We start from the raw sequence: 57,671 nt of genomic DNA on the forward strand, positions 1-57,671 counted from the left end.
GCCGTGCTCGACGGATTCGCCGCCACGGTGCTCTTGGCACTGACCGGAACCGCGGTGCCGCCCACGGCGGCCCGCTGCTCGAAGTACTCGTCGAGACCGGCCTGGCCGGTCTCGGCCACCGCGGTGGTCTGGACGGGCCCGGCCGGCACCGGTTCCACCACCGGCGCGGGCTCGGGGGTCGGCTCCGGCAGGATGGTGGCCAGTCCGCGCAGGGCGCGACCGAAATCGGGATCGATCAGATCCGAGGCCGGATCGTCGAGTGGCACCACCGAGCCGCCGTGCGCGTCCGGCTGGTAACGCCAGTGCGCGGCGATCACCGAACGGCCCGCCTGCCACTGCAATTGGGCGACCCAGTAGTTCTTCTCGTCCTTCCAGGCGTCCCATTCGGCGATATCGATGTTGTGCCCACGCTCGGCGAAGGCGGCCGAGACGATCTCGATCAGTGTCTCCACCGCCGGACCGTCCTTGCGCACCGGATGCGCCTTCTGCGCCAGCTCGGCCGCGCGCGCACGCTCGAGCAGCACGGGGTAGGCGAAACGCTCCACCCGGCTGGCCGGCATGCCGGACTCCTCGGTGACCTGCTCCACCGACGCACCGGCACGGATCCGAGCCTGGATATCGCGAGGACGCATGGTCGCCTCCGTTTCGATCTCGATCTGGCCGAATCGGGCAAGGTCTCCACGCGCGGCGGCACGCAGCTTCTCGTCGGCGGCGAGCCGGTACTTCTGCCCGGTCTCGGCATCGACGCACACGATGTGCGCGGAATCGGGCGTCAATCCGATCACTCGAAGTTCACGCACCGTTACCTCCTTATCGCTGCGTCGATCACAGCTGCGCCGAGCACCAACTAGCTCGCGACACCGCCCACGTTCTGGAACAGTAGTGCACTTCTGAGATTCGTGTGGCAAGACACGCGGCCTGAAATCTACCGCCGCGGTACCGGGGACGACTAATCTGCTCTGTTTCCACGCTCACCGGCCCACGCCCCGGCAAACTTCCGGCACGATTTCGGTTGGCGCGCACCACAACAGCGTAAACGCGAAAGCCGCGGATTTCGGTGACGAAATTCCGCGACTTTCGCGAGCTTTTATCCGAGCGCTGGCGTGATCAGGCGCTGATCTGCTGCACCACCCAGTCGATGCAGCGGGTCAGCTGCGACACGTCCTCGGGGTCGATCGCCGGGAACATGCCGACGCGCAGCTGGTTGCGGCCCAGCTTGCGGTAGGGCTCGGTATCGACGATGCCGTTGGCGCGCAACACCTTTGCGACCTGCGCCGCATCCACCGACGGGTCGAAGTCGATGGTGCCGACCACCTGCGAGCGGTGCGCCGGCTCCGCGACGAACGGCGTGGCGAATTCGCTGGACTCGGCCCAGGAATACAGCCGCGACGAGGAATCGAGGGTCCGCTTGACGGTCCAGTCCAGACCGCCGTTGTTGTTCATCCACTCGATCTGATCGGCGAACAACAGCAGCGTGGCCAGCGCCGGGGTGTTGTAGGTCTGATCCTTGGTGCTGTTGTCGATCGCGATCGGCAGCGAGAGGAATTCGGGAGTGTAACGACCCGAATCCTTGATTTCGGAGACTCGCTCCAGAGCCTTCGGGCTCATCAGCGCGACCCACAGGCCACCGTCGGAGGCGAAGCATTTCTGCGGCGCGAAGTAGTACACATCGGCGTCGGCGATATTCACCGGCAGACCGCCCGCGCCGGAGGTGGCGTCGATGGCGATGAGCGCGTTGTCCGAGCCGGCGGGCCGCTGCACCGGAACCGCCACACCTGTGGAGGTCTCGTTGTGCGCCCACGCGATCACATCGGCGACCGGGTCGGAGACCGGCTCGGGCGCGGTGCCCGGGTCCGAGGACACCACGATCGGATCGCCGATGAACGGGTTGCGCTTGGCCACCGCGGCGAACTTCGAGGAGAACTCACCGTAGGTCAGGTGCAGCGAACGGTCCCGGATCAGGCCGAAGGCCGCGGCGTCCCAGAACGCGGTGGTGCCGCCGTTGCCGAGCACGACCTCGTAGCCCTCGGGCAGCGAGAACAGCTCGCGCAGGCCCGTGCGGACGCGCGCGACGACGTCCTTGACCGGCTTCTGACGGTGGCTGGTGCCCATCACGGCGGCGCCGACCTCGACGAGGGAGCGCAGCTGTTCGGGACGGACCTTGGACGGGCCGCAGCCGAACCGTCCGTCGGCGGGCTTCAGATCGTCGGGGATGCTCGGAAAGGCAGCGGTCATGGGCTCAAGCCTAGAGCGTGATGTGGGTCTCGCGCGTGGGTGGGTCGGGGTTGCGCGGACGGATGCGACAGGCTCGCCGAAACCGCGCATATGTCCGTATCACCATGTCGGCGCCCGGCGGACCGTTACCGTTGGGCAATGAGTATGGCAGGGCGGGAGATACCGGACTCGACGGGCATCTCCGCCGCATCCGCGGCACCCGGATCGACCGCGGTCCCCTCGGGCGTGGCTGCCGGATCGGCCCGGTCCGGCAGCGGCCGGTACGGTCTGCGCGCACGCCTGGCCACACGGCTCGAGCGGGCCGGGAACATGCTGCGTACAGGCATGCTCTCCGATGGAGCACGGCACGAGTTGCTGCTGCGCGGCCTGCCGGGAACGGCGACGATTCTCGGGGTCCGGCCCTGCCGCACTTCCGCCTCCGCGGCCTCCCGCCTCGACGGCCTGCGAAAGCGGGCGGATGCCGCGGGCCGGGTCGAACCGGGCTGTCGCTTCTGGGTTCGCATCCAGCTCGACGGCGTACCGCCGTACGAGACCCGGATGCGGCAACGACTGAGCGACGCCGAGCGGGAGTCGATGCAACCGGGCGACGTGGTCGGCTGCCGCGTCGATCCGGGTGATCGCGAGCGACTGGTGCTGTACGTGCCCGGCGTCGCCGAGGCGACACGGGTGAGTATCGCGAAGATTCTGTCCGCGGGCCGACGCGCCGACGCGACCGTGCTGGCGGCCACGCCGATCGCCGCCGACTATTCGGGTCGCGACGATCCGGTGCTACGGCTGGATCTGGAACTGCGCGCCTGGGACGAACCGCGGCCGTGGCGCGTACGGATCGTGCAGCCGGTGCCGTTGCCGGCGATCGAACTGGTCGATCTGGGCCGGCATCTCGAGGTCGCGTTCTTCGCCGTGGATCGCGGCGAGTCGGTGGCGGTGGACTGGGAGGCCTCCGCCGAACTCTGAATTCGGTTCGAAAGGCCCGCTCAGGGCAGTTTGACGAATTCGAAACCGCGCGAACGCAATACCGGCAGCACCACCGACATCCCCTCGGCGGTACCCGATTTCGGGCGGTGCATATGGGCGATCGAGATCGCCCCGGGCTGCGCCGCCGACATCGCGGTGCGAACCTGCGCGGCCGTGAAGGTCGCACCGGCATCGGCGTTGATGCTGAAACCGACCGGCGTCTCCCCCAGATCCCGCACGATCGCGACCGACACGTCGTCGTAGTGTGCGGTGCCCGCGCGGAAGAACCGCGGCGGATGTCCGAGCAGCCGGGTGAGCCGCTCGTGATTGCCCCACACCTCGTCGATCGCCTGCTGCGGGGACGAGGTGCCGGCGATGCCGTAGGCGGCGTGGCCGGTGACCGAGAGCGGACAGTGCCGGGTGCCGTGGTTGGCGAGTTCGAACAGCGGATTGGCGGCCAGTTGCTCGGCCCTGCCCGGGTCGGCATCGATCCAGCGCTTGTTGAGAAACAGCGTCGCCGGAATGTTGTGAGCGACGAGGTAATTCATCAACTCGGTGTTGATCTCGTCGTTGTCCGGCCCGCCGCAGGCGTCGAAGGTCAGCGCCATCTGCTTACCCTGCGCGGGGATCGAGGTGATGATGCCGGGCAGGTCCATTCCCCATCCGGCGGGCTGCCGACCGGCGTAGCGCGCGGCCACGGCCGCCGGATCCGGCTGTGCCGGTAGCGACGCCGATGCCGGACTCGCCACCGGCGGAACCGATGTGCGGGCCGGTGCGGGCGGCGCCGTGGAGATGATCGTCTTGACCGACGAATTCCCTTCGGCCGTAGCACATCCCGAGGCAGCGAAACCCGCGGCTACCGCCGCACCCGCTGCCAGAAGCCGACGTCGCGACAGTTCTGCTCCACCCACGCGAGCAGATGCTACGGCAGAGAAGCGACGAGCGCCTCCGCAGCGAAAACTGCGGAGGCGCTCGAACGGCGACGGCCCGGACTACCGGACGACGGTCTCCCATCCCGGCACGGACTCCGCGGTGCGCGGCGCCGGTCCGGTGTAGATCGCGGCCGGGCGCACCAGCTTGCCCAGTTGCTTCTGCTCGAGGATGTGCGCACACCAGCCCGCGGTGCGGCCACAGGTGAACATCGCCGGCATCATGTGCGCCGGCACCTCGGCGAAGTCCAGGATCACGGCGGCCCAGAACTCGACGTTGGTCTCGATGGCGCGGTCGGGGCGACGCTCGCGCAGCTCGGCCAGCGCGGCCTGCTCGAGCGCGGCGGCGACCTCGTAGCGCGGTGCGTCCAGCCGCTTCGCGGTGGCGCGCAGCACCCGGGCGCGCGGGTCCTCGGCCCGGTAGACCCGGTGGCCGAAGCCCATGAGCTTCTCCTTGCGATCGAGGATGCCCTTCACCAGAGCGCGTGCGTCGCCGGTCTTTTCGACCTCCTCGATCATCGGCAGCACCCGCGCGGGGGCGCCGCCGTGCAGCGGGCCGGACATGGCGCCGATCGCGCCGGACAGGCTGGCGGCCACGTCGGCGCCGGTCGAGGCGATGACGCGCGCGGTGAACGTGGACGCGTTCATACCGTGCTCGGCGGCCGATACCCAGTAGGCGTCGATGGCCTCGACGTGGCGCGGATCCGGGTCACCCTTCCACCGCTTCATGAAGCGTTCGGTGATCGTGCTCGCCTCGTCGATCTCCTTCTGCGGCACGGCAGGCTGGTAGATGCCGCGCGCGGACTGCGCGACGTAGGACAGGGCCATCACCGACGCGCGCGCGAGGTTCTCGCGGGCGGTGGCGTCGTCGATGTCCAGCAGCGGCTGGTAGCCCCAGATCGGGGCGAGCATCGCCAGACCGGCCTGCACGTCGACGCGCACATCGCCGGTGTGCACCGGCAGCGGGAACGGCTCGGCGGGCGGCAGTCCCTGTCCGAAGCGGCCGTCGACCAGCAGCGCCCAGACGTCACCGAAGGTGACGTGGTTACCGACCAGGTCCTCGATGTCGACACCCCGGTAGCGCAGCGCGCCGCCGTCCTTGTCGGGCTCGGCGATATCGGTGGTGAACGCCACCACGCCTTCCAGGCCACTGACGAAATCGGGGGGGACGGCCGGACCAGTAGGAGCCGCAGCGCTGGTAGTCATGTTGTGACTCTCCTTGCAAATCGGGCCGCACGATCTGTGGGCGGCCACGCGATGGTGCTTTCCCGGCTCGGCCGGGGCGGTGCTTTCCCGGCTCGGCCGGGGCGGTGCTTTCCCGGCTCGGCCGGGGCGGTGCTTTCCCGGCTCGGCCGGGGCGGTGCTGTGCGGCCGTATGCCACTCCGGCCGATCACCTGCAACCTTATCCCCCCAGTACTGGGGAGTAACGTTTGGACCATGCGCGAGGAGCAGAATTCACCGGGCTCAGCGGGGGGCGAAACGGGTCTTGCGACCGCGAATTCATCGACTTTGCCGGATCGCTTCGGCGCCGTCCCGCGCGTCGATGTCGACATCGCCGCGATGCGGGCCGAATACGGCGGCGATCCGGACCTGACCGAGAGCTGGCCGGCCGACGGCTGGGAACCGTTGCTGCGCAACTGGATCGAGCTCGCCACCAACGCCGGCATCACCGAACCCAATGCCATGGTGCTGGCGACGGTCGAGCTCACGGACGCCGGCCCGCGTCCCGCGTCGCGCACGGTCCTGTGCAAGGGAGTGTCCGCCGAGGGTGTGACTTTCTACACGAATTACGACTCTGCCAAGGGTGATCAACTCCACGCGGTGCCGTATGCGTCGGCCACCTTCGCCTGGCCGAAGGTGGGCCGGCAGGTGACGCTGCGCGGCCGGGTGGACCAGGTCCCCTCGGAGGTGACCACGGCGTATTGGCGCTCGCGTCCGCGCAATTCGCAACTGGGGGCCTGGGCCTCGCACCAATCCCGCCCGGTGGCCTCGCGGGAGGATCTGGATCGGGCATTGGCCGACGTCACGGCCCGTTTCGACGGCGTGGAACAGATTCCGGTCCCGGCCAATTGGGGCGGCTACATCCTGCGTCCGGAACAGATCGAATTCTGGCAGGGCCGGCGCAGCCGGTTGCACAACCGCATCCGGGTGACGCTGCCGGACGGACCGGCCGCGATGGGCTCGGCCCGCATCGAACGCCTGCAACCCTGACCCGGAATCCCCGCCGCGACGGGCGATATGCCCGAGTCGCGGATCGGCCGCTACCAGCTATATTCATGGGATGATTTCTCGAAGACGGCCGCCGGCCGGATCGTCCACGCGGACCGGCGCCGCGCCATGGTGAAAGCTCGGCCATGGTGAAAGTGCTCGCCGATGTCGCACCGCTGCGCGACATCGATTTCCGGCGGCTGTGGGTCACCAATATCGTCACCGTCATCGGAGCCCAGCTCTCGGTGGTCGCGGTTCCGCAGCAGATCTACCAAATCACCGGCAGCTCCGGATATGTCGGGCTGGCCGGCATCTTCGGCCTGGTGCCGCTGATCGTCTTCGGCCTGTGGGGCGGGGCGGTCGCCGACGTCATGGACCGGCGCACCCTCCTGCTGATCACCAGCGTCGGCACCGGGCTGACCTCCGTGGCGTTCTGGTTGCAGGCCGCCGCCGGGGTGAACAACGTCTGGCTGGTGCTCGGGCTCTTCTCGGTGCAGCAGGCCTTCTTCGCGATGAATCAGCCGACCCGCGCGGCCATCATTCCGCGACTGCTGCCGGGTGACCTGTTGCCGGCGGCCAACTCGCTGAACATGACCGTGATGCAGTTCGGCGCCATCGCCGGGCCGGTGCTCGCGGGTGCGCTGATTCCGGTGACCGGACTGTCGACGCTGTATCTGATCGACTCGATCGCCCTGCTGGCCACGCTGTGGGCGGTGTGGCGACTGCCCGCCGTCCCGCCGACCGGAGTCGCCCGGAAGGCCGGATTGGGCACGGTCGTCGAGGGTTTCAGCTACCTGTCCACCCAGCCGATCCTGCTGGCCTCCTTCGCCGTCGACATCATCGCGATGGTCTTCGGCATGCCGCGCGCTCTCTTCCCGCAGATGGCGCACGACACCTTCGGCGATCCGGTGACCGGCGGTGTGGCCCTGGGCCTGCTCTTCGCCGCGATGTCGGCCGGTGCGGTCGCCGGCGGCGTGTTCTCCGGGTGGCTCGGCCACGTACGGCGCCAGGGCATGGCCGTGGTGGTGTGCATCGCGCTGTGGGGTGCGGCGATGATCGGCTTCGGACTCGCCGTCGGCGCGACCGGCCATCGGTTGAGCATCGGGGTCGGTCTGTGGATCGCCTTGGCGTGCTTGGCCTTCGGCGGTGCGGTCGACATGTTCTCTGCGGCGCTGCGGACCAGCATGTTGCAGGAGGTGGCCACCGACGACATGCGCGGGCGGCTGCAGGGCGTGTTCACCGTGGTCGTCGCAGGTGGGCCCCGGATCGGTGATGTTGCCCACGGTTTCACGGCAGCGGCCATGGGTACTGCCGTGGCGGCGGCCGGTGGTGGGGTCCTGGTGGTGATCGGCGTGCTGATCGCCGCGGCCGTCTTCCCCGCCTTCGTCCGCTACCGCGTTCCCCGCGTCCACGCCGAGATTCCGGCCGAACAGCACTCGTGAGCACCCGCGCGGACCCATAGCACGATCGGGCCCGCGAGCTCACATCGCACACATGTGACCGTGAGGTAGCAGATGACGACCCTCACGGATCGGCGCTACCGGTGAGCGGCTAGCGTTGAGGTAAGTGCGCCGGACGCCGACCGCGCCCGTCGCCTACGGTTCTAGCCTGAGAGGGATCCTTCCGTGCCCGCTGAGAACATCAAAGTCGCGCAAACGCCTTCGGACGCCAACGGCGCAGGCGACGCCAAGCCGGTACTTTCCTACCCTGGCGGCGAATACGCCATGACTGTCGCCCAGGCCGTCGAGGGCAACGACGGAATCGATCTGGGCAAGCTGCTGGCCAGCACCGGGTACGTCACCTACGACCCGGGCTTCACCAACACCGCGCCCACCAAGTCGGCGATCACCTACATCGACGGTGAGGCCGGCATCCTGCGCTACCGCGGCTACCCGATCGAGCAGCTCGCCGCGAGCTCGAACTTCATCGAGGTGAGCTACCTGCTCATCTACGGCGAGCTGCCGACCCAGGCACAGCTGGAAGACTTCACCGACCGGATCCGCCGCCACACGCTGCTGCACGAGGACCTCAAGCGCTTCTTCGACGGCTTCCCGCGCAACGCGCACCCGATGCCGGTGCTGTCCTCGGCGGTCAACGCGCTCTCGGCCTACTACCAGGACTCGCTGGACCCGCGCGATCCCGAGCAGGTCGAGCTCTCGACCATCCGCCTGCTGGCCAAGCTGCCCACCATCGCGGCCTACTCCTACAAGAAGTCGGTCGGCCAGCCGTTCCTCTACCCGGACAACTCGCTGAGCCTGGTGGAGAACTTCCTGCGCATGACCTTCGGCTTCCCGGCCGAGCCCTACGAGGTCGACCCCGAGGTCGCCGCCGCGCTCGACATGCTGCTGATCCTGCACGCCGACCACGAGCAGAACTGCTCCACCTCGACCGTGCGCCTGGTCGGCTCCTCCGACGCCAACCTGTTCACCTCGGTATCCGGCGGCATCAACGCGCTGTGGGGTCCCCTGCACGGCGGCGCCAACCAGGCCGTGCTGGAGATGCTGGACGACATCAAGGCGGACATCAACGGCGGCACCGTCGATGCCGCGGTCAAGGACTTCATCCGCAAGGTCAAGAACAAGGAAGACGGGGTGAAGCTCATGGGCTTCGGACACCGCGTCTACCGCAACTACGACCCGCGCGCGACGATCGTCAAGAAGACCGCCGACCAGATCCTCGGCAAGCTGGGCGTGCAGGACCCGCTGCTCGATATCGCCAAGGCGCTGGAAGAGGCCGCGCTGACCGACAGCTACTTCGTCGATCGCCGCCTGTACCCGAACGTCGACTTCTACACCGGCGTCATCTACCGGGCGATGGGCTTCCCGACCCGCATGTTCACCGTGCTGTTCGCGATGGGCCGGCTGCCCGGCTGGATCGCGCACTGGCGCGAAATGCACAGCGAGCCGTTGAAGATCGGCCGCCCGCGCCAGATCTACACCGGCTACGGTGCGCGCGATTACGGCGATATCGCCGGTCGCTGAAGTACCTGATCCGAAGCCCGCTTCCTTCCGAGGGAGGCGGGCTTCGTGCATGTCCGGGGCCTGTGCGCCGCAAAGGGGTTCACGTGCTCCGCACTGGAGAGACTGTGCGGCAACCCAATTCGCAGCCCCTTACAAGCGCACGTTAAGCGACTCGCTGGCGCCGCCCGGCACCATCATCGTGGTGGCGCGGAGGCGACACCGGGCCGCCGGAATCCGGGCCTGCCTCGGAGGGGACGGCAGGCCCGGATTCGCAATTTCTGCCTTCGCTTCGCTTCGGCGGGGTTTCGGCCTGGGCCTAAACCCACCTGGTCGAACTCTCTCGGAGATGGTTTTCCTTTGTACCGAGTGCCCACTCGAACGGGTGGCGGCCGCAGGGGCCACGGGCACGGCACGGCACACAGTGCGTCAGGAAAATCCGGGTGCGCAGGGTCCTGCCGGCGTGCGATGGTCGAGGTATGGCGATCGCAGCAGAGGTCACACTCAGGCCCGCGACCGAGGACGACCTCCCCGGTATCGGGCTGCTGTTGTCGAACGCTTTCGGCGCGTCGCCCCGGGAGGATCCGGACGTCACCGCGCAGCGGCTGAAGCTGTTCCCGCTCGAGCGTGCGCTCGTCGCCGTGGAGGGCGACCGCGTCGTCGGGCACACCCGGGACACCACGATGACGCTCACGGTGCCCGGTCCGCATCCCGTCGAGGTCTGCGGCGTGGCGGGTGTCGCGGTGGCGCCGACCCATCGCCGGCGCGGCATTCTGCGCGCGATGTACACCGAACTGCACGAGCGCACCGAGGCCGCGGGGCTGCCGCTGACCATCTTCACCGCCAGCCGCGCCACCATCTACGGACGATTCGGGTACGGGCCGTGCGTGGTGGAGAACCGCGTCACCATCGACCGGCGCTTCGCCGAATTCCGGCCCACCGCGCCCGATCCCGGTGGCGTGACACTGAGCTCGCTCGACGATGCGATCACCGTGGTGCCCGCCATCTACGACCGCTGGCGGCGGCTGATGCCCGGCGCCCAGGCGCGCCCGCATCCGGCGTGGTTGATCCAGCTGGTCGGCAGCGGGGGCCAGGCCGCCCTGTTCGCGCTCACCCATCCCGACGGGTACGCGCTCTACCGCTACGACAACTCCGAGCCGCGCACACTCACCGCCGAGGTGGTGGAACTGCGCGCGGTCACCGCCGAGGCGCACGCGGCGCTGTGGCGTGCCCTGCTCGGTCTGGACCTGGTGGACACGGTCACCGCCACCATCGGCGACGACGACCCGCTGCCCCACCTGCTCACCGACTCCCGCCTGGTCCGCACCATCAGCCGTCACGACGGCCTGTGGGCACGGCCGATGGACGTCCCCGCCGCCCTGTCCGCCCGCGACTACGAAACGGATCTGGATGTCGTTGTCGCCGTGGACGACCCGTTCCGCCACGCCGGAGGCACCTTCGCCCTGCGCGTGCGCGACGGGCGGGCCGAATGCGAACCCACCACCCGCGCCCCCGACCTCGAACTCGGCATCGACGTCCTGGGCAGCCTCTACCTCGGCGCCTACTCCGCCCGCACCTTCGCCGTCGCGAACCGAGTGCGTGCGAAGAGCTCCCGGATCGTCGCGGATGTGGACCGCGCTTTCCGGGCCGAGCGTGAACCCGTGCTCGGCTGGTTCTTCTGAGCGGCTCGTCCACACGTACTCAGGTCACATCTGGTGGGTACGGCACCGCCCTGGCATGCTGGATACGTGACCCTCATCCGGTTCGTACTGAATGTGCTCTGGTTGATTTTCGCCGGGTTCTGGCTGGCGGTGGGTTATTTCCTGGCCGGAATCCTCTGCTGCATCCTGATCATCACCATCCCGTTCGGGATCGCGTCGTTCCGGATCGGGGCCTACGTGCTGTGGCCGTTCGGCCGGGAGGTGGTAGCCAAGCCGGGCGCGGGGGCTCCCTCGCTGATCGGCAACATCATCTGGGTGATCTTCGCGGGGTTCTGGCTGGCGATCGGGCACCTGGTCACCAGCATTCCGCTGTTCGTCTCCATCATCGGGATTCCGTTCGGCTGGGCGAACCTGAAGCTCATCCCGGTCTCGCTGATGCCGCTGGGGCGCGAAATCGTCTCCAGTGAGCACGCTTTCGTGGCCTGAGCGCCGGACGTTCTACTCCGAGTCGGCGACCAACTGCTTCATGATCGCGACCGCGTCGTCGAGCACCCGCAGCTGATCGGGGGTCAGGCCGGACAGCTGATCGAACATCCAGGCCTCGCGGGCGTTGTTCTCGTCCTGAATCAGCGCCTTGCCGGCGTCCGAGAGCGAGACGATGACCTGGCGGCCGTCGGTGGGATGCGGATCGCGCTTGACCAGCTGCAACTCCGAGAGCGAGGCGATCACTCGCGTCATCGACGGTGGCTGCACCCGCTCCTTGGCGGCGAGTACGCCGGGAGTCATCGCCCCGTCTCTGGCCAGGGTCGCCAGAGCCGACAGTTGGGTGAGCGAAATCTGCGCTTCGGCACGACGGCCGCGCAGATGGCGCGTCAGCCGCACGACCGCCAGGGACAGTTCACCGGCGAGCGCACGGATATCGGAAGGCGTTGTCACAGAGCAAAACGATACGTGACACCACATATGTGGTCCGCCGTTCCCGCCGCTATCGTTGACTTCGTGACCCCCGAGGTGCCCGAGATCCCGCCGCGGCTGACCGATCCGCGTCCCGTTCTGGCCGTCGGCTCGCTGGTGTGGCTGGTGGCGACCGTCGTGGTCTGGTGCAACGACAGCTGGGCCGACGCGCGGCCGATCTGTTTGATGGGACTGGGGGTCGGACTGCTCGGCTACAGCATTTTCGTCATTCAGCGCCGCGGCGCCCGCAGGGGTGACAAAGGCGCGCAGAAAGGGCTGTGACACCCGGCTGGCCCGCGCCACGCCGAGCGCGCCGACTTTACAGTGTGCGAATTGACTCATCGCGTCCTGGCGGCTTAACTCGCTTCCGTGTCCTCCCGATTGAGCGTCGAAGAACGACGAGCCCACCTCATCGAGGCTGCCATCGGCCTCGCGGAGAAAAAGGGCGTCGCCGGGGTAACTACACGCGATGTCGCGCAGGCGGCCGGGGTATCGCTCGGTGTGGTGCATTACTGTTTCGAGAACAAAGATGCGCTGATGACCGAACTGGTCAAAGCATTGTCGATGGAATTGCGCGATTCCGTCGAGACCAATGAAACGGTCTGGCAGGAAGTCGGAAGTGGAAAAGAATCCCTTCAAAATTTGGTTCGCGCCAGCCTGGAACTGCTCTGGCTGAACATCGAATCCACACCGCAACGGCAACTGCTCACCTACGAAACCACCACCTACGCTCTGCGTGAAAGTGAGCAGACCCCAGCGAAACTCGCAATCGCGCGCGAACAGTATCTGTTCAACGACGCCACCGTCGCCGATGTGCTCGAGCACGGGCGCGTGGCCACCGGAACCGAATGGCGAATTCCGGTTCAGACCTTGAGCAGATTCACCCTGAACGTCATCGACGGAATCGTTTTGCGCTGGCTCGTCGACGACGACAGCGCGGCGGTCCGCACCCAGCTCGACGTGCTCGCGGAAATGATCACCACCTACGCGAAATAGCCGCGCCGTGTATCACGAACTCGGCTGCCGCTGCACGTGGGTGGTGTCGCCCGCGCGCCACCACGGAACGCCCACGGTGGCCTCGTAGGCGCCGGTGAGCCGGACTTCCAGCCGATCGTGCAGGACCAGCTCACCCGCCAGCGGCGGCAGGCCGAACTGCAGCCGCAACAGCACACCCAGCGGTTCGTCCGACCAGGTCGTGCGCTTTCCGGTGCCGAGCACCTCGGCATGTACCGCCTCGGAGGCAGCGGCCACGTCGAGCAGCGTGGCCAGTTCGCCCGCATGCTCGATATCGCCGGCGACCAGGCGATCCGCCGGTAGCGCCAGACCGAGCCAGGGTCGGTCCAGAACCAGCGCCCGATCCGGATCGATCACCGCTCCGGAGAGCGCACGCACCCGCTCCGGCACGCCGATCTCGTCGAGATCCAGATGCGGCACGGCCGCGGCGAGCCGGCGGTGGGTTTGCGAAATCGCTTCCGGGGTGGGCTTTTTCGTAGGATCGGCCAGTGCCTCGAGCAGGGCCACTGCCACGTCGGCGGTGATGTTCGCGGGGTCGGCGAGCACGGCGTCGAGGGCTGCCGAATCGGCCGCCGTGAAGCCCGGGAGCTCGGGCAGCAGGTCGGCGAACACCGGATCCGATCCGGCCTGATACACCCCGAGTGGGCGATCGCCGACCCGCGCGTGGCGGCGCAACCACCAGGCGGTGTAGCCGTCACGGTCGGCGAGTAGACGGCGGGTGGCCGGTTCGGCCAGCAGCAGTCGCAGTGCCCGCGGCCAGGCGTCGTCGGCGACCAGATCCAGATCTCGGACCGCGGCGAACTCCGGCGGATCCTCCGGCAACCTCTGCCACCAGCGGTCCTCGTCGTCGAGGTCGTGGTCGGGACCGGTCGGGTCGGTTTCGGTGACGACGATGAAACTCCAGCCGACGCCGATCGCGCGAAGGGCCGCCGACGGATGCCGCTGCGCGACCGCGGTGTCGAGCGTGCCGAACGGGGAATCCGCGATCAGCACCTCGGCCAGCGGGGCATCCGGGAGCAGAAGTTCGTCGGCCGGGCGCAATTCGCCGGTGTCGTCGGGCAATTCGAGGGCGCCGAGCCAGGTCGGCAGGGTGGTGTCCGGCGGCAGGTGGGCGGCCAGGCCGAGCACCGCCTCGCGCAGTTCCTCGTCGTCGGAGCGATAGTCCAGTTCGGCGCGCAGCGCGGTATCGGTCAGCAGATCCTCGACCCCGGCCTGCTGCGCGCCGAGCCGGCCGAGCAGTTCGTGCGCGGCCTCCGGGTGGACCAGCCGCGCCCACGGCACCGCCACCGCTTCCTCGAGCTGATCGTCGAGCACCACCGTGCGCGGGCCGGTGACCAGGCGGCCGTCGGAAAGCGGCACGGCCAGCGCGCCCAGTTCCTCGGCCGCGAGCGGATCGGTCACGAACGGTTCCAGCGCGTCGTAGAGCGCATACCACCACTGCGGCGGGCGCTGCACACTTCCGGTCAGTTCGGCCACGCGAGCCAGGCCGATGCGATGTACGTCCAGCACGCCCAGCAGTTCGGCGCAGGCGCGACCGGACAGCTCCGGGATCACCAGCGGGCCGAGCAGACCTGCCAGCAGATCCGCCAGTTCGGTTGTGACGCCGAGGAATACGCTGGCCCGATTGGGCGCCGCGTCGGCGCGGCGCGGCCCTGCCGTGGTCGACAGCCCAGCGACGTCGGCAGGCAGCCGCACCACACCGGTACGCATCACGTCATCGGTATCCGGCGGCGTGATCGCCGCGTCGACATCGGCGGACGCACTGTCGTGATCGGTGAGCACCGGCAGCCAGGGATGCTCGCGCAACTCGTTCACCAGCGCCTCGCGCAGCAGACCGTCGGCCTCGCTGCGGGCGAAACCGGGCGCCGGAACCAGCACCAGGCGGTCCTCCGGTGGCAGGGCGCGGGCGAAATCCGCATAGCCCTCGGCCAGTTCGGACACCCGGGCGCCGGGCATCAGGCGGCGCCGATCCGGTTGCAGGGCGATATCGGCGATCACCAGGGCGGGCAGGGAGAGTTCCTCGTCGGTGCGGGTCGGTGCCCGCAGCACATCGGCGGGCGCCGCGACGGCCCGGCCGTCACGCAATGGGAGCAGCCAGCGCGCTCGCGCGGTGGGGTACTGCCACCACCGGAAGTCCTCGCCGGACGGGGCGGTGATGCTCACCTGCTGCAGGCCGTTGCCCGCATCCTCCACCGCACGCCAGGATTCGTCGTCCTCGATCCGGATGGAATGCAGGCCCGGCAGTTCCAGCAGCAGATCCACCGCCTCGGCCCGCATGGCCGCGAGCAGTTCCGCGGCGTCGACGTCCTCGCGCAACCAGACCACGATCTCGGTGTCGAAACCGGTTTCCGGGGCGACCGCCACCGACCAGGCCAAGCGCAATACCGGGACGGCGGGGCCGTCCGCACCGGCGGGGATGTCGATACCGTTGTCGCGCAGTTCGATCAGAGTCTGAGCACGAGAGAATCGCACAGACCCGGTGGTCGAGCGAAATTCCACCTCGTCGCCTGCGGAGAGCACCGCCGTGAACCCGACACCGAACCGGCCGACCGAAGTACCCGTCTTGCCCGACGCCCGCAAGGCCGTCAGCGCGTGCACACCGGAAAGATCCAGCGGGGCACCCGTATTGGCGATATGCAGGGCGCGGCCGCGCAGCCGTACCGACACCCGGCCGGAGACCCCGGCCTTGACCGCGGCGTCGGCGGCGTTCTGCGCCAGCTCGGTGAGCAGCCGATCGCGATATCCGGCCCGGACCAGATCCGCCTCGGTGGCCGCGTCCTCGCGCAGCCGAGTCGGCGAATTCCGCCATGCGGTAAGTACTCCCGCACGCAAGTCCGCGGTGCCGAACGGATCCTGTGTCACCCCTACGGCTCCCCCGCTCGCGCTGGTCAGTTCTCCTCCGCCGCCCCGGTCTCACCCGGCTGCACCCGCACCGCGGACACCGCCCAGGCATCGCTGTAACGCGTGACACCGGAAGTCGCGTCACCGGAATCACCGAGCGGCGCAGCCTCTCCCGCGTTGTCCGCGGTCCCGGCGTCGGCCTCCGCGCCTGCGTGCCCGGTGCCATCGTCCCCCGCCGCTGCGTTTCCGCCGGTCTCGGTGCCGGCACTCTCGACAGCTTCGGCGGCGGGGCGGTCTGCGGCAGCACCCACCTCGCCAGTGGTCGTGGCCGCGGCCTCCGGATCGCCGGTCGCGGAGGGACTCTCGGCCTCACCATCGACCGCGCCGGACTGCCCGGCAGCCAGCGCAGCGGAGCTTCCGGCGGACCCGGCATCCGGGTTTCCGGCAGGGTCCGTGCCGATAGTCTCGGCGGCAGTGCCCGCCTCAGCGGCCCCGCCCCAAGCATCCGATTCAGTGTCGGCCACAGCAGGATCCGCGTCGGCCTGCTCGCGTCCCGCAGTCGCGTTCGCAGCCGGCGCCGATTCGGCCGGCTCACGCACGGGCTCCGCGGTCACGTGTGCGGTTGCCGCGTCGGCGGGAGCGTTCGTGGTCGCGATCTCGGCTGGAGCATCCTCGGCCGTCTCGGCCGACGGTGCCGCGGCCATGTGAGCGGAAGCGTTCCCGGCGGGGTCCGCAGGCGCACCCTCAGCGGTATCAGCAGCGGGAACAGTGCCGGCCGCAGCACCGGGAACGGCACCGGATTCGGCGGGCTCGGCGACAGCTGCGTTCGAAGGTTCTTCGGCCGCAGAGGTTTCCGGAGCGGCATCGGCTGCGGGCGGCCGGTGGGCGGCCGCGTCGGCAGTCGACACCTCGGGGGCGGCCCCGCTGCCGCCGGTCGCGGAGAAGTCTTTCGCGGCGTCCGACTGCGATTCGACGGTGCTCGAAACATCCTCGGCGGCAACGGCTTCCGGTACGGCAGCGGAGACGTGTGCGGAGTCGCCCGCACTGTCCGCTACATCCGAAGGCTGGTTGTTTCCGGCTTCCGAAGCCTCGACGGCATCCGACGGGCTCTCGACGGCGGCGTCTTCAGCGGCGGCCGTATCGGGGTCCGTCGCGGCGAGGTCCGTCGACGCCTCCGCGCCGGTCGACGCCTCCGGAGCGATGGTCGACGGCGCCGCGGCCTCGGCGGACCCGTCCCGCGCGGTCAGTTCCTCCGCCGGGACGACCTCGATCGCCGCATCGTCGTAGGCCTCGTAGAGCGGGGAGCCGGCACCGGTGGGCAATTCGGTGTCGGAGTGGGCGCCGCAGCCGTATTCGACGTGGACCACCCGGCCGTCGGCGCCCATCGCGTTGGCGCAGACGCCGAAGGCGGCACGCAGCGCACCGGCGAGGGGGACGAAGAATCCGCACACTCCGCACGTTCCGGGGGCCGAACGCGCCATCTCGGTGTCGGGGCCGAATTCGGAGTACCAGCGCTCGGCGGCCTCCACGCGACCCTCACGGCTGAGGACCTGGCGGCGGCCGAGGCCGACCTCCTCACACACCTCGTCGACCACCGGGTCGCCGGTCTCCAGATATCCGGGCACCAGGCGCGGATCGTCGACGCGCGGAGCGAGCAGATCGCCGGGAGCGAGATCGCCGGGGCGGATGCGCTGGTCCCATGGCACGAATTCCGGCGCCACCAGTGCGTCCGGCCCGGGTAGCAGCGCGGATTCGCTGACCGTCGCGTACTCGGCATCGGGCGCGGCCGCGACCACGACCTCCCACCGCCAGCCGCGATACCCCGGCAGGGTCGCCGCGAAGTGATGGGTGGCCGCACACTCGTTCTCGCCGGTGACGCCCAGATGTTCGCCCACACCCGTGGGCTGCAACTCCAGGAGCGCACGGCGAGCCAGGTCGACCGCCCCCGCCAGGATCGGTCGCACGCCGGACTCCGAAACAGACACTGCGCTCACGTCCTACATTTTGCCGTATGAAATGCCAACGCCGTGCGGCGGCCGCAGCAGTGCTGATCGCGGCGTCCACAATGCTGTCCGCCGCGGCCTGTGAGCGCGACGACAACACACCGCGCCTGCGGGTCGAGGTGGTCGCCACCCGCCCGCACGACCGCACCGCGTTCACCGAGGGGCTCGAGGTCCACGGCCCGGTTCTCTACGAGAGCACCGGGATGGAAGGCGACTCCGGACTACGGGCGACCGACCTCGCCACCGGCGCGCCGATCGCCACCGCGAAACTCTCCGATGCCTACTTCGGCGAGGGCGTCACCCGTGCCGGGGACACCGTCTGGCAACTCACCTGGAAGAACGAGACCGCCTTCGCCCGCGATCCGCGAACGCTCACCGAACGCCGCCGCGTCCACTACGACGGCGAAGGCTGGGGCCTGTGCACCCGCGGCGACCGCCTGGTGATGAGCGACGGCAGCGACACCCTCACCTTCCGCGATCCGACCACCTTCGCGACCACCGGCACGATCCGGCTCACCAGCCATCACGACGCCCGGCTCAACGAACTCGATTGCGCCGCAGACGGTTCGATCTACGCCAACGTCTGGCCGACGGATCAGATCCTGCACATCGACCCGGTCGGCGGCGCGGTACTCGCCGAGATCGAGGCCGGCGGCCTGTTGCGCCCCACCGAGCGCACCGGAGCCGACGTCCTCAACGGCATCGCCCAGCTCCCCGGCACCGACCATTTCCTGATCACCGGAAAGTACTGGCCCACCATGTTCGAGGTCCGATTCGTCCCGATGTGAGCGCGGCGGTCACCACGCCGGCGGCCGACACGCATCGGATCACAGCCCGGCCGATGTCCACGCACCGATCGAGTGCGAGAGAATCGACATGTGACTGCCTCCCGCGAACCCTCCGGCACCGAACCCGGTCCGTGGGACGGCGAGGAGCATCCCGCTACCCGGCGGCATCCCGGCTACGACCGTTACCCGCCGCCGAACACCCCGTCGTCCGCGCCCCTGCCCCCGCTGCCGCGCCGCGGCGGTGAACCGGACGTGCCCGAATTCGTGACCAGGCGCATGGCGACGGGTGAGCCGCCGCGTGCCCTTCCGCCGCGCGGATCGCACAGCGACGACCGTTCCGGCGAGGCGACCGAGGCACCGAGCGCAGCCGAACGCCCCCGACCCAAGGACGCGAAAATCGCCGAACGCCAACGTGTCCCTCGCAAGATGACGGTGACGCGCGTGATGGCGATGCGCACCAGGGACCTCACCGAGAAGGGTTTTCACACCTTCCAGCGCGCGGCGCGAGCCGACGGCGCGGGCGAATCCGGGCTCACCGCGCTCGTTTACGCGACCATGGCCAACTTCGCCCTCGACGCCGCGATCGCCGTGGCGCTGGCCAATACGCTGTTCTTCGCCAGTGCCACCGCGGAATCCAAGACCAAAGTGGCGCTGTATCTGCTGATCACGATCGCGCCGTTCGCGGTGATCGCGCCGCTGATCGGCCCGCTGCTGGACCGGCTGCAACGCGGGCGCAGACTCGCGCTGTCGACCTCGTTCGCGATCCGGGTGGTCTTCGCGATCCTGCTGATCTTCAATTTCGACAGCTGGGCGCTGTATCCGCTGGCGCTGTGCATGATGATCTCGAGTAAATCGTTCGCGGTCCTCAAGAGCGCGGTGACGCCACGGGTGCTGCCGCCCGGTATCGATCTGGTCCGCACCAATTCCCGGCTTACCGTGTTCGGCCTGGTCGGCGGGACACTCGGTGCGGGCGCGGTGGCCGGAGCGGTCGCCGCGGTGGCCGGATCCGTCGGCGCGCTGGTGTTCGCGGCGCTGATCGCGGCGGCCGGGGCCTATCTGAGCCTGCGGATTCCCTCCTGGGTCGAGGTCACCGAGGGCGAGGTGCCGGCGACCCTCGGCTACCACAGCCGCAGCGGCACCGAAGTGCTGGACCGCGGTGACAAGTCCGCGGTGAAACCCGGTCGGCGCCGGCAGCCGCTGGGCCGGTCGGTGGTCACCGGACTGTGGGGCAACAGCGCGATCCGGGTGCTGACCGGCTTCCTCACCTTCTATGTGGCCTTCGTCGCGAAATCGACCGAACACCGCCCGGTGCAGCAGGCCGCGATGCTCGGACTGGTCGGCGCGGCCGCGGCGATCGGCAACTTCGTCGGCAATGCGACCGGCGCCCGGCTGAAACTGGGCCGGCCCTCGCTGATCGTGGTGGAGTGCACCGCGGCGTGTACCGCCGTCGCCGTCGTCGCGGTGCTGCTCGACAATCTGGTCGGCGCCGCGGTCGCAGCGCTGGTGGCGGCCTGTGCCAGCGCACTGGCCAAGGTCTCGCTGGACGCCTCGATCCAGGACGATCTGCCACCGGAATCGATCGCCTCCGGATTCGGGCGCTCGGAAACGGTGCTGCAGCTGTCCTGGGTGGTCGGCGGCGCCGGCGGCGTGCTGCTGCCGACCGTGTACTGGGAGGGCTTCGCGGTGGTCACCGCGGTCCTGGCGCTCGGTTTGGCGCAAACCTTCGTGAGCTACCGTGGGCATTCGCTGCTCCCCGGATTGGGCGGTAACCGTCCGCAGCACGTCAAACAGGAAGTCCCCCTAGCGACAGGAAAACAGCCACAGTGACCAAGCCCAGCACCCGCACGATCCTCGCGCTGGCCCTGGCGGCAGTTCTGGTCGTCGCCGCGGCCGTCGCCGGCATCGTGGCGGTGGCGGTGCACAATGCGCACGAGGCCGATCCCACGGTCACCGCCTATGCGCACGGCAAGACCGTCACGGTTCCGCCCTACCTGTACTGCACGATCGGCGAACCGGATCCACACGGCCGGGTCTCCCCGGACTGTAGGCGCACCGAGATCACCGCGGAACTGAATCCGCCGCTGGGCTATCCGGTGCAGCTGTCGCTCCCCCGGCACATCGCCGACGCGCCCTGGGTGATGGTGCTGGAGTACCAGCAGATCGACAATCCGGGCAAGACCGTGCAGCACCTGGCGTCCTACCGCGACTACCCGCAGGGCACCCTGGCCGTGACGGTGGACAGCCATCCCGAACCGAACCTGCGCCTGATCGGCGTCGAGGTGCAGCTGCTGCTGCTCGTGCGTGACGAGGCCGGCAACGAAGCGTTCTCGCCGTATCAGGCGTGGTCGATCAGGGCGGCGTGACCGCGGTTTCCTCGCGAATCAGGCGCTCGCGAACTCAGTGATCGAGTTCGCGGGCCACCCCGCGCACCACCTCGGCGATGCGCTGCGCGGTCTTGCGATCGGGGTACTTGCCCTTGCGCAGCTCCGGCTGCACCGTCGCCTCCAGCAGGGTGATCATGTCCTCGATCATCCCGTGCAGGTCGTCGGGCGCCTTGCGCGGATGGGCCGGAGCTTCCTTGCGGACCCGGTCGTTGCGACCCTGCGCGTTGCGCACCGAGGGCAGCGGATCGAGCAGCTTGAGGCTCAGCGCCTGCGGGCCCCGGCGACCGGCGGCCATTCCGAACTCCACGCGCTGGCCGGGCTTGAGCGCCTCGACACCCTTGGGCAAGGCGGACGACCGAACGTAGACGTCCTCACCCTCATCCTGGGAAAGGAAGCCGAAGCCCTTGTCGACGTCGTACCACTTCACCTTGCCGGTCGGCACTGCGCTCACCCGTTCGTCATCGTTGTCCGGTCCGTCCGAATCCAGCGGGGTCACGTACGACCCCGGACACGGACGTAGGTTCCGGCGAAACGCCGGAACCTATCTCTGTGCGAAAAGAACGCGCCCCACACAGCTATGCAGGACGCGATTGGCTCGAGTCTACCCCGGTGGGGATAGGGCGAGCACATCCGTTTTACGGTGCACCCATGCCGGACTCCTCCTCGCCCCGCGCGCCCCGGGGCTCCAGCGACGTGCTGTTGCGCGTGGCCGTGGGCCTGTTCGCGGTCGGCGTGCTCGCGATCGTCGCCATTTTCCTCACGCCGATCCTGACCGACGCCGACCCGCCGCTGTGGCTGTATCTGGTGGCGATGGCGGCGACCCCGCTCGGCCTGCTGCTCGCGATCGCGTTCGCGCTGTGGTCGGGGCGACGCGCCCGCTGACCGTTTCCCCAACACGCCGGGCAATTACACGTGTGACCTTCGTCACATAACGACGCGATAACGCCGCGGTCACGACCCGCACTCGGCGGAGACACGCCGCACTCACCTGCGCAGACGCCGATTCGGAAGGTCTTGCGGCACAGCGCGACCGGCCATACACGCCGGTTACCAAATAGTGATTTTTCAGCCGGATCGTCGTACCGTCTATCGCAGCCGGGACATCCCGGCACCACCGGCCCGCCGCACCGAGCCTCGCCCCGCGGGTACGGACCCCGACGGAACCAGGGGCGAGGGCGGGGAACCCACGTTCCCACAGAGGTTTTCGGAGCTCAACCGAGTTTCGAAGCCTCCGCAGGAAGCGGGAACGGCCGGCAACGACCGATCCCTTGGGGTGAAGTCCCGGCGAGCCGGGACCGGACGGCCTCTCAGTCCGAACCCGACAGCTCACCTCGCAGGCGCGTACGAGAGGAAGACGACCCGATATGAGTGGACGCCATCGCAAGCAGACCAACACCGGTCGCACCGTCGCCAAGGTCGCTGTCTCCACCGCGATCATGGGTGGCGCGGGTGTGGCTCTCGCTGGACACGCCGCCGCGGCTCCCGATTCGGAGTGGGACCGCCTCGCACAGTGTGAATCCGGTGGTAACTGGGGCATCAACACCGGCAACGGCTACCAGGGCGGTTTGCAGTTCTCGCAGTCGACGTGGGCCGCTCACGGCGGCACGCAGTACGCTCCCTCCGCCAACCAGGCCAGCCGCGACCAGCAGATCGCGGTCGCCGAGAAGGTGCTCGCGACCCAGGGTTGGGGCGCGTGGCCTTCCTGCTCCTCCAGCCTCGGCCTGCACGGCAGCGCCACTCAGCGCGAGGTGCCGACTTCTCCCGCTCAGTCCCCGCGCTGGCAGCCGGGTGCCGTCGAGAGCGAAGCCTCGACCCAGGCCCCGGCCGATGGCAACCAGCAGGTGTTCTCCGCCGTCGACAAGGCCGTCACCGCCGCACAGGCGCAGGGCGTGCAGCTGCCGCAGCCGGCGCTCGACGCGTACAACGCCTTCAAAGCCAGTGGCGCCAAACTCGATCCGTCGATCGTGAACTTCTACGAGGCGAACAAGGGCCTGCTGCCCAACTAGACCGCTCACATAGTTTCCCCCTGCAGGGAAGGCCCGCATCTCGCGATGCGGGCCTTCCCTGCGTTTCCGGGGACATGAGGTGTGCATGACTGCCGACGGCCTGCCTGCGACACGAGCTCGATGATTCCCGCCCGAATAGGAAGCCCGGATACGAAAAAGACCCGCCTTCCTATTACAGGAACGCGGGCCTTCTTCGTATTCGCGTCAGCGGTTGACCACCGTGTGCGGATGCACGTAGGGCAGGGTGTCAGCCGGCACCGGAAACTCGGTGTCCTCACCGTAGGGTGAGAGGCCACCGGAACGGGTCGACGACAATTCGGTAACCGCGTGGTCACCGTGGTCCACCTGGGGCCAGCCGTTGTCGACGTAGGGTTTCTTCGATTTGTTCACCACGGCCTCATTCTGGCATGTTCGCTCGCCGTAGTCTGGATTGGATGACCACGACCGATGCCCGAGCCTCCGACGACGGCGCCGGGACGCATTCCGGGGCCGACGCCGGACCCGCCGAGCTCGGCACACTCACCGACTGGCTGAGCTCCCGCGGCGACGACGATCTGGTCCGGCTGCTGGGTTTGCGCCCCGACCTCGCCGTGCCGTTGCCCGGTTCGATGACCGTACTGGCCGCCCGCGCGGAACAGCGGGCGTCGGTGCTGCGTGCCGCCGACGATCTGAACACACTCGAGTTCGCCGTAATCGAAACTCTCGCCGCGCACAACGCATTCGGCGGCGGCCGCCAGGAGCGCCCGCTGCCGCGCCGGCGCCTGCACGAATTGCTCGCCGATCGGGTATCCGCCGCCGTCGTCGACACCGCGCTCGCGCGCCTGATCGAGCGCGCGTTGGTGTGGGGCACCGACGAACTGTTCGTCGTGCCCGCCGCGCCGGAGGCCCTGCCGTGGCCGATGGGGGCCACCACGGAACTCCCCGACGCACTGACAGAGCCCGAGATCGAGACGGCGCTGCGCGAGATCGGCGGCGCCGAACACGCTCTGCTGGACAAGCTAGCGACCACCGGCCCCCGCGGCCGCACCCGCGACGCCGCGCCCGGCACCGATCCGGAGCGGCCCATCCAGAGGCTACTGGCCCGCCGGCTGCTGATCTGGATCGACGACGAGACCGTCGAACTCCCTCCGGCCGTCGGCCAGGTGCTGCGGCGCGAACCGGTCACCGATCCCCACGTGCTCACGCCCCCGCAGCCGCAGATCCGCGAGCACTCCGCCGCCGACGTGAACGCCGCGGCGGCCGGTGAGGTCGGCGAGTTGCTGCGCCACGCCGGCGACATCCTCGAGGTTGTCTCCCAGGTACCGGCGCCGGTGCTGCGGGCAGGCGGCCTGGGGGTGCGAGAGCTGCGGCGCATCGCCAAACAGACCGGACTCGACGAGGCGCGGGTAGGGCTGCTCGTGGAGGTGCTGGCCGCAGCCCGGCTGCTGGACAAGGGAATTCCCGAGCCGCCGCCGGACAACGACGCCGGTGAGGATTTCTGGGCCCCCACGATCGCCTCGGACGGCTGGCTGGAGGGCCCGGCGGCGCGCCGGTGGGCGGTGCTCGCGCACGCCTGGCTCGAGTTGGACCGCTTCCCGTGGATGATCGGCCTGCGCGATGTGAACGACAAGCCGCTGGCCGCCCTCTCGGCGGAGCTGCGCACCGCGCACGCGGTTCCCGATCGGCGTGCGATCCTGGCGGTGACCGCGGAGTTCCCGCCGGGTACGGCGATCACGGCCGCCGATGTGGCGCGGGTGCTGAGCTGGCGAATGCCGCGGCGGCGCAGGCATTTCCGCATCGAGGCGGTCGAGCGCACGCTATCGGAAGCGGCGGCGCTGGGCGTGGTCGGCCGCGGCGCGCTCACCTCCGCGGGCCGGGCGCTGCTGCACGGCACCGTCGCCGACGCCGAGGCCGAAATGGACGCGGCCCTGCCCGAACCGGTCGATCACGTGCTGGTGCAAGCCGATCTGACCGTGGTCGCCCCGGGGCCGCTCGTGCCGGAACTGCGGGAGCGCATCGCCCTGGTCGCCGATATCGAATCCGCGGGCGCGGCAACCGTCTACCGCATCGGCGAAGGGTCGGTGCGGCGCGCGCTCGACGCCGGCATGACCGCCGCCGAACTGCATCAGCTGTTCACCGCCCATTCGCGCACCCCCGTCCCGCAATCGCTGACGTACCTGATCGACGACGTGGCACGCAGGCACGGGCGCTTGCGCGCCGGGATGGCGCAATCGTTCGTGCGCAGTGAGGATCCGGCGTTGCTGGCCGAGGTGCTGGCGGCACCCGTGGCCGGGCAGCTGGCATTGCGAGCCGTCGCGCCGACGGTGGCGATCTCGCAGGCGCCGCTGGGCGAGGTGCTCGAGCAGCTGCGCGCGGCGGGGTTCAGTCCGGCCGGTGAGGATTCGTCGGGGGCGATCGTGGATCTGCGCCCCCGCGGGGCGCGGCTGTCCACCCGGCCGAACGAACGCCACGTCTGGCGGCCCACCCCGCCCAGTGCCGAACAACTGCGGCTGCTGGTGGGCGAACTGCGCGCCGGGGAGAGGGCCGCCCGCAGCCGGTCCGGGCAGCGGGTGCGCAGCGACGGCACCCGCACGAGTACCGCGGCCACACTGGCGCTGCTGCAACTGGCGGTGCGGGTGCGCCGCCCGGTGCATATCGGTTATGTCGACGCCCAGGGCGTGGCCACCCAGCGCATCGTGGAACCGGTGCGGGTGGCCGGTGGCCAGCTGGATGCCACCGATCCGGACACCGGCGCGATCCGGCACTTCACCTTGCACCGGATCGCGTCGGTGGCGCTGGTCGAGCCGTGAACCGCGGCTCGTAGCGGCCTCAGCTCTTGGGGTTGGCCAGACAGAACGTGGTCTTGGGCTCCGAGAGCGTCAGGAAGGTCGAATTCGCATCGCAGAGGAATTCGTCGTTCTGACCGTCGACCCGCTTGACGACCTTGACCGTCGCGTCCGCCGAGTCGCAGTCGGCGTAGGAGTATCCGGTCGTCTTGTCCTCGTGATAGCAGCTGCCCTGTTTGAGGTTGGGCGCCAGGCACAGGAACGCGGTGGTACCGCCGTTGAAGGTCTCCTCGTACGAGGAGTATTCGGCCCCGCAGTCCTGCTTCTTGTCGGAGGTCGATTTCACCGTGTAGACGGCCTTGGCCGAGGAGCAATCCACCGGCTCGGTCTTGGAATCTGCGGGCGATCCCTCCAGCACGTTGATGCAGTCACCGACCTTCGCGCGGGCGGTGTCGGATTTTGCCGCATCGGAAAACATCGAACAGCCGGTCACAGTCAGGGCGGCGACCGCCATGAGCGCCAGCACGAGACCCTTGAGCGGTCTCGGTCCTGCGAACTTCACCTACGAAAACCTTTCTCGCCGAGCCGTTCACCAATGGCGAACGTGGTGGGGAGGATACCCGCCCGCCCTGCCGGGCGGGTCCTGCCTCACATATGCAGCGAGTGCAGGCCGTACATACCCATCAGCGAATAGTTGACGATGCTGGGCAGCAGGTGGTTGAGAAGCAGGAGCCCGAAATAATTCACGATCCGATACACCTTTCGAATATCCGCGAGTGCAGCCGCACACGCGCGATCTGTAGTCGATATCCTCGCCCGAATCGTTACGCTCTGCAGCATGAAGCTCGAGCAGACAACCGCAGAGCTCTATGCCCTCGACCCCGCCGAATTCGTGGCCGCTCGCGACGAAGCGGCCCGCACCGCGCGCGCGAACGGCGATAAACAGCTGGCCACGGCGATATCGCGGCTGCGGCGTCCGACCGTCGCGGCGTGGGCTGTGAATCTGCTGGCGCACAAGGCAACCCAGGAATTGGGGGCACTGCTGGATCTCGGCGAGGCGTTGCGCGAGGCGCAGCGCACCCTGTCCGCCGACCGGATGCGCACCCTCGCCGACCAACGCCGCAAAGCGGTGAACGCGTTGACGGACAAGGCCGCTCGCCTCGTCTCGGACGCGGGGAAGAAGCTCACCGAGCCGGTGTTGCGCGAGGTCGCGCAGACCCTCAATGCGGCACTGGCGGATCCGGAGGTCACCGACCAGGTCCGTGCCGGCGTACTGACCGCCGCGGTCGACTACGCCGGTTTCGGCCCGGCCGCGCCCGCCTTGGCCGCCGTTCCCGACGAGCGGACCGAGGAACCGGCCGACACCGGCGCCGAGGAGCTGGCCGCCGCCCGGGAAGCGCTGGAAGCCGCTCGGGCGGAACGGGATTCGACGGCTGCCGACCTCGAACGGCAGCGCTCCGACGTGGCCGCGCTGGACGAGCGGATCACCGCGTTGCGCGACGAACTCGCGCAGGCCGAGGAATCCCGCCGATTCGCCGCCGCGGGGGTGACATCCGCCGAAGCGGCCTTGCGACGAGCCGATACCGAACTGGAGCGGGCGCAGCAGCGCGTGGACGAACTGGACTGAGAACCGCGAAAGAGGTTGCCGCCGAGCATCTTCGGCGGCATCAGCGGATCAGCCGCGCAGCGAACCCGGGTACAGGTACTCGTCCGGCGGCGGCGTGGTGGTGTCGAGCCAGGCGGCGAAGAATCCGCTGAGATCCGTCGTGGTCTTCGTTTGGATGAAGCTGCGGAATTCCGGCATGGAAGCGTTGCCGTACGCGTGAGACCGCACGAATTGCGCTACGGCGGGAAAGAACACGTCGTCACCGAGTTCGTGGCGCAGGGCGTGCAGGAACAACGGTCCGCGCGAATACACCGTGGTGAATTCGTTTCCGGCGCCGGGATTCTGCAGCGGAATCTCCCAGTAGGCGGGCTTGTCGAGGGTTTTGGCGATCGTGCGGCGGTAGAGGGCGTCGACATCCTTACCCTCTTTCCGTTCCGGCCACAGATAATCGGCGGTATAGCTGGCGAAGCATTCGTTGAGGCACACATCCGACCAGTTCCGCACCGACATCGAATCACCCCACCACTGGTGGGTGTTCTCGTGGACGACGGTGTTGAAATCGGTCCACGGCGCGTAGATGGGCCGGGTCTGGGTCTCCAGCGAGAAGTGCAGGTCGGTGTCGACGTAGATACCGCCGGCGCTTTCGAACGGATACGGGCCGTAGAGGGATTCGAGGAAATCGAGCACCTCCGGCAGCCGCTGCTCGAGTGCCCTGCCCTTGTCCGCACCCGGCGCGAAGGCGCTGATCAGCGGAGTGCCGTTCGCGCGGCGCTGTTCGAGGAAATCGAAGTGGTCGATCGCGACGGTGGTGAGATAGCCGATCGAGGGATGTTTCGAACTCCACGTCACGGTGCGCTTGTCGCCGGCGACGGTATCGCTGATTCGCAGTCCGTTCGAAACCGCTTGCCACTCTTGCGGAATCGTCACCTGCAAGTCGAAAGTCGCCTTGTCCAAGGGTGTGTCGTTGAGCGGGTACCAGGTGGTCGCCGAATGCGGCTCACCGGCGGCGAAGGCACCGCCGCTCGGTGAGATGGTCCAGCCGGAATCGGGGTCGTCGGATTCGTTACCCGCATAGTCGACCGTCACCGTGAACGGCAGCCCGGGCAGCACCGGCAGCGCGGGTGTGACGGTCAGTTCGTGTTCACCGCCGGTGGTGAAGCCCGCCGGCAGGTTGTTCACCGACACCTTGGACACCGCGGGCCCGGCGTAGTCGAGGTTGAACGCGCGCAGCGGCTGCGTCGACACCGCGTCGATCCGCGCCGTACCGACGAGATGCCTGCTCGGCGGGTCGTAATCGATGGCGACGTCGTAGTGCTGCACGTCGTAGCCGCCGTTGCCGTCGTCGGGATAGTAGGGGTCGCCGAGGCCGGGCGATCCGGTGAACGGATCGGCGGCGGGCTGGGCCAGCGCCGGAATTGGTTGCACCTGGCCGGGGAGCACCAGCGCCACCCCGCACAACGCTCCCGCCGTGAGACACCGTGCCCAGGCATGCGACTTCATCGACCCTCCACCCCTTTCGCGGCACGGTGTGCCGACCACCAGCCGATGCTAGTCGGCCCCGCCGCGCGCCGGAACCGCCACACGCGTCACCCGCGCAGTTCCTCGGGCAGCTGCTGCGGATCCAGCAGCAGCCGTTGGGAATCGACGCGGCCCACTTTCTCGGCGAGGCCGAGATTGTCGGCCAGCAATTTCCATTCCACATCGCTGATCGCGGCCCGGGCGCGCTCGATCACGCCCAGGTCGCGGGTGCCCCAGGCGATCGGCATGGCGCTCACCGCTTGGCGCAGATCGCCGACCGACCGCGGCGCGCGGTCGGCCCGCACGGTCACCGCCGGAACCTTCTCCCCCGCGTCGGTGTCGTGCCCCGGCAGGGCACGTACGACGCGGGTGATCAGCGCGTAGCGCGGCACGGCGCCGGGTTTGGCGAGGTTCACCAGCGCGAGCAGCGTGATCCCCTTCGGGTGCCGTCCCGACACCATGGCCGGGACCAGCTCGCCCTCGGCGTACAACTTCTCGATGCGCGAGCGGTACGGCGTCCACAGCGCCACGAACAGCGCGGTGATGGTCGCCAATGCGAAGGCCACCGCCAGGAGGAACGAATACGGATGGTTGAGCCAGATCAGCCCCGCGGTACCGAGGCCGAGCACGATGGCCGCGGTGAAGGCCAGGATCCGCAGCCGCCGGATATCGCGGACGACTTCGTTCACCGCCCGGGCATGTTCGCGGTCGACCGCGAATTCGAAGCGTCGCACGTGTCAAATCCTCACATCTGTCCGGCAGCGGTAACCCAGCGGCGCGCCCACCGCGGCCCGATCGGCTGCCCTACCCGATCGCCGGGCCCAGCAGATCGTCCGCATCGGTGATGCGATAGGCATACCCCTGTTCGGCAAGGAAACGCTGGCGGTGGGCCGCGTATTCGGCATCCAGCGTGTCACGTGCCACCACCGAGTAGAAATGCGCCTGACCACCGTTGGACTTCGGGCGCAGCAGCCGGCCCAGACGCTGGGCCTCCTCCTGACGGGAACCGAAGGTGCCCGAAACCTGCACGGCCACGGACGCTTCCGGCAGATCGATGGAGAAGTTCGCGACCTTGCTGACCACGAGGACCGGGATTTCACCGTTGCGGAACGCGTCGAACAGCGCCTCACGCTCCTTGGTGCGGGTCGAGCCCTGAATGACGGGAGCGTTGAGGTGTTCGCCGAGTTCGTCGAGCTGATCGAGATAGGCCCCGATCACCAGGCTGGGCGCGTCGCGGTGCCGGGCCAGGATGGATTCGACGACGGGGAGTTTGGTGCGCGCGGTGGAGCAGAGCTTGTAGCGTTCCTCCGGTTCCGCGGTGGCGTAGGCCATGCGTTCGGCCTCGGTGAGGGTGACCCGCACCTCGATGCAGTCGGCCGGCGCGATCCAGCCCTGGGCCTCGATGTCCTTCCACGGCGCGTCGTAGCGTTTCGGGCCGATCAGCGAGAACACGTCGCCCTCGCGGCCGTCCTCGCGCACCAGCGTCGCGGTGAGCCCGAGCCGGCGCCGCGACTGCAGGTCGGCGGTCATCCGGAACACCGGGGCGGGCAGCAGGTGGACCTCGTCGTAGATGACCAGGCCCCAGTCGCGGCTGTCGAACAGTTCCAGGTGCTTGTATTCGCCCTTGGTCTTGCGGGTGATCACCTGGTAGGTCGCGATGGTGACCGGGCGGATCTCCTTGCGCTCGCCGGAGTACTCCCCGATCTCGTCCTCGGTCAGCGAGGTGCGGGCGAGCAGTTCTCGCTTCCACTGCCTACCTGCCACGGTGTTGGTGACCAGGATCAACGTCGTCGCCTGGGCCTTGGCCATCGCGGCGGCGCCCACCATGGTCTTGCCGGCCCCGCAGGGCAGCACCACCACACCGGAACCGCCGGCCCAGAACGAGTCGGCGGCCAGCTCCTGATAGTCGCGCAGATGCCATTCGTGCGTGGCGAAGTCCAGATCGATGCGATGGGCCTCGCCGTCGACGTAGCCGGCGAGGTCCTCGGCGGGCCAGCCGATCTTCAACAGCATCTGTTTGATCCGCCCGCGCTCGGACGGGTGCACGACGACCGTGTCGTCGTCGATGCGGGCGCCGAGCATGGGTTGAATCTTCTTGTGCCGCAACACTTCTTCCAGCACCGCGCGATCCAGGCTCACCAGCACCAGGCCGTGGGCGGGATGTTTGACCAGCTGCAACCGCCCGTAGCGGGCCATGGTCTCGACCACGTCGACCAGCAGCGGCTGCGGCACCGCATAACGCGAATAGCTGACCAGCGCGTCGACGACCTGTTCGGCGTCGTGCCCCGCCGCCCGCGCGTTCCACAGCGCCAGCGGCGTGACCCGGTAGGTGTGCACGTGCTCGGGTGCGCGTTCGAGTTCGGCGAACGGCGCGATCGCCTGCCGGGCCGCATCGGCCTGCTCGTGGTCGACCTCGAGCAGCAGGGTCTTGTCGCTCTGCACGATGAGCGGTCCGTCCGTCACGGCACCTCCTCCAGATTCTCGGGCCGGCCCCCTGCGCCCCCTGCGCACGAGGAATACGTCCCACATTGTTGCCGGGACCCCCGACAAACCTTCATCAACCCTACGCGAGCTGGGCAGATGTGCCGTGAGCGCACCCGCACCCGGAAGCGTCAGAGCGCCGATCCGGACCCGCGCAGCGGCGGCCAGTCGGTGGCCGGCTCCGGCGGGTCGCCGACCAGCCGCCCGGCGACCCAGGAATCCCTGCGCACGCCGCGTTGCACAGCCGCCCCGCGCAGCAGCCCTTCGTACTGGAAGCCGGTCCGCCGCACCACCGCGGCGGAGGCGAGGTTGCCGACGAACGCCCGCCACTCGATGCGGGTCAGGCCGAGCCCCTCGGCGGCGAACGCGAAATCACAGACCAGCCGGACGCTGCGGGTCATCAACCCGCGCCCGCGCACCGCGTCGCTGAGCCAGAAGCCGATCTCGGCAGCCCCGGGCTGCGGCCCGGCCTCGAGGCCGACCATGCCGGCCACCGGCCCCTGCGCTGCCGTGCGCACGGCCCAGACCGGACTGCGGGCCGCCCACCCGGGCGCGACGATATCGGTCAGGAATCCCACCGCGTCGGCCCGCCGATACGGCACCGGCACCGTCGTCCACTCCGGGATCGACGGCTGCCGGCAGCACGCGACGATCGCGTCGACATCGGCCTCGGCCGGGCGCGACAACCACACCGTCCCGTCGGTCAGTTCACAGTCCTCCACCGCTTCATGCTGGCACGCAACCCAGCGGTGGCCCAGCGGATTTCCGGCGACCGTAGAATCGGACCAATGGTTGCCGCGTTGCTCGCCGATTTGTTCGAATCTCATCGGGCGCATCTGCTCTCGGTGGGCTATCGGCTGACCGGCAGCGTGGCCGACGCCGAGGACGCGGTGCAGGAGAGCTGGCTGCGGCTGGCCACCACCCATCAGTCCGAGATCGAGGACCTGCGCGCCTGGCTGACGACTGTGGTCAGCCGGATCTGCCTGGATCGGCTGCGCAGCGCCGCTGTCCGACGGGAAAGCTATGTGGGACAATGGCTTCCGGAGCCGATCGTGACCGGCGTGACACCCTCCAGTCTGCCGGATCCGCTGGAATCGGTGGTGCGCAAACAGGATTGCCGTTTCGCCGCGCTGGTGGTCCTCGACACCCTGACGCCGCCGCAGCGGGTGGCCTTCGTATTGCACGACGGCTTCTCGGTGCCGTTCGACGAGATCGCCGAACTGCTCGAGGTGACGCCCGAGGCGGCCCGGCAGCTCGCGGTCCGGGCCCGGAAATCACTGGCCGCAGCCCCCGAGCCGGTATCGGACACCGAACATCTGGCCGCCGTCCAGCGACTGCTCGAGGCGCTGTATTCCGGCGATGTGGCGGCGGTCGTCGCGGCCCTGCATCCGGATTCGGTGTTCATCGGCGATACCGGCGGCACCGCGAAGACGGCGGCGCGGGCGATCGTCGGCGCGGACAAGATCGCGCGGTTCGTCCTCGGGCTCATCCGGATGTATCAGGTGGAACAGGCCGAACTCTCGCCCACCGGTTCCGATCGATTCGAATTCGTCGGCGTCAACGGCCAACTCGGGGTGCTGCTGCACGAGCGCGCCCCGCGCAACGGTGCGCCGGGATCACCCCCGCGCGTGGTCGGCTTCACCGTCCGCGACGGATTGGTCTGGGGCACTTACGATGTCGCCAATCCCGCGAAGCTCGGCGGCATTCGCCTGCCCCGGGATCCGGCGTAGCCGCCGGAACGCATCGAGCGTCCCGGCGGCTCGTGACTACGGAGTGGACGAACCGGTCCACATGTCCGGGGTGCTCGAACCGAGTCCCCAGTTGCCCGTGGACGATCCGGTACCCCAGTTCGGCGTCGAGGATCCCCAGCCCCAATCGTTGCTGAAGATGTTGTGCAGGGTGTCGTTGATGTATCCGAGGACCGTTCCCGCGGCCGGATGCAGCAGAAGGTCGAGATAGGAGGCCATACACCGCCCCTTTCGAGCCACCACCGAAGTGGTTGTGAGATAGAACACGGGGAGGCTAGCTGTCACCAGGAAACCGCACAACCATGCAGGTCAGAAGCCCGAATGAAATGCGAAACATAGCCTTTCGCTATCGTGCCGCAACTGTAGCGAACGGGCGGCAAGCGTCGCCCCGATCCCCAGCCCGGGGTGTGCGCCGCGGGCACGACGGCGGTATCGCTACGTTGGGACCATGCCAGCCATCCCCACCGTCGCCCGCCTGCGCCCGTTCCGCGCCACGATCTTCGCGGAGATGACCGAGCTGGCCGTGCGCCACGACGCGATCAACCTCGGCCAGGGATTCCCCGATTCCGACGGCCCGGCCGCGATGCTGGAGGTGGCCCGCACCGCCATCGCCGACGGGCTGAACCAGTACCCACCCGGGCGCGGGATGCCCGTGCTGCGCCGGGCGATCGCGGCGGACCGGAAGCGCCGCTACGGGGTGGACTACGACGTCGAATCGCAGGTCGTGGTCACCGTCGGCGCCACCGAGGCGATCGCGGCGGCGGTGCTGGGCCTGGTGGAGGCCGACGAGGAGGTGGTGCTGATCGAGCCGTACTACGACTCCTACGCCGCGGTGGTCGCCCTGGCCGGCGCCACCCGCCGCACCGCGCGGTTGGTGCCGGACGGCAACGGATTCGTCCTCGACCTGGACAGCCTGCGCGCGGCGATCACGCCGAAAACCCGTATGCTGCTGCTGAATTCGCCACACAACCCGACCGGCGCGATCCTGTCCCGGGCCGACCTCGAGGCGATCGCGAAGCTGGCTCGCGAGCACGACCTGATCGTGGTCTCCGACGAGGTGTACGAACATCTCGTCTACGACGGCACCACGCACATCAGCATCTCTACGCTGCCCGGCATGGTCGAGCGCACCATCGTGATCTCCAGTGCGGCGAAGACTTTCAGCGTCACCGGCTGGAAGATCGGCTGGGCGTGCGGCCCGGCACCACTGATCGACGGGTTGCTGTCCGCCAAGCAGTTCATGAGCTTCGTCGGCGGCGGGCCGTTCCAGCCGGCGGTCGCCTACGCCCTCGAACACGAGCAGCAGTGGGTCGCCGATCTCCGTGACAGCCTGTCCGACAAGCGCATTCGGCTCTCGGCGGCACTGGCCGATGCCGGATTCCGGGTCAAGCGCAGCGATGCGACCTATTTCGTCTGCGCCGATATCAGCCCGTTGAGTTCGGCCGACGCACTGGTCTTCTGCCGGGAGCTGCCGCAGCGGCTCGGCGTCGTCGCGGTCCCGATCGAAGTGTTCGCCGACGACCGCGAATCGTGGAACCGCCTGGTGCGCTTCGCATTCTGCAAGCGGGACGACACACTCGACGAGGCGGTCCGCCGTCTGCACGCGGCCCACGTGTGATCGGCGCGGCGCACGATCGAGCGGTCACCTTCGCCCCGAGCCGCGAACGAAGGTGACCGCGAGCCTGTCTCAGCCGCGGCGCCGGGCCACCGCGTCGGCAAGGCGGTCCAGCTGCGCCGCCGTGGTCTCCCAGTCCAGGCAGGCGTCGGTGATCGACTGGCCGTAGGTCAGATCGTCGGCGTGGCCGAGGGTGAGGTCCTGACGGCCGGCGACCAGGAAGCTCTCCATCATCACACCCACCACCGCGCGGTCACCCGCTGCGATGCGCTCGGCGATATCGGTGACCACGTCGACCTGCTTGTTGTGGTCCTTGTTGCTGTTGCCGTGGCTGGCGTCGACGACCACTCGCTGCGGCAGCCCGGCCTTCTCCAGGCGCAGGCAGGCCTCGGCGACGGAGGCGGCGTCGTAGTTCGTGCCGGAGCTCCCGCCGCGCAGGATCACGTGGCAGTCCGGGTTGCCGCTGGTGCGGATCAGCGCCGAGCGGCCGTCGAGGTCGGTGCCGGGGAAGACGTGGCTGGCCCCGGCCGCGCGCACCCCGTCCACGGCCACCTGCACATCACCGTCGGTGCCGTTCTTGATCCCGACCGGCATCGACAGCGCGCTGGAGAGCTGCCGGTGTACCTGGCTGGCCGCGGTGCGCGCGCCGATCGCACCGTAGGAGACCAGATCCGCGATGTACTGCGGCGTGATCGGATCGAGGAATTCGCAGGCCACCGGCAGGCCGAGACCGGTGATGTCGACCAGCAGCCGCCGCCCCAGTCCCAGACCGGTGTTGACGTCGAACGAACCGTCCAGATGCGGATCGTTGATCAGGCCCTTCCACCCGAGCGTGGTCCGCGGCTTCTCGAAGTAGACCCGCATCACGATGTGCAGGCGATCGGAGAGTTCGGCGCTCTTGGCGGCCAGGCGGCGCGCGTAGTCGAGAGCGGCCTCGGGGTCGTGCACCGAACACGGACCGACGACGACCATCAGGCGGTCGTCGGCGCCGTCGAGGACTTTCACGGTGGCGGCGCGGCCGGCCCGCACGGTGTCGGCGAGCGCGTCGTCGATCGGATGCTCGCGGCGAACCTCGGCGGGCGAGAGCAGGGGGCTGATACTCAGCGTGCGCTGATCGTCGAGGTCACTGTGTGAGGCATCGACATCGGCTGCGGTGGTCATGATGGGTTCCTTTTCTCAGGCCGACCCACCGAACGAGATCCCGTGGAGCCGGTCTGCAATCCGGCTCGGGGTGGGAGAAGGTCAGCGCGGGTCACCGACCGACCCACCCGGGGCCGGCTTGGTAAACCAGAAATACGCGCGCTGCACGAGGGTGACTGTACCAGGGGCGCGGCGCGAGTGGATTCGGCCGGGTGGCGGACGTGACGGTCCGCACAGGCACGGCGGACGCGACGGGGCCCGGCCGGGATCGAACGATCCTGCGCCGGGCCCGAATTCGCGTGCGGCGGTCAGAACATGCCGGGCTCGTAGGTGCCCGCCGGGGTGCCCGCGATGACATTGAGCCGGTTGTAGGCGTTGATCAGCGCGATCAGCGAGATCAGGGCGCCGATCTGCTCGTCGTCGTAGTGCTTGCGCACCTGCTGCCAGGTCTCCTCGCTGATGCCGCGATGGACATCGGCGAGGCGGGTGCCTTCCTCGGTCAGCGCGAGCGCGGCCCGCTCGGCGTCGGTGAAGACGATCGCCTCTCGCCACGCGGCGACCAGGTTGAGCCGCACCGAGGTCTCGCCCGCGGCGGCCGCATCCTTGGAATGCATATCGGTGCAGAAGCCGCAGCCGTTGATCTGGCTGGCGCGCAACTTGACCAGTTCCTGCGTCGCCTTGGGCAGCGGCGAGTTGTCCACGACCTGGCCGGCGTTACCGATCCGCTTGACGAACTTGGCGGCGATCTCGTTGCTGAACAGAGCGAAACGGGGTTCCATGACCATCCTCCTGTACACAGTGAGCCGCGCTTCGCGGCGTCGCTACACAGAGATGACGGCGCAGCACCCACCCGGTGTGACATCCGCGGATGTGATGCCAGTCACACCGATTCGAAGCGGCTCAGCGGCGGGCGAACGAGTAGGTCACGTCGGTGAGTTGTTCGGACAGGTCCCAGAGGCGGCGGGCGGTGACCTCGTCGCGGGAGGCGGCCGAGGAGCCGCAGCGCTCGGGATAACCACGCAGGCCACCGAGGTGGGTCGGGCCGTAGAACGCGCCGGGTTCGACCTTCGCGGTGGCGGCGTAAAGGCTTGGTAGCGCGCCCATTTCGGCCGACTGGGCGAGAATCCGGTTGCCCAGGGCCATGATCGCGTCCAGGAACGACTCGGTATGCGATTGCAGTTCGGTGCTGGCGTAGCCGGGATGGGCCGCGACCGAGACCTTCGGCGAACCGGCCGCGGACAGGCGGCGCTGGAGTTCGTAGGCGAACATCAGATTCGCCAGTTTCGACTGACCGTAGGCGCGCCAGCGCTCGTAGCGCCGATGCTGGTAGTTCGGATCGGCGAGGTCGATGCGGCCGATCATATGGGCGCCGCTGGATACCGTGACGACGCGATCGGAGATCTTGTCGAGCAGCAGTCCGGTCAGCGCGAAGTGGCCGAGATGGTTGGTGCCGAACTGCATTTCGAAGCCGTCGGCGGTGCGGCGCAGCGGCAGGGCCATCACGCCGGCGTTGTTGATCAGCACATCGGCGCCCTCGATCGTGCGCGCGAATTCGCGAATCGAGGACAGGTCGGCCAGGTCGAGCCTGCGCACCTGCACCCGTTCGCCGATGGTGTCGGCGACCGCCCGGGCCTTCACCTCGTCGCGGCAGGCCATGATCACTTGCGCACCGGCCTGCGCCAGGGCCCTGGTGGTGGCCGCGCCCAGTCCGCTGTTCGCGCCGGTCACGATGATCGTGCGACCGCTCTGGTCCGGAATATCGGAGATGTTCCAACCGCTCACCCGCACGAGTCTAGGCGGGCACCGGCCGCTCCGCGCTGTTGTCGCGAGCTGGGCCGTGGTGTTTCGGGCGGCCCGTGACGCGACACGACCTTACCTAATATAGGGTTGCCTAACCTATCTAAGGCAGCTCGACACTGCGCAGCTCGACCCGTGAGGCGATACCCGTGACTTCGATATCCCCCGCCCAGCAGGACCTGCTCGACGGTTTCGTACCGTTTCCGGCCGAACTCGCCGAAAGGTACCGGTCCGCGGGTTATTGGCGCGGCGAACCGCTGGGCGAGCTGCTGCGCGACGCCGCCCGCCGCGGGCCCCGGCGTCCCGCCCTGCACACCGAGAGCGGACCGATCGACTATGCCGAACTCGATCGTCGCGCCGATCGCACGGCCCACGGGCTGCTCGCCTCCGGACTCGAGCCCGGCGACCGCGTGGTGGTTCAACTGCCCAATGTGACCGAATTCGTGGAGGTGCTGTTCGGGCTGCTGCGCGCCGGCATCGTGCCCGTACTGGCCCTGCCGGCGCATCGGCAGGCCGAGATCGAACATCTGACCCGGCTGTCGGGGGCCGCCGGCTACATCGTCGCCGACAAGGCCGGCGACTTCGACTACCGCGAACTGGCGGCCGCGGTGGCCGCCCGGGTGCCGTCGCTGCGCACGATCTTCGTGCTCGGCGATCCCGGCGACTACGTCGATTTGAGAAAGATTGCGCGCGAAGGCGATTCGCTACCGGAAGTCGATGCGTCCGGTATCGCGGTGATGCTCGTTTCCGGCGGCACCACCGGCCTGCCGAAACTCATCGCCCGCACCCACGACGACTACCACTACAACGCCCGCGCCGGCGCCGAGATCTGCGCACTGACCTCCGACGACGTGTACATGGCCACACTGCCCGCCGCACACAACTTCCCGCTCTCCTGCCCGGGCATTCTGGGCGCGGTCGCCGCCGGCGCGTCGGTCGTCATGCTGGCCGACCCGAGCCCGGAGAACGCGTTCGCGACCATCGAACGCCACGGTGTCACCGTGACGGCGGTGGTCCCGCCGCTGGCCCAATTGTGGTGTGCCGCGGTGGAATGGGAGGAGGCCGACCTGTCCAGCCTGCGGCTGCTGCAGGTCGGTGGCGCGAAATTGGCCGAGGTCAATGCCCGCGAGGTGACGCCGGCCCTGGGCGCGACCCTGCAGCAGGTGTTCGGCATGGCCGAGGGGCTGATCAACTACACCCGCCTCGACGATGCCGAGGAAACGATTCTGATCTCCCAGGGCCGCCCGCTCTCCCCCGCCGACGAGGTCCGAGTGGTCGACGGCGAGGGTAACGACGTCGCACCCGGCGAGGAGGGCGAACTGCTGACCCGCGGCCCGTACACCATTCGCGGCTATTACCGTGCCCCGGAACACAATTCCCGCGCCATCACCCCCGACGGCTACTACCGCAGCGGTGATCTGGTGCGGCGACTGCCGAGCGGGCATCTGATCGTCTCGGGCCGGATCAAGGATGTGATCAACCGCGGCGGCGAGAACGTCTCCTGCGACGAACTCGAGGAACACCTGCTGGCCCATCCCGCGGTCCGGCACGCGGCCGCGGTCGGCCTGCCCGACGCGGCCCTCGGCGAAAAGGTCTGTGCCGTCCTGGTGATCGACGGCGAGATGCCGAGCCTGGCCGAGATCAAGGAATTCCTCACCGCTCGCGGCCTGGCGACCTACAAACTGCCCGACCTTCTCGAACGGGCCGACGCGCTGCCGTTCACCGCCGTGGGCAAGATCGACAAGAAGGTGCTGCGGGCGCGCTACGACACGCAGACCGCGACCGCGCCGTACCGAGCCTGACCGCGTACCGAACTCTCGTCCCACGGCCACTCCGGTACGAGAAAGCCCGGCGGTAGGTCCCGCCGGGCTCGTTCTCTCAGGCTTCGACGACGTAAGGCGCTACGCTGCGCAGCTTTTCGCAGGTCTCGGTGAATTCGCGCTCCGGGCGCGACTGGGAGACGATACCGGCTCCGGCGCGCAGCCAGGCGCCCTCCGTGGTCTGGTAGATCGCCCGCAGCACCAGCGTGGCCTCCAGCACACCGCCCGGCGAAACGGTCACCACCGCACCGGAATACAGGCCGCGGGCGTCGTGGTCGAGGCGAAACACCGCGTCCACGCCGGTGCGCTTGGGGATACCGGAGGCGGTCACGGACGGGAACAGCATTTCCAGCGCATCCCAGGCGCTCTTGCCCTCGGCGAGGGTGCCTCGCACGGTGGAGGCCAGATGTTGCACACTCCCGCGTTCGCGCACCGCCATGAAATCGGAGACGGCGGTGCTGCCCGGCTCGGCCACCGCGGCGATCTCGCCGAACGAGGTCTGCACCGAAATGGCGTGCTCGACAATCTCTTTCGGATCACCCACCAGCTCTTCTCGCGCGGCGGCGTCGGCCGTATCGCCGCGACCGAAGGCGCGGGTGCCGGCCAGCGGCTCGGTGGTCACGACCCGGTGGCGGTCGACCGAGGCCACCAACTCGGGACTGAATCCGGCCGCCTCCAGGCCGCCCAGTCGCAGTAGGAACGAGCGCGCGGGCGTGTTGTTCGCGCGCCCGAGCCGATAGGTCTGCGGAACGTCCACGGGGAAGGGCAGATCCACCTTTCGCGACAGGATCACCTTCTGATACCGCCCGGCCCGGATCTCGTCGACCGCCTCGGCGACCCGGCCGCGGTAGTCGGTGGGATCGATGGTGACATCCACCGGCCGCGCCGACGCCGGAGGTGTCGCACTCGCCTGCGCGATCAGTTCGTGGATCTCCGCGGTCTCGCGGGGCGTCGCACCGGACACCCGCACGCCGGAGGCGTCGATGCGCACCTCGATGCGCGGAATCATGAGGTGCGCGAGGGTGGTTCGGGCCGGAACGTGCGCATCCGCGCCCAGCGCCCAGGCGCAGAATTCGAATCCGATCCAGCCGTAGGCGTTGCGACCCCGCAGCGGCAGCGCGGCCAGCGCCGCGTCGATCACCGCGGCCGGGCGGCCCTGCCACGACTCGACGGTGGCGCGGCCCTCCCATTCGACACGCAGTTCGCCGGAGTCCAATTCGATGCTGCCGATCGGATCGGCGGCGAACACCCAGCCGTCGGGCCCCTCGTAACCGACGTACTCGCCGAAGCGGTCGGCCGCGGCGAGCGCCGCCATGGCGTCGGCGGGTGCGATCGCCGACGCCGTGCCCGTCACCTCCGTCCCCGTTGCCAGCTGCCCCGTCGCCCCCGGACCGTCCCCGTAACCGTTTCGCACCCGCTCGTCCGTGGTCGACACCGTTCCTCCAAGGTTATGCTTACCTAACTACAGAAGGTGAGGTTAGCATTACCTGTCCTTTTCGGTATTGTGCCGGAACACACATCGGAATCGCTTTGCGAGCGTCATGGTCAACTTCCTGCGCGAATATGCTTCCGCGAGCTTGAATGGTGGAGCGCCGTCGAGGAGGGGCCCACCATGATCGATCACGCTGCCGGCAATCCGGCTCCGAGTACCGCGAAGGATCTGCCGCGCTCGGCCGTCGCTCTGGTCGACGCGGTGTCGCCGGTGGAACGCGAATTGATCGGCGGCTGGCTCGCCGAGGGCGGGATCGCCGCCGAACTCGGAATCGACGCTCCCGTCACGCAGATCGACCTGGACGCCACCGCCATCGCCGCCCGGCTCGTCGGCCGCCGCGACGACCCGCTGGTGATCCCGATCCGCGTGCTGTGGCTGCCGCCCGAACGAGACGGGGTGCGGCGCACCACCTTCGCCGATCTGGCGCTGCTGAGCGATCCGCGCCGGCCCCACCGGCTGCTGCAGCGCCGGCTGGTGGACAAGGCACCCGACCGGCATCTCATCCTCACCGGACAGCCCGCCCGGCTCAGCGATCTGCGCGCGAACAACCCCGGGGCCGCCGAAAGTTCGGAACCGTTCGCGCGGGCGATCGTCCGTGCGGGCACGGTGGCGCTGGAACGCGCCGAACGATCGGTGATCGGCGACCGGTACAAGGTTCCCCGGATGGTGGTCGAGGAGATTCTCGACTCCCCCGACTTCCTGCGCCGCCTCGACGCGATCGCCACCGAAACCGGAACCGAACCGCGCGAGGTGTACCGCCGGGCCGAGAAGGCGCTGCGCGAACTCGTCGCCGCGCAGAGCCGGCTGATCTCGGATCTGTTCACCCAGGCGATGCGGCCGGTGCACGCCTCGGCCTGGAAGATCGACTGCGACCGGTCCGGGCTGGCGGCGCTGCGGCGCCTCAATCGCAACTACCCGCTGGTGTTCCTGCCCTCTCATCGTTCCTATGTGGATGCCTTCGTCCTCGGTGACGCGCTGGCGCGCAACGACTTTCCTCCCAACCACGTCATCGGCGGCGCCAATCTCAGTTTCTGGCCGATGGGGCCGATCGCGCGCCGCACCGGCACCGTCTTCATTCGCCGCAGCTTCGGCGACGACGAGATCTACAAGGCCGTGGTCGAGGAGTACTTCGCCTATCTGCTCGCCAAACGCTTCAATCTGGAGTGGTACTTCGAGGGTGGGCGCACCCGTACCGGGAAGTTGCGCCCGCCCCGGTTCGGACTGCTGAACTACCTGGCCTCGGCCATCCGCTCGCGGCGCATCGACGATGTGATGCTGGTGCCGGTGTCGATCACCTACGAGCGCCTCAACGAATTGGGATCCATTGCGACCGAACAGGTCGGCGGCGTCAAGAAGCCCGAGGGACTGACCTGGCTGGCCCGCTACATCCGCAGCCAGCAGCATTCCGCCGGGCGCGTCTACGTCCGTTTCGGCGCACCGCTCTCGGCGCGCGACCGGCTGGCCGCCTACGGCGATCCGATGCAGCCGATCGCGGAATCGCTCGCTCCGGATCCGGAGGAAGTGTCGGACCGGCAACGCAAAGCCGTGCAGCGCTTGGCCTTCGAGGTGGCGGTCGGCATCAACGCGGTCACTCCGGTCACGGTCAACGCGCTGGTGACGCTGGCCCTGCTCGGTGTGCACGAGCGCGCACTCACCCTCGGCGAGGTGCGCCAGACGCTGGAGCCGGTCCGTGGTTACATCGAGCGGCGCGCGCTGCCGACCGGCGAGTTGGATACGCTGCGCGACGATCAGGGTCTGGCGGTGGTTCTGGAACAGCTGTCGCTGGCCAGGGTGGTGACGGTGTACCGGGGCGGGCTGGAACCGGTGTATTCGATCGAGGCCGGCGCCCATCTGGAAGCCGCGTTCTATCGCAACAGTGCCGTGCACTGGTTCGTGAACCGGGCGATTCTGGAATTGGCGATTCTGGAGGTGGCCGACGAACAGGCCGGCGCCGCACCCGGCATAGAGGTCATCTGGGATGCCGCGTACCGGCTGCGCGATCTGCTCAAATTCGAGTTCTTCTTCCCTGACCGGATCGAATTCGCCGCCGCGATGAGCGCGGAATTGCTTCTGCTGGACAGCAATTGGGAGCAGCGCGGCAGCGCCGCGGAATTGGTGTGCGCGCTGGCCGATTCGGGATTCATCATGGCGCACCGCGTGGTGCGCTCGTTCTTCGATGCCCAGCTCGTGGTGGCCGAGCGCCTGGCCGCCGCCGACCCGGCCGCACCGCTGGACCGCAAACAGTTCATCGACGAATGCCTGGCCGTCGGACGCCAGATGCTGCTGCAGCAGCGACTGCACAGCACCGAGTCGGTATCGTCCGAATTGTTCTCCAGCGCACTGAAACTCGCCGAGAACTACGGTCTGCTCGATCCCGGCACCCCGGATCTCGCGCGGCGTCGCCGCGAGCTGGCCGACGAACTGCGCACCATCGGCGTCCGCATCTCCCGTGCGGCCGCTCTCGACCCGTCCAACCGCGCACCGCAGGGGACAGTGTGAACCTTTCCGAAGCGATTTCCGCCATCCGGACCGGGCCACAGGGCCCCCGAGTGGCGGCCGTATTCGACTTCGGCGGAACGGTGGTCGCGGGCTTCGCCCCCGCCGCCGCACCGCTGCGCCTGCTGCGCGGACGCGACTCGCGCCGGGCACTGACCGACACGCTGTTGTACAGCATTCGCGGTTCGCGGACCGAGGGTGAGTACGAGCGCTTCCTGCAGCGCCTCGCCCGGGTGTGGGCGGGCCGCACCGAGGAGGAGCTCACCGAACTCGGCGAACAGCTGTTCCGCAGCACCGTCTACGGGCACGTGTATCCCGAAGCGTGGCGACTCGTCCGGGAGCACGAGGCGGCCGGGCACACGGTGGTGATGGTCACCAGCCTCACCCGTTTCCAGGTGCTACCGGTGGCCCGGGAACTCGGGGTGGACCACGTGCTCTACACCGCGATGGCCACCGCCGACGGCGTCCTCACCGGCTTCACCGAGGGAAAACCGCTGTGGCGCAACGAAAAGGCCGCGGCGGTGCGGCGCTTCGCCGCCGAACACGATATCGATCCCGCCGACAGTTACGCCTATGCCGACGCGGCCCCCGACATCCCACTGCTGGAAACCGTCGGCCATCCGGTCGCGGTCAATCCGGGACCGCGCATGTCCATGACCGCCGGTGAACGCGACTGGCCGACCCTCACCTTCAAGCCGCGGGAACCGGCGCGCGTCACCGACTTCGCCCGTACCGCAGTCGGTTTCACGGGGCTGCTCAGCGGCGCCGCCTTCGGGGTCGTCTCCCGCGCTGCCACCCGCCGCCACCGGGCGATGGCCGACGCCATGATCGCCACCGCCGCCGACGCCACCCTGCGCACCACGGGTGTGCGGGTGCGGGTGGTGGGCGCCGAGCACGCCCGGCAGCCGCGTCCGGCCGTCTTCCTGTTCAACCACCAGAGCCAGTTCGACATGGTGGTGCTGGCCGCGGTGCTGCGTTCGGGATTCACCGCGGTGGTGAAGAAGGAGGTCACCACCAACCCGGTCTTCGGCCCGCTGTTGCGATTCGCCGAGGCCACCTTCATCGATCGCTCCGACACCACCAGCGCGAAGGCGGCGCTGGAACCGGTCGTGGACACCCTGCGCGGCGGGCTCTCGCTCGTGGTGGCGCCGGAGGGCACGCGCTCGATGACGCCTCGGATCGGCCCCTTCAAGAAGGGCGCCTTCCATATCGCGATCGAGGCCGGGGTGCCGATCATTCCGCTCGTCATCCGCAACGCGGGCGAGATCGCCTGGCGCAATTCGGCGATCGTGCGCAAGGGCACGGTGGATGTAGCGGTCCTGGCGCCGATCGATGTGAGCGGCTGGGATCCGCAGCACATGGACGCCGACATCGCGCGCGTGCGGCAGCTGTTCATCGACACGCTGCGGGACTGGCCGGTCGACGCGGCCGTGGAGGCAGTGCCCTAGGTCCCTAACGCCCCCAGCCCCCTAACGCCCCAGCCGTTAGACGCGACGGCCGAACAGCAGCTTCCACGGCATCAGCGCCGATTCCAGCTGCACCTTCAGGCTCATCTTCGAGGCGCCCTTGGTGCGCTCCTCGAAGCGGATCGGCACCTCGGCGATCGAAATACCCTGCTTGATCGTGCGGTAGTTCATCTCGACCTGGAACGAATAGCCGTTGCTGTGGATCGAGGCCACATCGATGGCCCGCAGCGTCTCCGCCTTCCACGCCTTGAACCCGGCGGTCGCGTCCTTGACGCCGAGCCGCAGGATCGCGTTGACGTAGAAGTTCGCCCAGGCCGACAGGGCCTTGCGGTACCACTTCCACTCCGCCGCGGTCGAGCCGCCCTCGACGTAGCGCGATCCCAGGACCACACCGGCATCGGAGGTCTCGAGCTTCTCCAACATGGCCGGAATCACCTCGGCCGGGTGGGAGAGGTCGGCGTCCATCTGGATGACCACGTCGGCGCCCTGGTCGAGCGCCGCGGTGATGCCGGCGATGTAGGCACGGCCGAGGCCGTCCTTCTCGGTCCGATGCAGCACACCCACCACGGACGGCAGCTCGGCGGCCAGTTTGTCCGCGACCTCACCGGTACCGTCCGGGGAGTTGTCGTCGACCACCAGAACGTGCAGATCGGCGACCGGTAGTGCGGTCAGCCGCTCCACCGCCACCGGCAGGTTCTCCCGCTCGTTGTAGGTCGGCACCACCACGGTCACCTTCACAAGTCGCCCTCCACTCGATTCGACCTGACTGCGCGTGCCCGGATCCGGGCACGACGTGCTCTGGAGAACCGTAGCCCACCCACCTGAGAGGGCACGAGCGGCTCAGTCTCTCCCGTCGCGGGCATCCTCGCGGGCATTGCGTTCGCGCACGATCTCGAGCGCCCGCTCGGCGGTGGCACGGTCCGGATACGGCCCCATCCGGTCGGCGAACCAGCACCGCTTGCTCTGTTCGGCGCGGTGATGCTTGAGGCAGTAGTACCACTGATCGTCGGAATCGCCCATGCCGATCATCGTCGCACCCGGCGCCCGCCCTGTCAGGCAACCGGTGAATCCGCACGTCGGGCCGCCCGGCGGGCATCCGCCGACGAGTGTGGCCCTTGACACACTCTCGTGGTGAATGTACGTTCATTCACAACAAATGCTAGTTCACTCATTCGGCGGTGGTCCGCTCGCCGACTCGTCGGAGCAGAAGGAAGCGCAATGGATTTCTCGACCTACTCCCAGCTCACGTTCAAACGCTTGGACGACGGCGTCCTGCTGATCACCATCGACCGGCCGGAGAAATACAACGCCGCCGACGAGCAGATGCACGCCGAGCTGGCCCGGGTCTGGACGGATGTCTCCGCCGATCCCGAAACCCGGGTCGCGGTCATCACCGGCGCCGGCAAAGCGTTCTCCGCGGGCGGTGACCTGGCCATGGTCGAGCGCATGGCCGGTAACCACGAGCGGGTGGCGAACATGCTGCAGGAGATGAGCGACCTGGTCTACAACATGATCAACTGCGAGAAGCCGGTCGTCGCCGCGATCAACGGCGTCGCGGTCGGCGCCGGGCTGGTGGTGGCGCTGCTCTCCGATATCTCGATCTGCGCCGAGGACGCCAAACTGGGCGACGGGCACGTGAAGCTCGGCGTGGCCGCGGGCGATCACGCGGCGATCCTGTGGCCGCTGCTGTCCGGTATGGCCAAGGCCAAGTACTACCTGCTGACCGGCGAGATGGTCGTCGGCGCCGAGGCCGAGCGCATCGGCATGGTCACCAGCGCGGTGCCGCGCGAACAGGTGCTCGACGACGCGCTCGCGGTCGCCAACAAGCTCGCCGGCGGTTCCCAGCTGGCCATCCGGTGGACCAAGAAGGCGCTCAACAACTGGCTCAAGCAGGCCGGTCCCATCTTCGACCAGTCCGCCGCCTACGAAATGCTCTGCTTCATGGGCCCGGATGTCACCGAGGGCTATACCGCCCTGCGCGAGAAGCGCGCCCCCAACTTCCCCTCCGCCCGCGCGGCCACCGGTAACTGAGGAGCCGAACACGATGAGCGACAACACCATTGCGGTAGTCACCGGAGCCGGTTCGGGTATCGGCCGGGCGATCACCCTGGCCCTGGCCGCCCGCGGCGACCGGGTCGTGGCCGCCGATCTGGACCTCGACGCCGCCAAGCGCACCGCCGAACAGCAGTCCGACCGCATCTTCGCCATGCAGGTCGACATCGCCGACGCCGCGCAGGTGCAGGCCCTGCGCGATCGGGTGCACGCCGAGGTCGGGGTGCCGAACATCCTGGTCAATGCCGCCGGCTGGGACCGCACCGACAAATTCCTCAACGCCACACCGGAATTCGCGCAGAAGGTGGTCGCGATCAACTACCTGGGGCCGGTGCACATGTGCAGCGCGTTCCTGCCGGGCATGGTGGAGGCCGGCGGCGGTCGGGTGGTCAACCTGGCCAGCGACGCCGGGCGCGTCGGCAGCTCCGGGGAAACCATCTACGCCGGCGCCAAGGGCGGAGTGATCGCCCTGACCAAATCGCTGGCGCGCGAGATGGCCCGCTACTCGATCACCGTCAACTGCGTCTGCCCCGGGCCGACCGACACCCCGCTGTTCCAGGCCCAGGACGAGAAGCTGAAAGAGGCGCTGATCAAGGCGATTCCGTTCCGCCGCCTCGCCCGGCCGGAGGAGGTCGCCGCCCCGGCTCTGTTCTTCGCCTCCCCCGCCGCGTCGTTCATCACCGGTCAGGTGCTCAGCGTCAGCGGCGGACTCACCATGGCCGGCTGAGCGCCGCGCCGACTTCGGAGGACCAGATGTACGACGCCCATGCCTACCGGCAGTACTTCGAACACGATTTCACCTACCTCAACGGTTTCCGGCGCAACGTCCACCGCTACGCCCACCACCCGGCGATCGAGGATCCCGCGACCGGGACGACCGTCACCTACGCCGAACTGGGCGACCGCGTCGACCGGCTGGCCACCGGCCTCGCCGACGCCGGTGTCGAGCCGGGTGCCGTCGTGGCATATCAGCTGTTCAACGGGGTCGAGTTCGCCGAGCTCTATCTGGCGACGCAGGCCGCCGGAGCAGTCGGCTCGCCGATGAACTTCCGGCTTGCCGCCGGTGAGACGTCCTACGTCCTCGCTTCGAACCGTCCGCGGGTCTTCGTCTACGACACCGACCTCACGCCGATGGTGCGAGAGGCGTTGGAGCGCAGCGAGTTCCGGCCCGGGCTCCTGGTGGCGGTGGGACCGGGTGAGCCGCTACCGGGCGCGGTCCGCTTCGACGACCTGGTCGCGGCGACGGCGCGGCCGCTCCAGCCGGATCGCACGGTGTGGGACGAGACCACCCGCCTGTACACCTCCGGCACCACCGGGATGCCGAAGGGCGTGCCGCTCAACAGCCTGGTGGAGATCTTCAGCGCACACGACGTCATCATGCATTTCCCGATGTCGCCCGAGGACAAGACGCTGAACATGACCCCGTGGTTCCATCGCGGCGGATTGTATTGCGCCGGACCGAATCCCACGTTCTACGTGGGCTCGTCCCTGGTACCGATGCGCGCCTTCGACGCCGACACCACCCTGGATCACGTGCAGCGCTACGGCCTGACCTTCCTCATCGGCGCGCCGACCAATCTGGCCATGCTCGCTCATGCACAGGAGGCCCGGCGCCGCGACCTGTCGAGCCTGCGCGGCATCGTGACGATGGGCGCTCCGCTGGAACGCGAGGCGGCGCTGCGCTATCAGAAGGTGTTGAATCCCAACATCTTCAACGGATACGGCAGTACCGAGGGATTCTGGAACACCTTCCTGCGCCCGTCCGATCTGCCGGCCATGGCCGGAACCGCCGGGCGCGCGTGCATCGACGACGACGTGGCGGTGGTCCGGGTACTCGACGACCGGCTGGCCGAGCCGGAGGAGACCGTCGCCAAGGACGGCACGGAAGTGGGCGAGGTCATCGTCCGCTCACCGAAGGGCGCCAATGCCTACGTCGACTCGCCCGATCAGGAGGCTCGCAAGTTCCATCGCGGCTGGTTGTATATCGGTGACCTCGCCACCTGGGACGAGCAGGAATTCGTCACCATCGTCGGACGTAAGGACGACATGCTGCTGTCCGGCGGCGAGAACGTCCATCCCGTCCAGGTCGAGGAGGCCCTCAACGAACATCCCGGCGTAGACGACTGCCTGGTGGTGGGCATTCCCGACGAGCGCTGGGGGCAGGTGGTGGTGGCCTATGTGGTCGCCGCCGAGCCCGGAGTGGGCGTGGCGGAGCTGGACCGGCACTGCCGCACCCATCCCATGCTCTCGGCGTTCAAACGCCCGCGCGCCTACCGCTTCGTGGATTCGCTGCCGGTGTCGGCCACCGGCAAGAAATTGCATTACAAACTCACCGAACAGGCCCGCGACGATGCCGCGGCCGGCCTGTTCACCTATCCGGACAAGGAAAACGCATGAGCGCGAAACGTCCCCCCGCCTTCGACGCACTCGACCCGCTGGCCATCGATTCGCTGCTGTCCGAAGACGAACGGGCCGTGCGCGACAGTGTGCGCGGCTTCTGCGCCGAGCACATCACCCCGCATATCGCCGACTGGTTCGAAGCCGGCGATCTGCCCGGCGCGCGCGATCTGGCCCGCGAATTCGGCAGGCTCGGTGTGCTCGGCATGCATCTCGAGGGTTACGGATGCAGCGGCGCCTCGGCCGTGCACTACGGCCTGGCCTGCCTGGAACTCGAGGCCTGCGATTCCGGTATCCGCTCCCTGGTCTCGGTGCAGGGCTCACTGGCCATGTTCTCCATCTGGAACAACGGTTCGGAGGAACAGAAGCAGCGGTGGCTGCCGGGTATGGCCACGGGCGAGATCATCGGCTGCTTCGGCCTCACCGAACCGGATGTGGGAAGCGATCCGGCGGCCATGCAGTCCCGCGCCAAGCGCGACGGTGACGACTGGATTCTCAACGGGCGCAAGATGTGGATCACCAACGGCTCGATCGCCGATGTCGCGGTGGTGTGGGCCAACACCGACGAGGGCATCCGCGGTTTCATCGTCCCCACCGACACCCAGGGATTCAGCGCACACACGATCAAACACAAACTGTCGCTGCGCGCGTCGATCACCAGCGAACTGGTCCTCGACGACGTGCGCCTGCCCGCCGAGGCGATGATGCCCGAGGGCCGCGGCGTGAAGGCGCCGCTGTCGAGTCTGTCCGAGGCGCGCTACGGCATCATCTGGGGTTCGATGGGCGCGGCCCGCTCGGCCTGGCAGGCGGCTCGCGATTATTCGATGCAGCGCAATCAGTTCGGACGTCCGATCGCCGGATTTCAGCTGACGCAGGCCAAACTCACCGATATGGCCGTCGAACTGCACAAGGGCCAACTACTTTCGCTGCATCTGGGCCGGCTCAAGGATTCGGTGGGACTGCGGCCCGAACAGGTGAGCTTCGGCAAACTCAACAACACCCGCGAGGCGATCGAGATCTGCCGCACCGCGCGAACGATTCTGGGCGGCAACGGCATTTCGCTCGAATATCCGATCATCCGGCACATGGTGAATCTCGAGTCCGTCCTCACCTACGAGGGGACGCCGGAGATGCATCAACTCGTGCTCGGCCAGGCCTTCACCGGCCAGAACGCCTTCCGCTGACAAGAGGTCCCATGAACGCACGACTGGAGTACGACTCCGAACACCGCCAATTCCGTTCCATGGTCCGCGATTTCGTCCGGCAGACGGTCGCGCCGGCCCACGAGGACTGGGAACACGCCGGCCGGCTGGACCGATCGCTGTTCACCGAGGCGGGCAAGCTGGGACTGCTCGGCTTCCCGGTCCCGGAGCGCTTCGGCGGGCCGGGAGTCGAGGATTTCCGCTACCACGCCATCGTGATCGAGGAGATCACGCGGGCGGGTGCGGCCGCGGCGGGTATCGCGTTCTCCCTGCAGAACGATGTGGTGCTGCCCTATCTGACCGATCTCACCGACGAGGAGCAGAAGGCCCGCTGGCTGCCCGGCGTCGTCACCGGTGAGACCGTCCTGGGGATCGCCATGACCGAACCGGGTACGGGCAGCGATCTCACCGGCATTCGTACCACCGCCGTACGCGACGGCGAGTATTACGTGGTCGACGGCAGCAAGACGTTCATCTCGAACGGGCAGAACGGTGACCTGTTCGTGGTCGCGGTCCGCACCGGCGAGGACAAGCACAAGGGGCTGACGCTGCTGGTCGTCGAGGCCGACACACCGGGATTCGGCCGCGGCCGCAACCTGGAGAAGATCGGCCTGCACGCCCAGGACACCAGCGAACTCACCTTCACCGAGATGCGGGTGCCGGTGGCGAACCGGCTCGGCGCGGAGGGCGAGGGCTTCTATCAGCTGGTGCGGAATCTGCCGCAGGAGCGGCTGTCGCTCTCGGTCGGCGCGGTCGCGGCGGCCGAGGGAGTGCTCGCGCACACCCTGGACTACGTGCGTGAACGCAAGGCCTTCGGCGCCTCGATCGCGAGCTTCCAGAACACGCAATTCGTGCTGGCGGAATTGGCGACCGAGCTCGATATCGCGCGGACCTTCCTCGACGACTGCCTTGCCGAACACATTTCCGGCGGCCTCACCGCGGCCCGCGCCGCCCGGCTGAAATGGTGGACCACCGAATTACAGATGCGGGTGGCCGACCGCTGCCTGCAGTTGCACGGCGGCTACGGCTATATGCGCGAATATGCGGTCTCGCGAGCCTTCGTCGACGCGCGCATTCAGAGCATCTACGGCGGCACCACGGAGATCATGAAGACGATCATCGCGAAGGAGTTGGGCATCTGATTTTCGGTGGACCACTCTAGAGTTGAGTGAACCGCCGTTCATTCGACTGCGCAGAATACGGAAGGGTATGCCCGATGGCGAAGCGATCCGCACCGATGGAACTCGAGGAGGCGGTGCGCGCGGTGCGAACCAGCTCGCGCCGGCGCCAACTCCTCAACGCGGCCGTCGCCGTCATGCAGACCACGGGCTTTCATCAGATGTCGATGCAGGCGCTCGCGGATCAGGCCGATGTGAGCGTCGGGCTCATCTACAAGTATTTCGGCGGTAAGGAAGACCTGCTGCTCGCGGCGATCGTCGATATTCTCGACGCCTTCCGGGACGAATTGGCTCCGGCCATGGACGCGGTCGGCGACGATCCGGTGGAGCGGCTCGTCGCCGGTTTCCGGCACTACGTGGAAATCGTCGACGAGAACCTCGACGCCGTGGTCCTGACCTATCGGGAGAGCCGGACCCTCGATCCGGAGGGCCGCGAACGGATCAAGGAGCTCGAGGTCGAAACCTCCGCCCCGCTGCGGGCCGCCGTCGAGGCGGGTATCGCGGCGGGTCTGATGAACGACCTCGATCCGGACCTCGTCGTCTTCAATCTGATGATGCTCGCCCACGCCTGGGCCCTCAAACATTGGCATTTCGCGCCGCGCTACACCGTCGAGCAGTACATCCGGGCACAGGTGCTTTTCGTGCTGCCCACCGTGCTCGCCCCCGGAGTCGCCGAGCGCTATCGACACCTCATGGAGTGAAATATCTTGTCGGTCACGCTGTCTCGTACCGGCGCCGTCGGCGTCCTCACCCTCGACCGCCCGCCGGTCAATGCCTTCGACGAGGGGCAGGCCGCCGAATTCGCCACCTCGGTTGCCGAATTCGGCGCCGACCCGGCGGTGCGTGCGGTCGTGGTGCGCAGTGCGGCGAAGGTGTTCTGCGCGGGTGCCGATATCGCCATGATGGATTCCTGGCGGGAACTGCCCGACCGAGGTGTGCGGCTGGAGAAGTTCTGCCTGCTGCTGCAAAATGCGTTCGCGGCACTGGCGGCGCTGGAAAAACCCACGATCGCCGAGATCGGTGGTGCGGCCACCGGCGGCGGATTCGAACTCGCCCTCGCCTGCGACTTTCGGGTCGCGCGCGCTACCGCCAAAATCGGGTTGCCCGAGGTCGGAATCGGTTTGCTGCCGGGCGCCGGTGGCACTCAGCGGCTTACGCGTCTGGTCGGACCGGCCACCGCGTACCGACTGATTCTCGGCGCGGAGCTGATCGACGCGACGACGGCCGAACGGCTCGGCCTCGTGCACTGGGCCGTCGACGATGCGGCGGCCACGGCGATGACGCTCGCCGAACGCCTGGCCGATCTTCCCGCGGATGCCTACACCGCCGCCAAACGGTGTATCGATGCGGCGGGCACCGGAGGCGGGTACGGCTTGGAGCGCACCGAAATCGGGGCACTCATCCACACCGAGGAAACCGGGCGCCGCTTGGATCGATTCGTTTCCCGCTAGGGCGAATTTCTCGTGCGGCGTCGATTCGGCGGAGCTGCGGCTGTTGTCCGAATCCGGCTCCGCTCGGCCGCGCAATGCCTAGAGTGCGCTCATGAGCAGAGTGGGCGCCCTGGTTCGAGTCGCGCTGGCCTATGTCGTAGCCGTCGTCGTGGGGCTCGCCTGGCTGCTGTGGGGTCCGGATACCGGGCAGTTGTGGTTGAACGGCCTGATCGCCGATTTGATCGCCACGGTTGTGGTCTTCGTATTCAGCCGGATCTACCAGAATTCCAGTTTCTACGACCCGTACTGGAGCGTGATCCCGCCCCTGCTGGCCTTCTACTGGTGGATTCGCAGCGACGAGCCGTCGAATACGACCCGCTGGTGGCTGATGATGGCCGTCATGCTGGTGTGGGCGGTGCGGCTCACCGCCAACTGGGTGACGACCTTTCCCGGTATGCACCATGAGGATTGGCGCTATCCGATGGTGCGCGAACGAGCGGGCAGGTTCGCCTTCGTCGCGGATCTGTTCGGAATCCACGTCTTTCCGACGCTGCAGGTGTTCGCCGGGCTGATTCCGGTGTACGTGGTGGCGACGCGCGCCGGCGAACCGTTCAGTGCGCTCGACATCGTCGCCGTCGTGATCGGCGCGGGTGCGGTTGCCTTGGAAACCGTCGCCGACCTGCAGATGCATCGCTTCGCCGCGACCACATCGCCCGGCCAGGTCATGGACCGCGGGGTGTGGGCGTGGTCGCGGCATCCGAACTATTTCGGCGAGTGCGGCGTCTGGCTCTCGTTCGGCCTGTTCGGGCTCGCGGCCGCCCCGGGCAACTGGTGGGTTCTCGCGGGGGTGGTGACCATGGTGGCGATGTTCGTCGGCGTCAGCATTCCGATGATGGAACAGCGCAGCCTGCAGCGACGGCCGGCGTATCGGGATGTGGTGCACAGGGTTTCGGTATTCGTTCCCCTGCCGCCGCGGAAACGAGCGGCATGACCGGACCTCGGGTCGTCATCGTCGGACTGGGCGATACCGGTGTCCTCACCGGAATCCGGCTCGGCCGGGACGCCGACGTCGTGGGCATCACGACGAAGCCCGGCTTCGTCAGCGGCCAGGAACTCGGCCTGCGACTGGCCCGCCCGCAGGAGTGGATGCGCGACTATCGCATCGGCTACGACCGATTTCGCGGCCTCGACCCGATGCGCATCGTGCACGGCAGCGCCACCGCACTCGACACCACGAACCGGACCGTCCGGGTGCGCCATGTCGACGGATCGTCCAGCGATGAGCCGTACGACCTCGTGGTGATCGCCACCGGGGTGACCAACGGCTTCTGGCGGCACCCCGCCCTGCAAGACCATGCCGACGTCGACGCCGACCTCGCCTCGCATCATCGGCGCATCGCCGACGCGGGCACTGTGGTGGTCGTCGGCGGGGGCGCGGCCGCGGCGAGTTGCGCGGCGCAGATCGCCGAACGCTGGCCGGCGAAAGAGGTACACTTCTGCTTCCCCGGACAGCGGGCCCTCCCCGAACACCACCACCGGGTGTGGACGCGGGTCGAATCCCGGCTCGGCGCACTCGGAGTCGTCATCCACCCCGGCCATCGCGCGATACCGCCGCCCGCCTCGGATCTCGGCTCCGGCCCCGTCGAATGGTCCACCGGCCAGCCGCCCACTACCGCCGATGTGGTCATCTGGGCGATCGGGCGGATCCGGCCGAACACCGCGTGGCTTCCACCGGACATGCTCGACGAGCGCGGATTCGTCCGGGTACTGCCGACCCTGCGCGTCGTGGGTTTCGACGATGTCTTCGCGGTGGGCGACGTGGCGGCCACCGACCGGTTGCGCTCCTCGGCGCGCAACCAGGGCCACAAGGTGCTGGCACACAACCTCCGTGCGCACGCGAACGGCACATCCCTTCGGGTGTACCGGCCGCCGCGGCGGCGTTGGGGTTCGGTGCTCGGCGTCCAGCGTGACGGGCTGACGGTCTACGCGCCGAACGGGCTCGGCTTCCGGTTCCCGCTCCGGACCACCGACGCGCTCCAGCGATTCGTCGTCCGCCGCGGCATCTACGGGGGCGTCCGCGAGGCCGGGAAGAACTCCGGCCCCGCCGAGCATCGGTAGCGACCCGAGCGCGTGCCATGCTACCGACGGGCACGGAGCGGGCAATACTGCACGGGTGAGCGGTTCCGAGAACGACACCGACGACGTTCCGGCGTGGGCACGCCGCACGGCCGGCGAATCACGCTGGGCGGCAACGGCCGCGATGGTGGGCATCATCGTCCTGCAAGTGCTGCTACCCGATCACTTTCAGCTGCGCCCGGTCTGGCTGCTGCCGATGCTGGAAACGGTGCTGCTGATCGTGCTCGTGACGAGTAGCCCGGTGCGCTTGGACCGTGAGGAGATCTGGCTGCGTTGGTGCAGCCTGGGGTTGTCGGCGCTGCTCGGCATCGCCACCGCCTGGTCGGTGTTCCGGCTGGTGGCCGGCCTGATCAACGGCACGCTCAGCAACGATCCGCCGGTCCTGCTCGGTTCCGGCGCGGCGATCTGGCTGACCAATGTCACCGTATTCGCGCTCTGGTTCTGGGAACTCGATCGCGGCGGCCCGGCCGCACGGGCGCACGCCCGCGAACAGCTACCCGATTTCCTGTTCGTCCAGATGCAGAATCCCGAGCTCTCCCCGGCCGACTGGGAGCCGGAATTCCTCGACTACCTCTACCTGTCGTTCACCAATGCCACCGCGTTCAGCCCCACCGATGTGATGCCGATGACGCGCTGGGCCAAGACGCTGATGATGGCCGAATCCGCGTTGTCGCTGATCACCGCGGCACTGGTCATCGCGCGGGCGGTCAACGTCTTGAAGTGAAGACGGCGCAGAGTTTTCCGAGCCGCCGGAGCGGCTCGCCTACCGGTCCACCAGTTCGGCCACCGCGAGCCGGGCGGCATTGGCGCCGCACATGCCGTGGGCGCCCGGTCCGGGCGGGGTCGCCGCCGAGCAGATGTACATGCCGCGAACGCCTAGGCTGTAGGGGGACAACGTGGTTCGCGGTCCGAACATCAGCTGGCGAATGTCCTTGGCGCCGGTCATGATGTCGCCGCCGACATAGTTCGGGTTGTAGACGGCCATCTCGGTGGTCGAGCGAACCGCCTGTCCCACAATGCGCTCCCGGAAGCCGGGGGCGAACCGCTCGATCTGCGCGATGATCGCCTCGGTCGCATCGCCCGAATAGCCGTTGGGCACATGGGCGTAACTCCACACCGGGTGAATGTCACCGGCCGAACGCTGTGGATCGGCCAGATACTGCTGCCCGACCAGAACGAAGGGACGCTCCGGCATCCGGCCCGCGTGGATCTCGCGTTCACCGGCGGCGAGCTCCGCGTAGGTTCCGCCGAGGTGCACGGTCCCGGCCCGGTGCGCGTGCGGAGCTGTCCACGGCACCCCACCGGCGACCGCGAAGTCGACCTTGTAGGCCCCGGGCCCGCGCCGGAAACGGGCGAACGCGTGCCGAACTCGTCGCGGTAACCGGTCGCCGAGAATTCGAGCGACGGCATCGGGCGCCAGATCGAACATAGTGATGTCGGCCGGTGGCAACTGTGCCGCCGACTCGACCCGCACCCCGGTCTCGATCTTTCCGCCCAACTCCGCCAGCAGCGCCGCCAGCGCATCCGCAATCGCCTGTGATCCGCCTTCGGCCACCGCCCAGCCGTGCCGATGACCGGCGGCGAGGATGCCGAGGCCGACGGCCGATGTGAGCGGATGGTGCAGCGGCCGGAAGGCATGGACCGCAACGCCCCCGAACAGTGCCCGCGCCTGCTCGGTGCGGAACACCCGGGCGAAGGCCGAACCGGGCAGCAGCGTCGGCACCCCGAAGCGAGCCAACGTCAGCGGGTGATGCGGTACGCGCAGCAGCGGGCGCATGATGTCCTCGCTCAGCGCGTCGTAGCGGCGCACCGGGCGGTCGAATGCCAGTCGCCAGCGCGAGCCGTCGCGACCGAGCCCGGCCGCGGTCTGCTCGACCGAGCGGTACAGCACCCCGGCGCTGCCGTCGTCGAGCGGATGCACACAGTCGATCTCGGGCAACCGCCAAGTGAGCCCGTAGCGGTCGAGCCCCAGGCCGGCGAGGAACGGCGACCCGACGGCCATCGGGTGGATGGCCGAGCAGTGATCGTGCAGCAGACCGGGAACGATCGCCTCGCTGCTGCGCGTACCGCCGCCGATCTGCTCGGCCGCCTCGAGCACGGTGACCTCGACACCTTCGGAGGCGAGGGCGACGGCGGCGGCGAGCCCGTTGGGCCCGCCGCCGACCACCAGTGCGGTTGTCACGCCATCACTCCGAAATCGTCCTGGCTGGGCTCGGTCTGCACCGGACGAACCCAGATGGGCCGCAACGGAATCGGACCGTTGGGCAGCCACGGCTGCTCGGCGACGGCATCGGCGACATTCCAGGTGCCGCGTTCGATCACGCCCAGCGCGGCGTCGATCAGCTTGTAGTGCTGCACGCCGCTGCCGAACGCCTCCGACTCGACCCAGGCGATCAC

At 68.5% G+C, this 57,671-nt stretch carries 53 protein-coding genes and 1 riboswitch (1 of these 54 running past the window's edge); of the genes, 30 read left to right on the plus strand and 23 right to left on the minus strand.

The annotated features are described in order from the left end of the window. Together sepH and serC are read right to left on the minus strand one after the other, a co-directional pair. Positions 1-800 (minus strand): septation protein SepH (gene sepH / locus NE2_RS27340; RefSeq protein WP_233429888.1); only part of this gene is annotated, 800 nt, incomplete at its 3' end. Positions 801-1,107: 307 nt separating this feature from the next. Then, positions 1,108-2,235 carry a phosphoserine transaminase gene (gene serC, locus NE2_RS27345; RefSeq protein WP_063030739.1) on the minus strand — a complete coding sequence of 376 codons (1,128 nt, stop codon included), beginning with the start codon at positions 2,233-2,235 and terminating at the stop codon, positions 1,108-1,110. Positions 2,236-2,373: 138 nt separating this feature from the next. Between serC and NE2_RS27350 the strand changes: the two genes are divergently transcribed. Continuing rightward, a complete protein-coding gene (locus NE2_RS27350; RefSeq protein WP_228830937.1) occupies positions 2,374-3,189 on the plus strand; it encodes a hypothetical protein in 816 nt (271 codons plus the stop codon). A 20-nt stretch (positions 3,190-3,209) separates the two neighbouring features. On the opposite strand, the gene NE2_RS27355 is transcribed toward NE2_RS27350, so the two are convergent. Continuing rightward, positions 3,210-4,100 carry a polysaccharide deacetylase family protein gene (locus NE2_RS27355; RefSeq protein ID WP_233429889.1) on the minus strand — a complete coding sequence of 297 codons (891 nt, stop codon included), beginning with the start codon at positions 4,098-4,100 and terminating at the stop codon, positions 3,210-3,212. Between the two features lie 81 nt (positions 4,101-4,181). Further along, positions 4,182-5,324 (minus strand): citrate synthase 2, encoded by a 1,143-nt coding sequence (locus NE2_RS27360; protein WP_062961912.1) that lies wholly within the window; start codon positions 5,322-5,324, stop codon positions 4,182-4,184. Between the two features lie 355 nt (positions 5,325-5,679). Between NE2_RS27360 and pdxH the strand changes: the two genes are divergently transcribed. The 5 genes from pdxH (at position 5,680) to NE2_RS27385 (ending at position 11,431) form a co-directional block, all read left to right on the plus strand. Continuing rightward, positions 5,680-6,330 (plus strand): pyridoxamine 5'-phosphate oxidase, encoded by a 651-nt coding sequence (gene pdxH, locus NE2_RS27365; RefSeq protein ID WP_063030811.1) that lies wholly within the window; start codon positions 5,680-5,682, stop codon positions 6,328-6,330. Positions 6,331-6,473: 143 nt separating this feature from the next. Further along, entirely contained in the window at positions 6,474-7,769 is a 1,296-nt protein-coding gene (locus NE2_RS27370; RefSeq protein ID WP_063030741.1) for an MFS transporter, read from the plus strand. Between the two features lie 183 nt (positions 7,770-7,952). Beyond that, on the plus strand, positions 7,953-9,308 hold the full coding sequence (locus NE2_RS27375) for a citrate synthase (protein WP_084494368.1): 1,356 nt from the start codon (positions 7,953-7,955) through the stop codon (positions 9,306-9,308). 455 nt (positions 9,309-9,763) lie between these two features. Then, on the plus strand, positions 9,764-10,966 hold the full coding sequence (locus tag NE2_RS27380) for a GNAT family N-acetyltransferase (protein ID WP_063030745.1): 1,203 nt from the start codon (positions 9,764-9,766) through the stop codon (positions 10,964-10,966). A gap of 75 nt (positions 10,967-11,041) precedes the next feature. Next, positions 11,042-11,431, plus strand: coding sequence for a YccF domain-containing protein (locus tag NE2_RS27385; protein WP_169812471.1), 390 nt, complete (start codon positions 11,042-11,044; stop codon positions 11,429-11,431). 12 nt (positions 11,432-11,443) lie between these two features. Here NE2_RS27385 and NE2_RS27390 read toward each other — a convergent pair whose 3' ends face one another. Further along, entirely contained in the window at positions 11,444-11,908 is a 465-nt protein-coding gene (locus NE2_RS27390; RefSeq protein WP_051755246.1) for a MarR family winged helix-turn-helix transcriptional regulator, read from the minus strand. Between the two features lie 36 nt (positions 11,909-11,944). On the opposite strand from NE2_RS27390, the gene NE2_RS27395 reads away from it, so the two are divergent. Together NE2_RS27395 and NE2_RS27400 are read left to right on the plus strand one after the other, a co-directional pair. Beyond that, a complete protein-coding gene (locus NE2_RS27395) occupies positions 11,945-12,181 on the plus strand; it encodes a DUF2530 domain-containing protein (RefSeq protein WP_030513273.1) in 237 nt (78 codons plus the stop codon). A gap of 87 nt (positions 12,182-12,268) precedes the next feature. Beyond that, a complete protein-coding gene (locus NE2_RS27400) occupies positions 12,269-12,895 on the plus strand; it encodes a TetR/AcrR family transcriptional regulator (RefSeq protein WP_036497939.1) in 627 nt (208 codons plus the stop codon). A 12-nt stretch (positions 12,896-12,907) separates the two neighbouring features. On the opposite strand, the gene NE2_RS27405 is transcribed toward NE2_RS27400, so the two are convergent. Further along, positions 12,908-15,775: a sacsin N-terminal ATP-binding-like domain-containing protein gene (locus NE2_RS27405; RefSeq protein WP_063909499.1), complete on the minus strand. Its 2,868-nt coding sequence runs from the start codon at positions 15,773-15,775 to the stop codon at positions 12,908-12,910. Between the two features lie 26 nt (positions 15,776-15,801). Next, positions 15,802-17,748, minus strand: a complete 1,947-nt coding sequence (locus NE2_RS37305) for a DUF3027 domain-containing protein (RefSeq protein ID WP_106958349.1) — start codon at positions 17,746-17,748, stop codon at positions 15,802-15,804. Positions 17,749-17,765: 17 nt separating this feature from the next. On the opposite strand from NE2_RS37305, the gene NE2_RS27415 reads away from it, so the two are divergent. The 3 genes from NE2_RS27415 to NE2_RS27425 all read left to right on the plus strand — a co-directional run bounded on the left by NE2_RS27415 (position 17,766) and on the right by NE2_RS27425 (position 20,908). Next, on the plus strand, positions 17,766-18,545 hold the full coding sequence (locus tag NE2_RS27415) for a glutaminyl-peptide cyclotransferase (RefSeq protein ID WP_063030747.1): 780 nt from the start codon (positions 17,766-17,768) through the stop codon (positions 18,543-18,545). A gap of 90 nt (positions 18,546-18,635) precedes the next feature. After that, the gene (locus tag NE2_RS27420; RefSeq protein WP_063030749.1) at positions 18,636-20,372 is read left to right on the plus strand and encodes an MFS transporter; all 1,737 of its coding nucleotides are present in this window, start codon (positions 18,636-18,638) and stop codon (positions 20,370-20,372) included. After that, positions 20,369-20,908 carry a DUF2771 domain-containing protein gene (locus NE2_RS27425; RefSeq protein WP_063017072.1) on the plus strand — a complete coding sequence of 180 codons (540 nt, stop codon included), beginning with the start codon at positions 20,369-20,371 and terminating at the stop codon, positions 20,906-20,908. The genes NE2_RS27420 and NE2_RS27425 overlap by 4 nt, the downstream gene beginning before the upstream one ends. A 34-nt stretch (positions 20,909-20,942) precedes the next feature. Here the strand turns inward: NE2_RS27425 and NE2_RS27430 are convergent, their stop codons facing one another. Continuing rightward, a complete protein-coding gene (locus NE2_RS27430; protein WP_174553987.1) occupies positions 20,943-21,371 on the minus strand; it encodes a cold-shock protein in 429 nt (142 codons plus the stop codon). A 206-nt stretch (positions 21,372-21,577) separates the two neighbouring features. Between NE2_RS27430 and NE2_RS27435 the strand changes: the two genes are divergently transcribed. Then, a complete protein-coding gene (locus NE2_RS27435) occupies positions 21,578-21,811 on the plus strand; it encodes a hypothetical protein (RefSeq protein WP_030513265.1) in 234 nt (77 codons plus the stop codon). 321 nt (positions 21,812-22,132) lie between these two features. Next, positions 22,133-22,284, plus strand: a riboswitch (cyclic di-AMP (ydaO/yuaA leader). 9 nt (positions 22,285-22,293) lie between these two features. After that, the gene (locus tag NE2_RS27440) at positions 22,294-22,935 is read left to right on the plus strand and encodes a resuscitation-promoting factor Rpf1 domain-containing protein (protein ID WP_063030751.1); all 642 of its coding nucleotides are present in this window, start codon (positions 22,294-22,296) and stop codon (positions 22,933-22,935) included. Between the two features lie 204 nt (positions 22,936-23,139). Here the strand turns inward: NE2_RS27440 and NE2_RS27445 are convergent, their stop codons facing one another. Further along, positions 23,140-23,328, minus strand: coding sequence for a hypothetical protein (locus tag NE2_RS27445; RefSeq protein WP_030513263.1), 189 nt, complete (start codon positions 23,326-23,328; stop codon positions 23,140-23,142). Positions 23,329-23,369: 41 nt separating this feature from the next. Here NE2_RS27445 and NE2_RS27450 point away from each other — a divergent pair, with 41 nt between their 5' ends. Beyond that, entirely contained in the window at positions 23,370-25,724 is a 2,355-nt protein-coding gene (locus tag NE2_RS27450; protein WP_063030815.1) for a helicase-associated domain-containing protein, read from the plus strand. Between the two features lie 19 nt (positions 25,725-25,743). On the opposite strand, the gene NE2_RS27455 is transcribed toward NE2_RS27450, so the two are convergent. Then, complete coding sequence (locus tag NE2_RS27455) at positions 25,744-26,262, minus strand: LppU/SCO3897 family protein (RefSeq protein ID WP_104363257.1); 519 nt, start codon at positions 26,260-26,262, stop codon at positions 25,744-25,746. Positions 26,263-26,538: 276 nt separating this feature from the next. Here NE2_RS27455 and NE2_RS27460 point away from each other — a divergent pair, with 276 nt between their 5' ends. Then, positions 26,539-27,327, plus strand: coding sequence for a hypothetical protein (locus tag NE2_RS27460; protein ID WP_063030753.1), 789 nt, complete (start codon positions 26,539-26,541; stop codon positions 27,325-27,327). A gap of 48 nt (positions 27,328-27,375) precedes the next feature. On the opposite strand, the gene NE2_RS27465 is transcribed toward NE2_RS27460, so the two are convergent. The 4 genes from NE2_RS27465 to NE2_RS27480 all read right to left on the minus strand — a co-directional run bounded on the left by NE2_RS27465 (position 27,376) and on the right by NE2_RS27480 (position 32,027). Next, positions 27,376-28,806 (minus strand): M1 family metallopeptidase, encoded by a 1,431-nt coding sequence (locus tag NE2_RS27465; RefSeq protein WP_084494369.1) that lies wholly within the window; start codon positions 28,804-28,806, stop codon positions 27,376-27,378. 86 nt (positions 28,807-28,892) lie between these two features. Next, positions 28,893-29,558, minus strand: coding sequence for a DUF3239 domain-containing protein (locus tag NE2_RS27470; RefSeq protein ID WP_063030755.1), 666 nt, complete (start codon positions 29,556-29,558; stop codon positions 28,893-28,895). Between the two features lie 70 nt (positions 29,559-29,628). Further along, positions 29,629-31,287, minus strand: a complete 1,659-nt coding sequence (locus NE2_RS27475; RefSeq protein ID WP_063030757.1) for a DNA repair helicase XPB — start codon at positions 31,285-31,287, stop codon at positions 29,629-29,631. A 149-nt stretch (positions 31,288-31,436) separates the two neighbouring features. Further along, on the minus strand, positions 31,437-32,027 hold the full coding sequence (locus tag NE2_RS27480) for a GNAT family N-acetyltransferase (RefSeq protein WP_063030759.1): 591 nt from the start codon (positions 32,025-32,027) through the stop codon (positions 31,437-31,439). Between the two features lie 66 nt (positions 32,028-32,093). Between NE2_RS27480 and NE2_RS27485 the strand changes: the two genes are divergently transcribed. Next, positions 32,094-33,035, plus strand: a complete 942-nt coding sequence (locus NE2_RS27485; protein WP_063030761.1) for a sigma-70 family RNA polymerase sigma factor — start codon at positions 32,094-32,096, stop codon at positions 33,033-33,035. Between the two features lie 36 nt (positions 33,036-33,071). Here NE2_RS27485 and NE2_RS27490 read toward each other — a convergent pair whose 3' ends face one another. Next, entirely contained in the window at positions 33,072-33,272 is a 201-nt protein-coding gene (locus NE2_RS27490) for a hypothetical protein (protein ID WP_030513254.1), read from the minus strand. Positions 33,273-33,501: 229 nt separating this feature from the next. Between NE2_RS27490 and NE2_RS27495 the strand changes: the two genes are divergently transcribed. Next, on the plus strand, positions 33,502-34,671 hold the full coding sequence (locus tag NE2_RS27495; RefSeq protein WP_063030763.1) for a pyridoxal phosphate-dependent aminotransferase: 1,170 nt from the start codon (positions 33,502-33,504) through the stop codon (positions 34,669-34,671). A gap of 69 nt (positions 34,672-34,740) precedes the next feature. Here NE2_RS27495 and NE2_RS27500 read toward each other — a convergent pair whose 3' ends face one another. From NE2_RS27500 to NE2_RS27510, 3 genes are all read right to left on the minus strand, one after another. Then, positions 34,741-35,829, minus strand: a complete 1,089-nt coding sequence (locus NE2_RS27500) for a 3-deoxy-7-phosphoheptulonate synthase (protein WP_063030765.1) — start codon at positions 35,827-35,829, stop codon at positions 34,741-34,743. 287 nt (positions 35,830-36,116) lie between these two features. Continuing rightward, positions 36,117-36,587, minus strand: coding sequence for a carboxymuconolactone decarboxylase family protein (locus tag NE2_RS27505; RefSeq protein WP_030513251.1), 471 nt, complete (start codon positions 36,585-36,587; stop codon positions 36,117-36,119). Positions 36,588-36,708: 121 nt separating this feature from the next. Then, positions 36,709-37,590 carry an oxidoreductase gene (locus NE2_RS27510; protein ID WP_030517480.1) on the minus strand — a complete coding sequence of 294 codons (882 nt, stop codon included), beginning with the start codon at positions 37,588-37,590 and terminating at the stop codon, positions 36,709-36,711. Positions 37,591-37,754: 164 nt separating this feature from the next. On the opposite strand from NE2_RS27510, the gene NE2_RS27515 reads away from it, so the two are divergent. Next, positions 37,755-39,407 carry a (2,3-dihydroxybenzoyl)adenylate synthase gene (locus NE2_RS27515; RefSeq protein ID WP_063030766.1) on the plus strand — a complete coding sequence of 551 codons (1,653 nt, stop codon included), beginning with the start codon at positions 37,755-37,757 and terminating at the stop codon, positions 39,405-39,407. Between the two features lie 76 nt (positions 39,408-39,483). Here the strand turns inward: NE2_RS27515 and NE2_RS27520 are convergent, their stop codons facing one another. Next, positions 39,484-40,740 (minus strand): salicylate synthase, encoded by a 1,257-nt coding sequence (locus tag NE2_RS27520; RefSeq protein WP_245931452.1) that lies wholly within the window; start codon positions 40,738-40,740, stop codon positions 39,484-39,486. Between the two features lie 297 nt (positions 40,741-41,037). On the opposite strand from NE2_RS27520, the gene NE2_RS27525 reads away from it, so the two are divergent. Further along, positions 41,038-43,416 carry a glycerol-3-phosphate 1-O-acyltransferase gene (locus NE2_RS27525; RefSeq protein WP_084494371.1) on the plus strand — a complete coding sequence of 793 codons (2,379 nt, stop codon included), beginning with the start codon at positions 41,038-41,040 and terminating at the stop codon, positions 43,414-43,416. Beyond that, entirely contained in the window at positions 43,413-44,861 is a 1,449-nt protein-coding gene (locus NE2_RS27530; RefSeq protein WP_063030770.1) for an HAD-IB family hydrolase, read from the plus strand. Before NE2_RS27525 ends, NE2_RS27530 begins: the two co-directional genes overlap by 4 nt. Before the next feature lie 36 nt (positions 44,862-44,897). Here NE2_RS27530 and NE2_RS27535 read toward each other — a convergent pair whose 3' ends face one another. Both NE2_RS27535 and NE2_RS27540 read right to left on the minus strand, forming a co-directional pair. Beyond that, complete coding sequence (locus NE2_RS27535; RefSeq protein WP_036525684.1) at positions 44,898-45,599, minus strand: polyprenol monophosphomannose synthase; 702 nt, start codon at positions 45,597-45,599, stop codon at positions 44,898-44,900. A 120-nt stretch (positions 45,600-45,719) separates the two neighbouring features. After that, a complete protein-coding gene (locus NE2_RS27540; protein ID WP_030517474.1) occupies positions 45,720-45,899 on the minus strand; it encodes a hypothetical protein in 180 nt (59 codons plus the stop codon). A 198-nt stretch (positions 45,900-46,097) separates the two neighbouring features. On the opposite strand from NE2_RS27540, the gene NE2_RS27545 reads away from it, so the two are divergent. The 10 genes from NE2_RS27545 (at position 46,098) to NE2_RS27590 (ending at position 55,998) form a co-directional block, all read left to right on the plus strand. After that, complete coding sequence (locus tag NE2_RS27545) at positions 46,098-46,910, plus strand: enoyl-CoA hydratase/isomerase family protein (protein WP_063030776.1); 813 nt, start codon at positions 46,098-46,100, stop codon at positions 46,908-46,910. A 13-nt stretch (positions 46,911-46,923) separates the two neighbouring features. Further along, complete coding sequence (locus NE2_RS27550; protein WP_063030779.1) at positions 46,924-47,658, plus strand: SDR family NAD(P)-dependent oxidoreductase; 735 nt, start codon at positions 46,924-46,926, stop codon at positions 47,656-47,658. A gap of 26 nt (positions 47,659-47,684) precedes the next feature. Continuing rightward, a complete protein-coding gene (locus tag NE2_RS27555; RefSeq protein ID WP_063030781.1) occupies positions 47,685-49,328 on the plus strand; it encodes a class I adenylate-forming enzyme family protein in 1,644 nt (547 codons plus the stop codon). Continuing rightward, positions 49,325-50,512: an acyl-CoA dehydrogenase family protein gene (locus NE2_RS27560; RefSeq protein WP_063030783.1), complete on the plus strand. Its 1,188-nt coding sequence runs from the start codon at positions 49,325-49,327 to the stop codon at positions 50,510-50,512. Before NE2_RS27555 ends, NE2_RS27560 begins: the two co-directional genes overlap by 4 nt. An 11-nt stretch (positions 50,513-50,523) precedes the next feature. Then, the gene (locus tag NE2_RS27565; protein WP_063030785.1) at positions 50,524-51,672 is read left to right on the plus strand and encodes an acyl-CoA dehydrogenase family protein; all 1,149 of its coding nucleotides are present in this window, start codon (positions 50,524-50,526) and stop codon (positions 51,670-51,672) included. Between the two features lie 74 nt (positions 51,673-51,746). Continuing rightward, positions 51,747-52,409 (plus strand): TetR/AcrR family transcriptional regulator, encoded by a 663-nt coding sequence (locus tag NE2_RS27570; RefSeq protein ID WP_063030787.1) that lies wholly within the window; start codon positions 51,747-51,749, stop codon positions 52,407-52,409. Positions 52,410-52,415: 6 nt separating this feature from the next. After that, complete coding sequence (locus NE2_RS27575) at positions 52,416-53,159, plus strand: enoyl-CoA hydratase/isomerase family protein (RefSeq protein WP_063030789.1); 744 nt, start codon at positions 52,416-52,418, stop codon at positions 53,157-53,159. 91 nt (positions 53,160-53,250) lie between these two features. Further along, positions 53,251-54,129, plus strand: coding sequence for a DUF1295 domain-containing protein (locus tag NE2_RS27580; protein WP_063030791.1), 879 nt, complete (start codon positions 53,251-53,253; stop codon positions 54,127-54,129). Further along, positions 54,126-55,256: an FAD-dependent oxidoreductase gene (locus NE2_RS27585; RefSeq protein WP_063030793.1), complete on the plus strand. Its 1,131-nt coding sequence runs from the start codon at positions 54,126-54,128 to the stop codon at positions 55,254-55,256. The genes NE2_RS27580 and NE2_RS27585 overlap by 4 nt, the downstream gene beginning before the upstream one ends. Positions 55,257-55,311: 55 nt before the next feature. Further along, positions 55,312-55,998, plus strand: coding sequence for a DUF1345 domain-containing protein (locus NE2_RS27590; RefSeq protein WP_063030795.1), 687 nt, complete (start codon positions 55,312-55,314; stop codon positions 55,996-55,998). Positions 55,999-56,037: 39 nt separating this feature from the next. On the opposite strand, the gene NE2_RS27595 is transcribed toward NE2_RS27590, so the two are convergent. Then, the gene (locus tag NE2_RS27595) at positions 56,038-57,456 is read right to left on the minus strand and encodes a phytoene desaturase family protein (protein ID WP_063030797.1); all 1,419 of its coding nucleotides are present in this window, start codon (positions 57,454-57,456) and stop codon (positions 56,038-56,040) included. After that, positions 57,453-57,671 carry the 3' portion of a DUF3556 domain-containing protein gene (locus NE2_RS36760; RefSeq protein ID WP_063030799.1) on the minus strand. Its footprint extends 1,578 nt past the window's final position, so the window shows 219 of its 1,797 coding nt (coding positions 1,579-1,797); its start codon lies beyond the right edge, outside the window; it ends in the stop codon at positions 57,453-57,455. The genes NE2_RS27595 and NE2_RS36760 overlap by 4 nt, the downstream gene beginning before the upstream one ends.

Origin of the sequence: Nocardia elegans NBRC 108235 (genome assembly GCF_001612845.1) — a bacterium.
Lineage (GTDB): Bacteria > Actinomycetota > Actinomycetes > Mycobacteriales > Mycobacteriaceae > Nocardia > Nocardia nova.

What these genes read in the sequence shown, in the direction of transcription:
- serC (WP_063030739.1), bottom strand. Translation starts at nt 2,235, where the DNA reads ATGACCGCTGCCTTTCCGAGCATCCCCGACGATCTGAAGCCCGCCGAC.
- NE2_RS27350 (WP_228830937.1), top strand. Translation starts at nt 2,374, where the DNA reads ATGAGTATGGCAGGGCGGGAGATACCGGACTCGACGGGCATCTCCGCC.
- NE2_RS27360 (WP_062961912.1), bottom strand. Translation starts at nt 5,324, where the DNA reads ATGACTACCAGCGCTGCGGCTCCTACTGGTCCGGCCGTCCCCCCCGAT.
- pdxH (WP_063030811.1), top strand. Translation starts at nt 5,680, where the DNA reads ATGCGGGCCGAATACGGCGGCGATCCGGACCTGACCGAGAGCTGGCCG.
- NE2_RS27370 (WP_063030741.1), top strand. Translation starts at nt 6,474, where the DNA reads ATGGTGAAAGTGCTCGCCGATGTCGCACCGCTGCGCGACATCGATTTC.
- NE2_RS27380 (WP_063030745.1), top strand. Translation starts at nt 9,764, where the DNA reads ATGGCGATCGCAGCAGAGGTCACACTCAGGCCCGCGACCGAGGACGAC.
- NE2_RS27390 (WP_051755246.1), bottom strand. Translation starts at nt 11,908, where the DNA reads ATGTGGTGTCACGTATCGTTTTGCTCTGTGACAACGCCTTCCGATATC.
- NE2_RS27415 (WP_063030747.1), top strand. Translation starts at nt 17,766, where the DNA reads ATGAAATGCCAACGCCGTGCGGCGGCCGCAGCAGTGCTGATCGCGGCG.
- NE2_RS27435 (WP_030513265.1), top strand. Translation starts at nt 21,578, where the DNA reads ATGCCGGACTCCTCCTCGCCCCGCGCGCCCCGGGGCTCCAGCGACGTG.
- NE2_RS27440 (WP_063030751.1), top strand. Translation starts at nt 22,294, where the DNA reads ATGAGTGGACGCCATCGCAAGCAGACCAACACCGGTCGCACCGTCGCC.
- NE2_RS27450 (WP_063030815.1), top strand. Translation starts at nt 23,370, where the DNA reads ATGACCACGACCGATGCCCGAGCCTCCGACGACGGCGCCGGGACGCAT.
- NE2_RS27460 (WP_063030753.1), top strand. Translation starts at nt 26,539, where the DNA reads ATGAAGCTCGAGCAGACAACCGCAGAGCTCTATGCCCTCGACCCCGCC.
- NE2_RS27465 (WP_084494369.1), bottom strand. Translation starts at nt 28,806, where the DNA reads ATGAAGTCGCATGCCTGGGCACGGTGTCTCACGGCGGGAGCGTTGTGC.
- NE2_RS27485 (WP_063030761.1), top strand. Translation starts at nt 32,094, where the DNA reads ATGGTTGCCGCGTTGCTCGCCGATTTGTTCGAATCTCATCGGGCGCAT.
- NE2_RS27490 (WP_030513254.1), bottom strand. Translation starts at nt 33,272, where the DNA reads ATGGCCTCCTATCTCGACCTTCTGCTGCATCCGGCCGCGGGAACGGTC.
- NE2_RS27495 (WP_063030763.1), top strand. Translation starts at nt 33,502, where the DNA reads ATGCCAGCCATCCCCACCGTCGCCCGCCTGCGCCCGTTCCGCGCCACG.
- NE2_RS27500 (WP_063030765.1), bottom strand. Translation starts at nt 35,829, where the DNA reads ATGACCACCGCAGCCGATGTCGATGCCTCACACAGTGACCTCGACGAT.
- NE2_RS27505 (WP_030513251.1), bottom strand. Translation starts at nt 36,587, where the DNA reads ATGGAACCCCGTTTCGCTCTGTTCAGCAACGAGATCGCCGCCAAGTTC.
- NE2_RS27520 (WP_245931452.1), bottom strand. Translation starts at nt 40,740, where the DNA reads ATGGCGGCGCTCGCCGCGGCCGACCGCTTCGGCGAGTACGTCGGTTAC.
- NE2_RS27525 (WP_084494371.1), top strand. Translation starts at nt 41,038, where the DNA reads ATGATCGATCACGCTGCCGGCAATCCGGCTCCGAGTACCGCGAAGGAT.
- NE2_RS27540 (WP_030517474.1), bottom strand. Translation starts at nt 45,899, where the DNA reads ATGGGCGATTCCGACGATCAGTGGTACTACTGCCTCAAGCATCACCGC.
- NE2_RS27545 (WP_063030776.1), top strand. Translation starts at nt 46,098, where the DNA reads ATGGATTTCTCGACCTACTCCCAGCTCACGTTCAAACGCTTGGACGAC.
- NE2_RS27550 (WP_063030779.1), top strand. Translation starts at nt 46,924, where the DNA reads ATGAGCGACAACACCATTGCGGTAGTCACCGGAGCCGGTTCGGGTATC.
- NE2_RS27555 (WP_063030781.1), top strand. Translation starts at nt 47,685, where the DNA reads ATGTACGACGCCCATGCCTACCGGCAGTACTTCGAACACGATTTCACC.
- NE2_RS27560 (WP_063030783.1), top strand. Translation starts at nt 49,325, where the DNA reads ATGAGCGCGAAACGTCCCCCCGCCTTCGACGCACTCGACCCGCTGGCC.
- NE2_RS27565 (WP_063030785.1), top strand. Translation starts at nt 50,524, where the DNA reads ATGAACGCACGACTGGAGTACGACTCCGAACACCGCCAATTCCGTTCC.
- NE2_RS27570 (WP_063030787.1), top strand. Translation starts at nt 51,747, where the DNA reads ATGGCGAAGCGATCCGCACCGATGGAACTCGAGGAGGCGGTGCGCGCG.
- NE2_RS27580 (WP_063030791.1), top strand. Translation starts at nt 53,251, where the DNA reads ATGAGCAGAGTGGGCGCCCTGGTTCGAGTCGCGCTGGCCTATGTCGTA.
- NE2_RS27585 (WP_063030793.1), top strand. Translation starts at nt 54,126, where the DNA reads ATGACCGGACCTCGGGTCGTCATCGTCGGACTGGGCGATACCGGTGTC.